This is a genomic window from Blastococcus carthaginiensis (assembly GCF_030731085.1).
GTDB lineage: Bacteria > Actinomycetota > Actinomycetes > Mycobacteriales > Geodermatophilaceae > Blastococcus > Blastococcus carthaginiensis.
Genome location: NZ_JASNFN010000021.1, coordinates 1 through 56,849, shown reverse-complemented (window position 1 = coordinate 56,849; position 56,849 = coordinate 1). Strand labels below are relative to the sequence as shown.

Genomic DNA, 56,849 nt, shown 5'->3' with positions numbered 1-56,849 from the left:
CTACACGGCCACCGGGCACGGCAACTCGGTCCCGCGCTTCCACATCGTCTGGGGCACCGGGCCCGGCGTCGTCGCCCCCTTCGAGCGCCGGGTGCGTGCGGCGGTCGCCGAGGGGCGGGTCGAGCTGCGGTTCCGCCACCGGGTCTCCGAGCTCGTCGTCCGCGACGGCGCCGTGACCGGCGTGCGCGGCGCCGTGCTGGAACCGAGCCCCGTGGCACGCGGGGAGGCCAGCTCGCGCACCGAGGTCGGGGAGTTCGAGCTGACCGCCCAGGCCGTCGTCGTCACCTCCGGTGGCATCGGCGGCAACCACGAGCTGGTCCGCCGGTACTGGCCGGCCCGGCTCGGCCCCGCCCCGCAGCGGCTCCTCTCCGGCGTGCCCGCCCACGTGGACGGGCGGATGCAGGAGGCCGCCGTCGCGGCCGGGGCGAGCCTGGTCAACGGTGACCGCATGTGGCACTACACCGAGGGCGTCGCCAACCACTCGCCCGTCTGGGACAAGCACGGCATCCGCATCCTCCCGGGGCCCTCGTCGCTCTGGCTGGATGCGACCGGTGCGCGCCTGCCGGTCCCGCTGTTCCCGGGTTTCGACACGCTGGGCACGCTGGCGCACATCGGGCAGACCGGCCACGAGCACACCTGGTTCGTCGCCACGCACAAGATCGTCGAGAAGGAGTTCGCGCTCTCGGGCTCCGAGCAGAACCCCGACCTCACGGGCAAGGACCTCCGGCTCCTGATGACCCGCGTCAAGGCCGGCGTCTCCGGCCCGGTCCAGGCCTTCCTGGACAAGGGGGAGGACTTCGTCGTCGCCCGCACGCTGCCCGAACTGGTCGCCGGCATGAACCGGGTCACCGGGGGCACCCCCGAGCTCGACCTCGCGCAGGTCGAGCGGGAGGTCGTGGCGCGCGACCGCGAGGTCGGCAACGCGTTCACCAAGGACCTGCAGGTCACCGCGATCCGCGGGGCGCGGAACTACCTCGGCGACAAGCTCATCCGGGTGGCCCCGCCGCACCGCATCCTCGACCCCGAGGCCGGGCCGCTGGTCGCCGTCCGGCTCAACGTCATCACCCGCAAAAGCCTCGGCGGGCTGGAGACCGACCTCTCCGGTCGCGTGCTCCGCCCCGGCGGCGAGGTGTTCCCCGGGCTGTACGCGGCCGGCGAGGTGGCCGGGTTCGGCGGGGGCGGCGTGCACGGCTACCGCTCGCTCGAGGGCACCTTCCTCGGCGGCTGCCTGTTCTCCGGCCGGGTTGCGGGTCGCGCGCTCGCGGCCGCGCTGTGACGGGGACGCGGTGAGCGCACCCCGCGACCCGTGGTCGGACCCGGCGACGCCGACCGAGCCGGGGCCGGGCTACACCGGTCCGCCGCCCACGCTGCCGCCGCCCACGCCCTACGGCGCGCCGCCGTACGGTGTGCCGCCGTACGGTGTGCCGCCGTACGGGTACGGGCCCCCGCCGTACGGCTGGTCCGGCCCCTGGGGGACGGCGCCGTTCCCGGGGGGCCCGGTCCCGCCCCGGGCCGGGCGGCGGCCGGGCCAGGTGGTCGGCGCCGCGGTGCTCAGCTTCGTCCAGGCGGTGCTGGTGCTGATCGCCTCGCTGTACGTGTGGTTCTTCGCCTCGCTGGCGCAGATGGCGATCGAGGAGAGCCCGACGGCCGCCCCCACCCAGGCGTACGAGTTCGCCCGCGAGGGCGGCGTGCTGTCGATCGTCCAGGTGGTGTCCGTGGTGCTGCTGGTGGCCGCCGGCATCCTGGCCCTCAGCCGGCGCGACCGGGTGGCCTGGCTGGCGCTGCTGACCGCGCACGGCGTCCAGCTGGTGCTCACCGCCTACTGGTGGGCGCAGCTGACCGACCTGCTCGGCCCGGCCGCGGCCACCGAGGACGTCGGGGGCGTGATCGCGGTGTTCAGCCTGTTCTTCGCCGCCGCCCCGGTGGTGGCCCTCGGGCTGGTGCTCTTCGGCGGTGGGCGCCACTGGTTCACCGCCCCGCAGGGCTGACCGGGGCGCACGGCACACTGGCGGCATGCCCGCGACCGACCCCTCCGCACCCGCGCCGGCCCCCGAGGTCACCGCTCTGCTGCGCCGCGACCCGGCCGGCCTGGTCGCCGCCGTCGTCCAGCAGCACGACACCCGCGAGGTGCTGATGGTGGCCTGGATGGACGACGAGGCGGTGCGCCGCACGCTGACCACCGGCCGGGCCACCTACTGGTCGCGCAGCCGGCAGGAGTACTGGGTCAAGGGGGAGACCTCCGGGCACCGCCAGTGGGTGCGCGAGGTGCGGCTCGACTGCGACGGCGACGCGCTGCTGCTGCTGGTCGACCAGGAGGGCCCCGCCTGCCACACCGGCGAGCGCAGCTGCTTCCACCGGTCGCTCCCCGCCGTGCAGGCGGTCGCGCCGTGAGGTTCGGGGTCACCGCGCCCTCGCGCGAGGAGTTCACGGCATCGGACGCAGCGGTCGTGCCGGTGACCCGCCGGCTGCTCGCCGACGGCGAGACGGCCGTCGGCGTCTACCGCAAGCTGGCCGGCAACCGGCCGGGCACGGTGCTGCTGGAGTCGGCCGAGCAGGGCAAGCGGTGGGCCCGCTACAGCTTCGTCGGGGTCCGCAGCGCCGGCGTCCTGACCGAGCGCGACGGCCGCACCCTGTGGCTCGGGGACGACGTCCCGGGGGTCACCGACGACCTCCCCGAGGACCCCCTGGAGGCGGTGCGGGTGGTGGCGCGGCGGCTGCGCTCGCCCCGCACCCCGGGGCTGCCCCCGCTCAGCGGCGGGCTCGTGGGCTACCTCGGGTACGACGTCGTCCGCCGGCTGGAGCGGCTGCCGAGCACCAGCGACGACGACCTCGGCATGCCGGAGCTGGCGATGATGCTGGTCACCGACCTGGCCGTGCTGGACCACAGCGACGGGTCGGTGCTGCTCATCGCCAACGCGCTGCGCGGCGGCGGGGCGGGGCCCGACGCGGCCGCCTACGACGACGCGGCCGCCTACGACGACGCGGTCGCCCGGCTCGACGCCATGGCCGCCGCGCTGGTCCACCCCGCGCCGTCGGCCGTCGCCGTGTTCGAGCCCGCAGACGTGCCGGCGTCGGTGCGCAGCAACCTCGCGCCGGGCGTGTTCCAGGACGGCGTCGAGGAGGTGCGCGAGCACATCCGGGCCGGCGACGCGTTCCAGGTCGTGCTGTCCCAGCGGTTCGAGCTCGTGACCGACGTCCCGGCGCTGGACCTGTACCGCGTGCTGCGGGCGACCAACCCGTCGCCGTACATGTACCTGCTGCGGTTCGCCGGCCGGGAGACGCCCTTCGACGTCGTGGGCTCCTCGCCCGAGGCGCTGGTGACGGTCGCCGGCACCTCCGCCGTCGTGCACCCGCCGGCCGGCACCCGCCCGCGCGGGGCCACCCCCGAGGAGGACGTCCGCCTCGCCGAGGGGCTGCTGGCCGACCCCAAGGAGCGGGCCGAGCACGTCATGCTCGTCGACCTCGCCCGCAACGACCTGGGGAGGGTCTGCGTGCCGGGCAGCGTCGAGGTGCCCGACTTCATGCGGATCGAGCACTACAGCCACGTGATGCACCTGGTGTCGACCGTCGCCGGCGAGGTGCGGTCCGGCTGCGACGCCCTCGACGTCTTCGACGCGACGTTCCCCGCGGGCACCGTGTCCGGCGCCCCGAAGCCCAGCGCCATGACGATCATCGAGACGCTCGAGCCCACCCGGCGTGCGCTGTACGCGGGCACCGTCGGCTACGTCGACGCGAGCGGCGACATGGACATGGCGATCGCGATCCGCACCGCCGTCCTGCACCAGGGTCGTGCCTACGTGCAGGCCGGCGCGGGCATCGTGGCCGACAGCGACGCCGCGTCCGAGGAGGCCGAGACCCGGCACAAGGCGCGCGCGGTGCTCTCGGCGATCGCGACGGCCGAGAGGCTGCGGGAGCTGACGTGAGCGGGTCCCCGGACGAGGGCCGGTCCGGTGGAGCGCGGCGCGAGCTGACCGCCGCCGTGGTCGGCGCCGCGCTGGCCGGGGCCCTGGCGCTGTCGGCCGCGAGCCAGCGCTGGGCGGAGGTCACCGCCGAACGGCCGCCGCCGCTGCCGCCGGTGTCCGGCACGCTCACCGGCGGTGCGGCGGCGCCGCTGGTCACCGCCGCCGGGCTGGTGCTGCTCGCCGCCGCCGTCGCGCTGCTGGCCGTGCGGGGTGCCGGGCGGCTGGCCGTGGGGCTGCTGGTGGCGATCTGCGGTGGCGCCCTGGTCTGGTCGGGCGCGCGGGTGCTCGCCGGGGGAGTGGCCGACGCCGCCGCCGACCTGCCGGGCGTCAGCGGCACCAGCGTCACCGCGACGACGGTGGAGGTCGCCGCGGTCTGGCCGGGCCTCGCCGTCGCCGCCGGGGTGCTGGCGGTCCTCGCCGGGCTGCTCGTCGTCCTCCGCGGTGCCGCCTGGCCGGCGATGGGACGGCGCTACGAGCGCGACGCCGGACCGGCACCACCGAGGTCGGCCGAGGACCGCACGGACGACGCGTGGAAGGCGCTGGACCGCGGGGAGGACCCGACCGAGCCCCCACCGGCGCCGCGGTCCGGCCGCTCCGCATAGCGGAACGGGCCCCGCCCGCCGGGACCGCCCCCGGGCCGGAGGGCGCGGGACCCGCCTCTAGAGTGGGCACCCCACCCGCCGGGATCGACGTACGAGGAGAAGTGGCGACGATGAACGACCACGGGACCTCGGCCGAGGCTGCGGCCACGCCGTGAACGTGCTCGACGAGATCATCGAGGGCGTCCGCGCCGACCTCGCCGTCCGCGAGGCCGCGACGCCGCTGGCCGAGGTGAAGGCCGCCGCGCAGGCGGCCCGGCCCGCCCGCGACGCGCTGGCCGCGCTGCGCGCCCCCGGCGTCGGCGTGATCGCCGAGGTCAAGCGGCGCAGCCCCTCCAAGGGCGACCTCGCAGACATCGCCGACCCCGCCTCGCTGGCGCAGCAGTACGCCGCCGGCGGCGCCCGCGTCATCTCCGTGCTCACCGAGCGCCAGCACTTCCACGGCTCGCACGCCGACCTCGCCGCCGTCCGCGCCGTCGTCGACGTCCCGGTGCTGTGCAAGGACTTCGTCGTCAGCAGCTACCAGGTGCACGAGGCGCGGGCCCACGGTGCCGACGTCGTCCTGCTCATCGTCGCCGCTCTGGAGCAGAACGTGCTCGTCGGCCTGCTCGAGCGCGTCGAGTCCCTGGGCATGACCGCGCTGGTCGAGGTGCACACCGAAGCCGAGGCCGATCGGGCGATGGCGGCGGGGGCCTCGGTGATCGGGGTCAACGCCCGCGACCTGACCACCCTGCAGGTCGACCGGTCCACCTTCGAGCGGATCGCGCCCGGGCTGCCGTCGGAGGTCGTGAAGGTCGCCGAGTCCGGCGTCCGCGGCCCGCACGACCTGATCGGCTACGCCGCCGCCGGGGCCGACGCCGTGCTCGTGGGCGAGGGGCTGGTCACCGCCGGCGACGCCCGGCAGGCCGTCGCCGACCTGGTCACGGCGGGCAGCCACCCCGCCACCCCGCGCACCACCCGCTGATCGTTCCCGTCCCGGTCCACCGGACCCGCCTACCGGAGCCTTGGACCTCTGGGCGAAGCCTGGACCGCCGCGCTGTCCTTCTGCGGTAGGGCGGACCCGCCCCCGGAGCGGTCCGCCCGACGGCGGTGGGTTCGTTTGCGTCGACGTACGCCCTCTATGCGTCGCTCACCCGGCGCTGAGGCGCGGGAATTGTCGTAGCCCCTGTCTAGCCTGCGGTTATGTCGGTGGTCGGGTTCGCGGTCGGGGTGACGGTGTCCCCGGTCGACCCGTTGCCCTCGCCGTGGGAGCTGGCCGATCCCGATCCGCAGCGGTGGGACGAGCCGTTGTCCGCGTGGCTGCCGGCCCGGCGCGGCGCGGTGGAGGCCGCCGACCTGCTCGGCCAGATCGTGGTGGCCGAGGCGAAGCTGGCCGCGTTGCGGGTGGAGCTGGTGATGGACCTCGCGGCCGCCCGGCCGGCGCCGGCCGATCCGCCACCTGGGGGTGAGCGGGCCGGGGACCGCGGCCCGGCGGGGGCCAGTGAGTTCGTGCCCGACGAGTTGGCCATGGTGCACAACTGCAGCCGGACGGCGGCGGTGACCCTGCTGGAGCACGCCGATGTGCTCACCACCCGGCTGCCGGGCACCTTCGCGGCGCTGCGGCTGGGGTTGCTGGACTGGCCGCGGGCCCGGGCGATCGCCGCCGAGGTCGCCGCCGCCGGGTCCGACACCGACCCGACAGTGATCGCCGGGGTGGAGGCCGCGGTGCTGCCCGGCGCGAGCGGCCTGGGGGTGGGCAAGCTGCGCGAGGCCGTCCGCGCGGAGCTGCTGGCCCGTGACACCGACGCCGGCGAGCGGCGGCGCAAGGCCCGGCAGCGTGGGGCGGATGTGACCGTGCGGCCGGTCGGGGACGGCATGAGCGAGCTGCGCGCCCTGCTGCCCCATCCCGAGGCCCGCGCCTGCCGGGACGCCGTGGATCGGCATGCCCGCGCGGCGAAGGAGGCCGGCGACGAGCGGCCGATCGGCATGTTGCGCGCCGGCGCCGCCGCCGATCTGCTGCTGCGGCCCTGGCAGGAGCGCCCGGCGGTGACCGCGCAGCTGACCGTCATCGCCCCGCTGACCGCGCTCACCCCCGCCGGGTTCCTCGCCGCCGGCGCCCCGACCCCGGACGCCTTCACCCCACCCGGCACCCCGCCAGGGGTTGCCGAGCCGATCGGGGAGGTCGACGGGGAGCCGATCACCGCCGCCCACCTGCGCGAACTGCTCGCCCAGCTCGACGCCCTCGCGGTGCAGGCCCCACCGGCGGGCAGCCTGCAGATCGCGATCACCGACGCCACCGGGAAGCTGCGGGCGGTCACCAGCCGGGCGGAGCTGGCCCGGCTGGCCCGCACCGGCTGCCCCCACCACCCCGACCACCCCGACCACCCCGACCACCCCGACCGTCCGGACTCGTCGTGCGGCTGCCCGCTGCTGGGCCCACCGGCGGCGGTGGACCGCTACCGCCCCTCGGCCGGCCAGCAGCAGTTCCTCCGCCTGCGCGACCGCACCTGCCGCCACCCCGGCTGCACCGTGCCCGCCGGCTGGGCCGACCTGGACCACGTCATCGCCCACACCGCCGGCGGCCAGACCGCCTGCGAGAACCTGTGCTGCCGGTGCCGCCGCCACCACCGGCTCAAGACCTTCGTCCCCGGCTGGCAGCACACGATGAGCGACGACGGCGTGCTCACCGTCACCACCCCCACCGGCGTCACCCGCACCAGCCGACCACCGGGCTTCCGCGTCCTCACCGCACCACCGCAACCACCACCGGAACCGGAGCCAGACACGGACACGAACCGGGCACTCGACCTGGACGACGACCCACCACCGTTCTGACCGCTCCGGTCAGCCGGCCATGTGCCCAGGGCCTGCGGGTCTGCGGGTCTGCGGGTCTGCGGGTCTGCGGGCGATGCCTACCCCCAGTAGAGCCGGTACCCCACGCGCCGCCGCCCGTCCTCGGTCAGCGTCGACATGTCCACGATCTGCCGCGCCTGCACGTCGACCGGGTCGTCCGAGAGGAGCTCCAGGTACCGCCGGTGCTCGGCCAGCGAGGCGACCGCCGTCTCGACCTGGTCGCTGACGTCGACCTCGTGGGGCGGGTCGGTCAGCTCGCTGACCGCGATGTACTGCACGCCCGGCCACCGCTCCTCGGTCAGCTCCGGGAAGATCCACTCGTTGCCCGCGTCGGCGACCGCGTCGAGCACCGACTGCCCGAGGGCCTGGTGGTCGGCGGAGTTGAGGTAGGCCGGCGACACCCCCGGCGGGGTCCAGGTGGGCCCGAAGTAGCCGGTGACGACGAGCTCGGGCCGGTGTCGGCGGATCGCGGCGGCGAGGTCGCGGCGCAGCTCCGGCCCGGCGACGAGGACGCCGTCCCGGTGGTCGAGGAACTCCACCTCGGTGACGCCGACGACCGCTGCCGACCGCCGCTCCTCCTCCTCGCGCAGCGGCCCCGCCTCCGCCGGGGGGACGCCGGCCATCCCGGCCTCGCCCCGGGTCGCCAGCAGGTAGTGCACCTCCTTGCCCGCCGCCGTCCAGGTGGCGACGGCGGCGGCCAGGCCGTACTCGATGTCGTCGGGGTGGGCGGCGACGACGAGGGCGCGCTGCCAGTCGTCGGGCATCCGGGTGGGCGGCATGCGCCGAGTCTGCCCCGCAGTCAGCCGCCGCGGGCCACCCGGAGCGCCGCGGCCACCATGGGCACCTGCAGGGGCAGCCGTACCGCGGCCGCGGCCAGCACCGGTGGCCTGCCGCGCCCGAGCCGGAGGTGGTGCAGGTGCGCGGGCACGAACGCCAGCAGCAGGGCCGCGGCCGACCAGCCGCCGGCCCGCCGGGTGCGCGGCGCGGCGAGCAGGGCCGCGGTGCCGATCTCGGCGACCCCGCTGGCGAGCACCCAGACGCGCGCCGACCCGAGCTCCGGCGGCACCAGCCACTCGTAGGTGCGCGGGCGCACCAGGTGCAGCGCTCCCGACCCACCCAGCAGGGCTCCCAGCCACGTCGCGCTCGCCGGCTTCCGCATGCACCCACCGTAGGGTGACCCGCCGTGGGTGCCCTCGACCTGCTCCTGGTGGCCGGGGTGGCCCTCCTCGCCGGTGGCATCAACTCCATCGCCGGTGGCGGGTCGCTGATCCTCTTCCCCACGCTGGTGGCGCTCGGGCTGGGCACCGTCGAGGCGAACGTGACCAACTCCGTCGCCCAGTGGCCGGGCTACCTCGGCGGCGTGGCGGGGTTCCGCCCGGAGTACCGCGGTCAGCGCCGCCGGCTGCTCCGGTTCTCGCTGGTCGCCGTGCTCGGCGGCACGGTGGGCAGCATCCTGCTGCTGGTGCTGCCCTCGGCGGCCTTCGAGCTGGTCGTGCCCGTCCTCGTCCTGCTGGCCAGCCTCCTGCTGGCGGTGCAGCCGCTGCTCACCCGGCGGCTCCGGCGGCACGGGGAGGAGGACCGGTCCCGGGACCCGTGGTGGCTGTTCGTCGCGCTGTTCCTGGCCACCGTCTACGGCGGCTACTTCGGCGGGGCGCTCGGCGTCATCCTCGTCGGCGTCCTCGGCCTGGGCCTGGGCCGGCTCAAGCTGGCCAACGCGCTCAAGTCCGCGATCTCCGCGGTGACCGCCACCGTCACCCTCGTCGTCTTCGGCATCTTCGGCGACGTGCACTGGGCGGCGGTGGCCGTCGCCGCACCGGCCGGCCTGGTGGGTGGGTTCCTCGGAGCGCGGATCGCCACCCGCATCCCGCCGACACCGCTGCGGGTCGTCATCGTCACCTTCGGTGTCGCGGTGGCGGTCTACCTCTACCTGCGCACCTGACGGGCTGCTCTGCCCAGGCTGTCAGCGCAGGTGGGCGGTGTCGTTCAGCAGCCGCACCGACGAGCGCCCGTCGGTCGACCACGCCACCGTGCACAGCGAGGCCGCCTCCAGGAACACCCGGTGGACGACGTCGTCGCCGACGCCCAGCCCGGCGGCGAGCAGCAGCTTGATCGGTGTGACGTGGCTGACCACCAGGACCGTCCGACCGGCGTGCCGGGCGAGGATCCGCTGCCGCGCCCCGGCCACCCGGCGGCCCACGTCGGCGATCGACTCCCCGCCGGGGGCGGCCACGGTCACGTCGGCCAGGAACCGGCGCACCGCCAGGGGGTGCCGGGCCCGCGCCTCGTCGGAGGTGAGCCCCTCGAGGTCGCCGAAGTCCAGCTCGACCAGGTCGTCGTCGAACTCCACGGGCAGGCCCAGGCGCGCGGCCACGATCTCGGCGGTCTCCCGGGTGCGGCGCAGCGGCGAGGCGACGACGACCTCGATGCCGAGCTCGGCGGCCCGCTCCCCGGCCGCCTCGGCCTCGGCGCGGCCGGTCCGCGACAGCGGCAGCTCGTTGCGGCCGCTGAACCGGCGCTCGGGGGTGTGCTCGGTCTGCCCGTGCCGGAGCAGGTGGGTCACGGTGGTGACCACCGGCGCCGGTTCGGCGGTGGGCTGGACGTCGTCCTCGGCCACGCTGGGCTCGGCGGCGACGTCGCGGTGGACCGGCCTGCCGTCCATCGCGCTGTTGGCCAGCGCGTCGGCGGCGCCGTTCTGCGCGCGCGGCACCCAGGTGTAGCGGACGGCGCCCAGCTTCCGGGCGATCGCGCGGGCCTGCAGCGCCAGCTGCTGCATGTCGGGGTGCTTGATCTTCCAGCGCCCCGACATCTGCTCGACGACGAGCTTGGAGTCCATGCGCACCTCGACCTCGGCGGAGGCGTCGAGGTCCAGCGCCGCCTGCAGCCCGGCGACCAGCCCGCCGTACTCGGCGACGTTGTTGGTGGCGCGCCCGACCGACGCGGCGCGCTCGGCCAGCACCCGGCCGGTGTCCGCGTCGCGCACGAGCGCGCCGTAGCCGGCCGGCCCCGGGTTGCCCCGGGAACCGCCGTCGGCCTCCACGACGAACCGGCGGCTCACAGCCCGGACTCGGCGGTGCGGACGAGGATCCGCCCGCAGTTCTCGCACCGGACCACCTCATGCGGGTCGGCGTTGCGGACCGCCGCGAGCTCCCGGCCGTTGAGCTCGATGCGGCACCCCTGGCACTGCCGGGAGCGGAGCATCGCCGCACCGGTCGTGCCGGTCTGGGTGCGCACCCGGTCGTACAGCGCCAGCAGCGGCGCGGAGAGCCCCCCGGCGACCGCGGCGCGCGCGCTCTCGTGCCGGGTGGTGCCGTCGGCGATGTCGGAGAGGGCGTCGTCGCGCAACTGCTCGGCCCGCTCCAGGTCGCCGCGCGCCTGCTCGCGCGCCTCCTGCGCCGTCCGCAGCGTCACCTCGGCGGTCTCCAGGCGCTCCATCAGCTCGAGCTCCTGGTCCTCCAGGGTCGACTGGCGCCGGGCCAGCGACTCCATCTCCAGCTGCAGGCTCGTCGTCTCGCGCGCGTTGATCCCGCCGGCGTCCAGGCGCTGCTGGTCGCGGGTCGCGCGCTGCCGGACCGTCTCGACGTCGGCCTCCAGCCGGGACACCTCCCGCTGCAGGTCGCGGACCTCGGTCTCGGCCCGGACGACGTCGTCGGCGAGCGACCGCTCGGTCTCCGCGGCGGTCTCGACGGCCACGGCCTCCGGCAGCGTCCGCCGCCGGTGGGCGAGCTGGGTCAGGGCGACGTCCTCCGCCGCGAGCTCCAGGAGCTTCTGCTGTTCGAAGTGGTCGACCTTCACCCCGCCAACCTACCCGTGGCCCGACCGCGGCCCGGTCACCGCAGCGCCAGCTCGGCCTCCACCGCGGCGACGGCGGCATCGGGGTCGGGCAGGCCGCCGGAGGCGAGCACCACGCCGTCGACGATCAGCGACTCGACCGCCATCCCGGCGCGCACGGACTGCCGGAGCGCCGGGCCGCGCAGGCCCCGCCGGCGGCCGCCCCGCACCAGCTCCGGCACCAGCCACAGCCAGTTCGACGGCGAGACGATCTCGACGGCGACGTCGCCCGGCAGCGCCGCGCGCAGGGCGCGGTACACCGGGGCGACGCCGTCATCGCTCTCGTCTCTCGGTGCGTGACGGTGCGAGCCGCCCTCGTCGAACGGCTTCACGTCGCCGCTGCAGCACCCGCCGGAGGCAGCGACGTCGCGCGAGCCGCGGACGAGGACGACCCGCGAGGTCACCGGCGGTCGTCCCGGTCGGACCCACCCAGCGGGACGTCGGAGGTCGCCTCGTCTGGGTTGGCCCGGGCGACGACGGACTCCCGACCGGTGCCCGTTCCGTCGACCGGCACCGCGGGGCGCTCCCGCCGGGCCTTCATCAGGGCCAGCGCCGCTTCCACGATGAGCCAGATCGCCAGGACGAAGATCAGCGCATCCAGCGGCGCGAGCACCCACTGCTCGGCTTCGATGAAGTTCCGGAGGTTCAGGATCAGCGCCCAGGTCGTCATCACCAGCAGGAACACCAGCGGGATGATCGCGGCGAGCGGGTTGCGGCCCCGGCGGGTCACCCACACCGCGATCACCGAGAGCGCCAGCCCGGCGGTGAGCTGGTTCGTCGTCCCGAACAGCTGCCACAGGACGCCGAACGTGTAGCCGGCCTCGCCTTCACCCGGGATCAGCGCCATGGCGAGCGGGATGAGGACGGCGACGGTCGTCGCCACGGTGAGGTTGCGGGCGAGCACCCGGATGTTCAACTGCTCGCCGATCTCCTGCACCAGGTAGCGCTGCAGCCGGACGCCGGTGTCCATCGTCGTCGCCGCGAAGCTGATGACGACGACGGCGGCGAACGTGGTCGCCAGGTCCAGCGGGATCGCGAGGTTGTTGGCGAACTGCGCCACGCCGTTGACGAAGTTGCCGGCCGCGCCGCCGGACGCGGTCGCGAAGTCCGCGTACAGCGCGTTCCACTCCACCTCGGATGCCGCGACGCCGGCGGTGGCCGCGAGCACCGCGCCGGTGGCCAGCGAGCCCTCGCCCACGGCGCCCATGTAGCCGACGTAGCGGGCGTCGGTCTCCTTGTCCAGCTGCTTCGACGTGGTGCCCGACGACACCAGCGAGTGGAAGCCGGAGACCGCGCCGCAGGCCACGGTGATGAACAGGAACGGAAAGAAGTTCGGCGACCCCTCCGGCACATCGTTGATCACCGGCGCCTGGATGGTGTTCATGCCGACGATCACGCCGAGCGCGATGACGCCGAGGGCGATGAACAGCTGGTGGCTGTTGATGTAGTCGCGCGGCTGCAGCAGCATCCAGACCGGGATGCGCGAGGCCGCCCAGGTGTAGATGAACAGCAGGACGACCCAGACGTTGCGGGTCTGCTCGACACCCAGCGCCTCGGCCAGACCGTCGAGCGAGATCGGGAACGCCTGGCCGACGAGGATCAGCGCGTACAGGATGATCACGCCGACGATCGACGGGATCAGCGCCGACGAGCGGGTCTTGTAGATGTACTGCCCGATCGCCATGGCCATCGGGATCTCCACCACGATCGGGATGACCGCCGCGGGGTTGCCCACGAACAGGTTGCCGATGACGACGGCGAAGACCGCGTTCACCAGGGTGAGCAGGAAGAAGATGATGATCATGAAGAGCATGCGTGCGCGGCCGTTGATCACGTCACCGGCCAACGTGCCGATGCTCTTGGCCTTGTGCCGCACGGAGACCGCCAGCGCCCCGAAGTCGTGCACCCCGGCGGCGAAGATCGTGCCGAGCACGATCCACAGCAGCGCCGGCCCCCAGCCCCAGAAGACCGCGATGGCCGGGCCGACGATCGGCGCGGCACCGGCCACCGAGGTGAAGTGGTGGCCGAACAGCACGTGCTTGTTCGTCGGCACGAAGTCGTTGCCGTCGTTGAACTCGTGCGCCGGCGTGACGAACGCCGGATCCAGCGCGTAGACGCTCCTGGCCAGATAGCTGGAGTAGTACCGGTAGCCGAGGAAGAACAGCACCCCGACCACGACGGCCACGACGATCGCAGGCACGGCGACTCCCGAGTCCGAGGGCGGCTCGGTTGCCGCCGTCCGAGGGGAGTAGACAACCAGGTGATGGACCCCACAAGTGTTGCGGCCGCAGTCCACTCGGCAGGCGTGGCCGAATTGTTGTGGCGCACGCCGGACGGACCTCCGGGCGCCATCGGGGTCGTCCCCCTCCTCCTGGGCGGGAAGCCGACGGTCGCACTGCCGTGGGCGCACGTCGGCACGGCCCGCGCCGCGGCTGCGAGCGACACCGCGGCGCTGGTCCTCTCCGATCCGCGGCTGACCGGTTCCCGCTGGACCCCGCTGGTGGCGACCGGCCGCCTGACCCTCGTCGAGGACGGCGACGGCGACCTCTTCACCGAGGAGCTGCTCACCCAGGAGCTCCGCAAGCACCCACCGGCGCGGGCCCTGGCGGACTCCCCCATGCTGCGCCGCGAGCACTGGTGGTACCTCCCGCGGCTGGTGCTCGTGCTCGAGCCCGCCGACGTCGTCCCGGGCGGGCGCCGCGACGACCCGGCGGACGTCGTGCTCGGCGTCGACGACGGCGGGCTGCACGTCGGTACCGTCCGGGTCCCCGACTGGGCCGCCGATCCCCTCCCGGTGGCCGACGGTCCTGCAGGTGCCTCCGGTCCGGCCGTGCTGATCGGCCAGGAGCTGTCGGTGCCCGACGTCGAACGCTGGACGGTGCACACCACCACCGGCCGGTACGCCGACGGTCGGCTGAGCGGGGTCCGGCCGGCCGCCACCCGCGAGCTGGAGCCGGTGCCGGGGCTGTTCGCCCGGATGCGCCGCCAGCGGGGCCTCGAACGGGCGTGCATCCAGGCGCTGCGGGCCGCCGGCCACGGATAGGCCGCCCCGGCTACCTCGGCGCGTCCGCCCGGAGGCTCCACGGGTCGGTGCGCCGGGTCGAGACGGCGACCTCCACCGCACCGTCGAGGTCCCGGCGCAGCCGGTCCGCGGCCACCGGCAGCCAGGGCCACTCCGACGCCCAGTGCGCGACGTCGCACAGCGCCGGTCCGGGCACCTCCCGCGCGTCGGACACGGGGTGGTGCTTCAGGTCGCTGGTGAGCAGTACGTCGGCCCCGGCCGCGGCGGCCGCACCCAGCAGCGAGCCGCCGCTGCCGCCGCAGACCGCGACGGTGGTGATCGTCCGCTCGGGGTCGCCGGCCGCCCGCACGCCGCCGGCCGTGGCCGGGAGGGCCGCCGCCGCGTGCGCGGCGAAGGCGCGCAGCGTCATCGGCTCCGCCAGCCGGCCGACCCGGCCGAGCCCCGCGCGGGGGTCCGCGGGCGAGGGCTCCAGCGGCACGGCGTCCTCGAGCCCGAGCGCCCCGGCCAGCGCGTCGTTCACCCCCCACCCAGGGGCCCGGTCGGCGTTGGTGTGCGCGACGAACAGCGCGGCCCCGGCCCGGACCAGCCGGTGCACCAGCCGGCCCCGCGGGTCGTCGGCGGGCACGCCGTGCACCGGCGTCAGGAAGAGCGGGTGATGGGTGACCAGCAGCTGCGCACCGGTCGCGACCACCTCGTCGACGACCGCCGTCGTCGGGTCCACCGCGAACAGCACCGAGCGCACCGGCTCCGCCGGGTCACCGCAGACGAGGCCGACCGCGTCCCAGCTCTCGGCGAGCGCGGGGTCGTAGCGGGCGTCGAGGGCGGCGAGGACCTTCCCGAGCTGCACGGTCACGGCTGGTCAGCGTAGGCGGGGCTGCACGCGACCGGTCCGCCGGAATGCCAAGCTTCCGCCGTGGGAGAGCGGCGGCGTCGGGAGCGGTCGCTGCGGGCACCGGCCTGGCTGGAGGAGCTGGTGCGCACCACTCCCCCGCCGGTCCCGTGGCGCGACGTCGCGCGGTTCGCCGTCTCCATCCCCGCGCCCCTGGCCCTCGCCGTCGCGGTGGGCGGCGGGCTGGAGCCGGGAAGCGCGCTCGGCGCCGGCGTCTTCGCCACGATCGGCGCGCTCGCGGCGAGCCTGGCACCCCAGCCGGGCCCGCTGCGCGAGCGGCTGCGCCGCATCCTCGCCGCCACGCTGTTCGGCACGCTCGGCCTGCTGGTGGGCCAGTACGCGAGCGGCGGCGGCTGGGGGCCGGTGGCCGTCATCGCCGCGCTGTCGGCGGCCGCCGCGCTGATCAGCGCGGTGAGCGCCACGCTCTCCCTGGGGGCGCTCCAGCTGCTCGTCTACACCGCCCTCGCCTCGGGGCTGGTGACACCGCTGCCGGCCGCCGCCGAGGTCGGCTTCTTCCTCTGCGGGGCGGCGTGGGCCACGGTGACCACGCTGGTGCAGGCGGGCACCGAGCCGCTGGACCCTGACCGGTCGGCCGTCGCCGTGGTCTTCACCCGCATCGGCGAGCTGCTGGCGGCGGTGGGCAGCGACGCGGCCTCCGAGGCCCGGCGGGCGCTCACGGCCGCGCTCAACGCGGCGTACGACCGGGTGATCCGCAGCCGCAGCCGGTCGGCCGGGCGCAGCCGCGAGCTCTCCGAGCTGGCCGGCGTCCTCAACGCCGCGGCCCCGCTCGTGGAGGGTGCGGTCGCCGCCGCGCGCGCGGGGGCGCCCGCCGACCCGCGGGACGTCGTCGCCGTGCACTCCCTCGCGGCGGCCGTCTCCGGCAGCGGGCAGCTCACCGACCAGCGGCCGGCCCCGCTGGTCGAGGGGCACCCGGCGGCGCGGGCCGTCCGCCACGGCGTTCGGCTGGTGTGGAACGTGGTCGGCGACCCGGAGGAGCGGGCCGGCGCGGCCGCGGCGGTGCCGCGGCCGGATCTGCGCACCCGCCTCCACGACCTGGGTGACCGCACCCTCGCCAGCGCCGACGCCCGGGCCTTCGCCGTCCGCCTCGCGCTGTGCATGACCGTGGCCGAGATCGCCCGCCAGTACCTGCCCATCGAGCGCCCGTACTGGGTGCTGCTCACCGTCGCGATCGTGCTGAAGCCCGACTTCGGGTCGGTGTTCACCCGGGCGGTGCAGCGCGGGGCCGGGACCCTGCTCGGCGTCCTGATCGGCTCGGCGCTGCTCGCGGCGCTCCCCCGCGACGGCTGGGTGCTGGTGGCCCTGGCCGGCTCGGCCGCGGTGCTGCCGTGGGCGCGCAACGCGAACTTCGGGCTCTTCTCGGTGTTCCAGACGCCGCTGATCATCCTGCTGCTGGACCTCGCGCTGCCGAGCGACCCGGGGCTCGTCGGCGCCCGGCTGCTGGACACGCTCATCGGCTGCGCGATCGTGCTGGTGTTCGGCTACCTGCTGTGGCCGCAGACCTGGCGGGCCCCGCTGGACGAGGCGCTGGGCGAGGCCGCCCGCGCCCTGGACGCGTTCGTGGCCGCCGCCTTCACCGGCAGCCCGACGGAGCGCCGCCGCGCCCGCCGGCGCAGCTACCGCGCGCTGACCGAGCTGCAGACCCAGCTGCAGCGGCGCCTGGCCGAGCCGCCGCCGATCAGCACGCGGGCGGCCGCCTGGTGGCCGGTGATCGTGCAGCTGGAGCGCACCTCCGACGCCGTCACCGAGGCCGTCATCGCCAGCCGCGGCGGGGAACCGGCCCCCGATCTCGCCCAGGTCGCCGTGCTGCGGCGGGCGATCCGCGGGCTCGAGGACGACGTCCGCGCCCCCGCCGTGCCCGACGACGCCGAGCTGCACGCCGAGGGGGTGCTGGCCCCGGTGGCCCGCGAGGTGGACACCGCCCGCCGCCTGGTGCGCGAGGCCGCCCCCGGCCGCCGCGGCGTGCGCTGAACCGCACCGCCCGGTTGCGCCTTCGACCCCGGGGCCCTGGGATGGCGCCGTGCCCGGAGACCCCCCGCCCGTGACCCTGCCCCCGCTCGACGGACCGCCCCCACCGGGTTCCCGGACGGTGACCACCGACGACGGCGTCGACCTGCACGTGGAGTTCGACGGGAGGGAGGACGCCCCGCTCACCGTCGTCCTCTCCCACGGGTTCACCGCTCGGCTGGCGGAGTGGGAGCCCCAGCGGGCCGCCCTGCGGGACCGCGCCCGGCTCGTCCTGTGGGACCAGCGCGGGCACGGCCGCTCCGGCTGGACACCGCTCACCCGGGCCACGATCGACCGCACCGGCCACGACCTCGGCCAGGTGCTCGACGCCGTCGCCCCGGCCGGACCGGTCGTGCTCGCCGGGCACTCGATGGGCGGGATGAGCATCCTGGCGCTGGCGCGGCAGCGACCGGAGCTGTTCGGCACCCGCGTCGTGGGCGCGTTCCTGCTGGCCACCTCCGCCGGCGGGTTGGTGGCCGGCGGGCTCACCGGGTTCCTCGTGAGGGTGCTGCGCCGGCTGCGCCTGCTCCGGCTCTACCTCTGGCTGCTGCAGCGGCTGGCCCCGGCGCTGGAGCGGCGGCGCCGGCGGGGCACCTTCCTCGGCCGGCGGGCCATCCGGCGGCTGCTGTTCGGGCGGGACGACGCCGACCGGCGCTCCGTGCGGATGGTGCAGCAGCTGCTGGAGGAGACCCCGCTGCCTGTGACGATGGCCTTCTACGCGACCTTCCTCGACCACGACGAGACCGCGGCGCTGGAGGTCCTCCGCCGGGTGCCGGTCACCGTCGTCGCGGCGACCCACGACCGGCTGACCCCCGAGGCGCACGGCCGGCGGATCGCCGAGGCGGTGGGCCCGGGCGCCGAGCTGGTCGTCGTCCCGGGGGCCGGGCACAGCGTCAACCTCACGCGGACGGAGGTGGTGAACCGCGCGTTCGCCGGGCTGCTGGACCGGGTGCAGGTCGGGGGGCGCAGGGCCGGTTGACGCAGCGGGGGGCGGGGCACGGAGGATGTGGCCGCCGCCACAGCCCGATGTGCGTGCACCGAGCGCCACACCTAACGTCGGCGGCCAGCATCCGGGACGACGGCCGAGGAGTGAGACGTGGACCGCATGAGTGCCCTCGACAGCGGGTTCTACTTCGCCGAGAGCGAGAACACCCCCATGCACGTGGGATCGGTGGCGGTGTTCGACGGCCCGGCCCCGACCTACGGCGACGTCGTCCGCCTGCTGCTGAGCAAGCTGCCGCTCGTGCCGCGGTACCGGCAGCGCGTGCGGGAGGTGCCGCTGCAGCTCGGGCGCCCGATGTGGGTCGACGACCCCCACTTCCAGATCCTGTACCACGTGCGGCACACCGCGGTGCCCTCGCCCGGCGGTGACGAGCAGCTGCGCAACCTGGCCGGCCGGGTGCTCGGGCAGCGCCTGGACATGGCCAAGCCGCTCTGGGAGCTGTGGCTGGTGGAGGGCCTGGCCGACGGGCGGTGGGCGCTGATCTCCAAGGTCCACCACTGCATGGTCGACGGCGTCGCCGGCACCGACCTCATGCAGCTGATGTTCGACCTGGACCCCGACGCCACCCACGCCGAGCCGCGTGAGTGGACGCCGCGGCGGGATCCGTCGTCGGCCGCGCTGATGGCCGGGGCGATCACGGAGGCGGCGACCGCCCCGCTGCGCACCCTCACCGGCCTGCCGGGCGTCGGCGCCGCCGTCCGCAACGTGAAGGGGCTGACCGAGACGAGCCGCACGCTGGCCCGCACGGTGCCCTCGCTGGCCAAGCAGGCCGTCACCCCCACCGCCCGTTCGCTGAACGGGCACATCGGCCCGCACCGGCGCTGGGCGTGGACGCAGGGCAGCCTCGCGGAGTTCAAGGAGGTGCGCACGGCGCTGGGCGGCACGGTGAACGACGTCATCCTCACCGCGATCACCAAGGCGTTCCGCGACCTCCTCCAGGGCCGCGGCGAGTTGTCCTCGGACAAGCTCGTGGTGCGCACGATGGTGCCGGTGTCGGTCCGCTCGGCGAGCCGGCGCGGCTCCCTGGACAACCAGGTCTCGGCCGTCTTCGTCGACCTGCCCGTCGGCGACCCCGACCCCGCGTCACGGCTGCGGAGCATCCGCGGCCAGATGGACGAGTACAAGCGGGCGATGCAGGCCGTCGACGTGCCGTCGATCATCGCGATGGGCGACTACGTGGCTCCCAGCATGCTCTCCCTCGGCGTCCGGGCGGGCATGCAGGCCGGCCAGATGTGGTGCCAGGCCGTGACCACGAACGTGCCGGGCCCGCGGGTCCCGCTGTACGTGCTGGGCAAGCGGATGCGGTCGGCGCACGCTTACGTGCCGATCGCCGGCGGCATCCGCTGCTCGATCGGGATCTTCAGCTACCTGGACACGATGACGTTCGGCATCAACGCCGACTTCGACGCCTTCCCCGACGTCGACGTCCTCTCCGGCGGGATCCGGCGCGGCATCGAGGAGCTCCTCGAGCTGGCCCGGGCGGCCGAGGGCACGCCCGGTGAGGACCGGCCCACCGGCGGGACGCCGACGCGGGCAGCCGCTCGGTGAGCCCCGCCAGGAAGCGCGGGGGCCGCCCGCGCGGGCTCACGGTGGCCGTCACCGGGCCGACCGGTACCTTCGGCGAAGGCCTGGTGCCGCTGCTGCAGGAGGACGACCGCGTCGGGACGGTCATCGGCATGGCCCGCCGGCCGTTCGACCCGGCTGCCCGGGGCTGGACGAAGATGACCTACCGCCAGGGCGACGTGCGCGATCCGGAGGCGCTGCGCGAGGCCTTCGCGGGGGCCGACGTCGTCGTCCACCTGGCCTTCCTCATCACCGGCAACGCCTCCCGGGCGACGACCCGGGCGATCAACGTCGACGGCACGGTGAACGTCGTCCGCGCGGCGGCCGCGGTCGGCGCCCGGCGCTTCGTCTACGCCTCCTCGGTCGCCGCCTACGGCTTCCACCAGGACAACCCGGAGCTGATCCCCGAGGAGTGGCCGGTGCGCCCCGCGTCGCGGCTGTTCTACGCGCAGGAGAAGGCCGAGCTCGAGCACTTGCTCGACGGGGAGTCGGCGGCCGCGCCGGAGCTGGACCTGTACCTGCTCCGCCCGCCGGTCGTGCTCGGCCCGCACGCCGTCGGCGGCAAGGACGTGCTGCCCGGCCCGCTCGCCCCGGTCGGGCGCCGGCTCTTCGGCCGGCCGCGGCGGCTGCCGGTCCCCGTGCCGCTGCTGGTGCCGCAGCACCCGCTGCAGTTCGTGCACCAGGACGACGTCGGGCAGGCGCTGCTGCTGTGCGTGCTCGGGGCCGGCCCGCCCGGGGCCTACAACATCGCCGGCGAGGGCGTCCTCACCGCCGCCGACGTCGCGCGGGAGTTCGGGGCGCTCGCGATCCCGCTACCGGCCGCCCCGGCGCAGGCCGCCGCCCGCGCCTTCTCCCGCCTGCCGTTCCTGCCGCCCGCGGCGGAGTGGATCGAGGTGGCGAGCCGGCCGGCGATCATGGACACCACGCGCGCCCGCGAGGAGCTCGGCTGGCGACCGCGCTACACCGGGCTGGAGGCGCTGCGCGACACGCTCAGGCCCGGGAGCCGGTGAGCTGCGCGTCCCGCATCCAGTCGAGGACCTCGGTGACGAGGCGCTCCGGCTCCTGCAGCTGCGGCACGTGCCCGACCCCCGACCACTCCGCGTAGCGCCAGGTGGGGTGGCGGCGGGCGATGTCGCGGGCCGCCTCGACCGGCACCAGCCGGTCGCGGTCGCCGTGGAGCAGCAGCACCGGGACGTCGATGGACGCCATCGCGGCCCGGTAGCGGCGCGGATCGGCGAGCACGCGCAGCAGGGAGCGGGCCGCGGCGAGGAACGCCCGGTCCATGCCCTGGACGTCGCGCCGCTCCTCCAGCAGGGACACCGACCGGTCGATGACGTCGGCGGGCACGCCCTCGGGGTCGACGCCGACGAGTTCCAGCATCTCGCGCACCCGCGCCAGGGCGGACGTGCGCTGCCGCCGCCACCACAGGAAGCGCTCCCCGACGAAGGGGATCGCGTAGAGCGCGAACATGACGGCCACCCGGGGGTCGAGCGCGCGCCGCGACCCGGGGACGGCGGGGTCGAGCAGGACCAGGCCGCAGACGGCCTCGGGGTGCTCACCCGTCTCGAGGATGGAGATCATGCCGCCCATCGAGTTGCCCACCAGCACCGCCGGCTCCCCCACCACCTCGGTGAGGAAGCGGTGCAGCACGGCGACGTTGGCCGGCACGCTGGCCGTGCGCCCACCCGGCTCGCTGCGACCGAACCCGGGCAGGTCCAGCGCCAGCACGCGACCGTGCTCGCGCAACGCCGGCGCGACGAGGTCCCAGTTCAGGTGCGAACCGCCCAGCCCGTGCACGAGCACCACCGGCGGCCCGTCGTCCGGACCGCCGAAGTCCAGGTAGTGCACCGGCCCCCCGAGGTCCACCGTGCGGCTCCGCCCGGGCGTCCCGTCCTCGTGCATCCTGCCTCCCCTGTCGTCGTCCGTACGGTGGCACGAGGTGCCGACGGCCGCAGCACCGCCCCTGTCCGCCGGCCGCGACGGAACGCGAGCGACCGCTATGACTCAGGACACAGTTCGGCAACATGTGCCCGCGCGTTCAGGGCCGGCAGGTGTGAGCCAGGCCGCATCTTGGTAGGGCCCTTCCACGAACGGACGGCAGCCAGGAGGACGACGTGGCACGACAGCAGGGTGATGGTCCGGCACTCCCGCTCTACCTGAGCGAGCCCACGCGGGCGTTCGCGGACTACGGCCTCTACCTGGCGGCCCGTCCGCTCGCCCAGCGGCTGCCGAAGGGTGACGGGCACCCGGTGCTGGTCCTTCCCGGCCTGCTGGCCGACGACACCTCGACGCGGGTGCTGCGGGCGACGCTCCGCCGGCTCGGCTACCGGGTGCACGGCTGGGGGCTGGGCCGCAACATCGGGCCGACCGCCATCTGCGTGAACGGCCTGCGCGACAAGCTCGACTACCTGCACAACCGGTATCGCCGCGAGGTCACGGTGATCGGCTGGAGCCTGGGCGGGATCTTCGCCCGCGACCTCGCCCGCCAGTGCCCCGACGCGGTACGCCAGGTGATCACCCTCGGCAGCCCGTTCCGCATCGAGCGGCACACCCAGACCCGGGCCTCCAAGGCGTTCGACCGCTACGCGCACCTGCACGTGGAGCAGCGGCAGTTCCCGCTGGAGCCCGAGGGCTGCCCGCTGCCGGTGCCGGCGACGTCGATCTACTCGCACTACGACGGCATCGTGCACTGGCAGACCTGCCTGAACACGCCCGGCGAGCGCTGCGAGAACATTGCGGTCACCGCGAGCCACCTCGGCATCGGCCACCACCCGGCGGCGCTGTGGGCGATCGCCGACCGGCTGGCGCAGCCCGAGGGCGAGTGGGCCCCGTTCAAGGCACCGGCGTTCCTGCGCCCGGCCTTCCCGAAGCCGGCCGAGCCGGCGGCGCCGGGCCCGGTGGACATCGCCGCCGCCTGACGGGCCCCGTCGACCTCATCGACTGCCGGCCCGTGGTCGCCTCCCGCCCCCGGAGACCACCACGGGCCGACACCTGTGTGCCGGGTCCGATGGGTTCCCGCTCGCGCCGGTGGCGCGCCAACGCTTTTCGAGCCCGATATCGGTAGCGGGCCGGTATGTCCGCCCCTGCACACAGACATGCGCAAAGTGCACCTGGTTGACGCCTCGGAGAACCATCGGAAGGCCCGCAGCTGTGAATTACTTCGGGACGACCTTCGCACTCGGACTTGTCCGGAACCACTGCCAGACGTTCGATGCTGCTCGCACCCTGCGGGACCGGGCCTGGGACGAGATGCAACGCCTGGAGGCCCTTCTTCCAGTGGCCACATCCGAAGATGATGTGGATGCGCAAATCGCTCAGCACGACCTGCATCGATCGGTTGCCTACACAAACGCATCCGACGAGCTGTGGCTGGGACTGACTTCGATGACCACGGCCGCGACGAACCTATTCAAGCTGCTCTGGAACTCACAGAAGTACCCCGCCGAACGAGAGGTGCTCCGACGCCTCCTAGGGCTGGCCGCTGTCGAACCGACCCTGGTACGGAAGGTTCGCAACAGCTTCGAGCACATGGACGAGCGGCTCTTCAAGCATCTCGCCGAAGAGGACCGACTGATGGGGGACGATCCCAGGTTCGGCCGAATGAGGATGTCGTGGCTGGTCACGGATTCGCCTCCCGAGATGAGAAGCGCCGGGACCACGACGGTGTACGACCGGATTTACGGGCTTTGGCGTCCGACGGCTGACACGCTCACCTTCTGGGGCGAAACCGTGGATTTACAGGAAGTCACGTCCACCGTTGACGACATCGCGCAGGCGGTGCCGTCTGCGCTGACCCAGGCGGCCGCGATGCACCACTATCGCATTCTCTAGATCGATCGCCGACGGGTCACCTCGCCTCGCCTCGGACAAGGTGCGCGCAGTTGGCGCGCGCATTCGCCCGCGCGGGCCAGACCGCCTCCAGGTGGTACCAGCGTCCGCCATATCCGTGCAGATGCTCGCCGCCACGGCAGGCGTCAGGGCTCCAGCCAGCTCGCACAAGAGGAATGGTGCGCCGTCGCACGGGAGTTGGGTCCAGCTCCGGTCGACGAATCCACCTGCAGACCAGCGCAGTAGGGACGACTGTCGACTGCGTGGCGCCACGGCGGCGGCGCGGGAGGGGTGGGCGCGACAGGGTTCGAACCTGCGACCGCTCGGTTGTAAGCCGAGAGCTCTACCGCTGAGCTACACGCCCCGCGCGCCCAGGGTAGGGCCCCGGGCGCCCGTCCTCAGGCCGCGAGCGCGGCGACGGCGTCCTTCCAGCCGGACTGCTCGCGCGCGTCGCCGGGGCCGTTGACCTCGGCGAAGGCGATCGCACCGTCGGCGTCGACCAGGAAGGTGCCGCGCAGGGCCATGCCCGCCTTCTCGTTGAACACGCCGTAGGCCTGGGCCACGGCACCGTGCGGCCAGAAGTCCGAGAGCAGGGTGAAGTCGAGGTTCTCCTGCGCCTTGAACGCCTTGAGGCTGAAGACCGGGTCGGTGCTGATGGCCAGCACCGTCACGCCCGCGTCGGTGTAGTTCGTCAGCTCGTCGCGCAGCTGGCACAGCTCGCCGGTGCAGATGCCGGAGAAGGCGAAGGGGTAGAAGACCAGCAGCACGGGGGTGCCGCGGAGATCCGCCAGGGACACGACCTGCTTGTCCTGATCGGGCAGGTTGAACTCGGGGGCGCGGTCACCGACGGAGAGGCTCATGGCGCCACATGCTGCCTCAGCGGCGGCTGCGGGCCGCCTTCGGGGTGACCAGCCGGATGCCCGACCAGTCCTTCGCCGCGGAGATGCTGCTGGTCTGCGAGAGCCCGGCCGTGGGGGCGACCTCGGTGACGTCGCCCGGCTCGACGTGCCCGGGCCGGCCCGACTTCGGCACCAGCAGCCAGACGACGCCCTCGTCGGCCAGCGAGGTCAGCGCGTCGGTGAGGGCGTCGAAGAGATCGCCATCGTCCTCCCGCCACCAGAGGACGACGACGTCGGCCACCTCGTCGGTGTCCTCGTCCACCATCTCGCTGCCGGAGGCCTCGACGATCGAGTCACGCAGGTCCTCGTCGGCGTCCTCGCTCCAGCCGAGTTCCTGCACGACCATGCCCGGCTTGATGCCCAACCGGGCCGCCATGCCGGTGCTGTCGACGCTCATCCCTGCTGCTCCTCCATGGGTCGGCCTGCTGCTCGCCTGGTGTGGGGTGGACGGTGCCCGGCCGGGCCGGCGACCGCGCGGGAGCGCGTCACGGGCGGACCGAGCGGGCGGAGGACGGACACGCGGCGGCGATCGACACGACCAGCGGGAGAACCACCCGCACCCCGGTCATGTCACCCCTCTCGCGGTCGTCGCGCGCCCGTCGCCCGACCCTCGTGGCCGGGTGTCCGGACGGTGCCCGTCTCGTCGAGGCACCGCAGGCGGAAGCGTAGGGCATAGCGGGCGGGGCGCAAGCCTGCGTGCACCGAGCGCACCGGTGCGCGGGTGGGGCGTGTCCTCCCGACACGACTTCGCCGGCAGATCGCGGCGGGACGTGACGAGGACGACGTCGTCGGGAGACGATGGGCGCATGAGCGCACCGCAGCAGCCGGACGGCGACCCCGCCCGCGCAGGACAGGCCCGCGCGGTCATCACCGACGGGCTCCCCAGCCAGCTGGTCGACACCGACCCCGACGAGACGCAGGAGTGGCTGGAGTCCCTCGACGCCGTCGTCGACCACGCCGGCCGCGGACGGGCCCGCTACCTGATGCTCCGGATGCTGCAGCGCAGCCGTGAGCAGCAGGTGGGCGTGCCCGCCCTGCGCAGCACCGACTACATCAACACCATCCCGCCGGAGCGCGAGCCCTGGTTCCCCGGCGACGAGGACGCCGAGCGCCGGATCCGCGCCTACATCCGGTGGAACGCCGCAATCATGGTCCACCGCGCGCAGCGGCCGGGTATCGGCGTCGGCGGGCACATCTCCTCCTACGCGTCGTCGGCCTCGCTGTACGAGGTCGGCTTCAACCACTTCTTCCGCGGCAAGGACCACCCCGGCGGCGGCGACCAGATCTGGTTCCAGGGACATGCCTCCCCCGGCATCTACGCCCGCGCGTTCCTCGAGGGCCGGCTGACCGAGGACCAGCTCGACGGCTTCCGCCAGGAGGTCAGCCACCCCGGCGGCGGGCTGTCGTCCTACCCGCACCCGCGGCTGATGCCCGACTTCTGGGAGTTCCCCACCGTCTCGATGGGGCTCGGCCCGCTCAACGCGATCTACCAGGCGCGGTTCAACCGCTACCTGCACGCGCGCGGCGTCAAGGACACCTCCGACCAGCACGTGTGGGCGTTCCTCGGCGACGGCGAGATGGACGAGCCCGAGTCGCTCGGCGCCATCGGCCTGGCCGCCCGCGAGGAGCTGGACAACCTCACCTTCGTCGTCAACTGCAACCTGCAGCGGCTCGACGGCCCGGTGCGCGGCAACGGCAAGGTGATCCAGGAGCTGGAGTCGTTCTTCCGGGGCGCCGGCTGGAACGTCATCAAGGTGATCTGGGGCCGCGGCTGGGACAAGCTGCTGGCCGCCGACCGCGACGGTGCGCTGGTCAACCTGATGAACACCACGCCCGACGGCGACTACCAGACCTACAAGGCCGAGGACGGCGCCTTCGTCCGCGAGCACTTCTTCGGGCGTGACCCCCGCACCCGCAAGCTCGTCGAGGGGATGAGCGACAAGGAGGTCTGGGACCTCGCCCGCGGTGGCCACGACTACCGCAAGGTCTACGCCGCCTACAAGGCCGCGGTCGAGCACAAGGGCCAGCCGACGGTCATCCTGGCCAAGACCATCAAGGGCTGGACCCTCGGCAGCCACTTCGAGGGCCGCAACTCCACGCACCAGATGAAGAAGCTGACCGCCGAGGACCTCGCCGCCTTCCGCGACCGGCTCTACCTGGACATCCCCGACTCGGCGCTGGACAAGACCCTGCCGCCCTACTACAAGCCCGACCCCGACTCCGACGAGATGCAGTACATGCTCGAGCGGCGCCGGGCCCTCGGCGGGGCGGTACCGCGCCGCCGGTCGGAGTTCAAGACGCTCAAGGCGCCCGACGACAAGGCCCTCGACGTCCTGCGCCGCGGCTCGGGCAAGCAGGAGGTGGCGACGACGATGGCGTTCGTCCGCCTGCTCAAGGAGCTGCTCAAGGACAAGGAGCTCGGCCCGCGCTTCGTGCCGATCATCCCCGACGAGGCGCGCACGTTCGGGATGGACTCCCTGTTCCCGTCGCAGAAGATCTACAACCCGGCCGGCCAGCGCTACACCTCGGTCGACCGCGAGCTGATGCTGACCTACAAGGAGTCCGAGCAGGGGCAGATCCTGCACGAGGGCATCAACGAGGCGGGTTCCACGGCGTCGTTCACCGCCGTCGGCTCCTCGTACGCGACGCACGGCGAGCCGATGATCCCGATCTACATCTTCTACTCGATGTTCGGGTTCCAGCGCACCGGCGACTCGATCTGGGCCGCCGCCGACCAGATGACCCGCGGCTTCCTGCTCGGCGCCACCGCCGGGCGGACGACGCTCAACGGCGAGGGGCTGCAGCACGAGGACGGCCACTCGCTGCTGCTGGCGCAGACCAACCCCGCCGTCGTCTCCTACGACCCGGCGTTCTCCTACGAGGTCGCGCACATCACCAGGGACGCCCTGGTGCGCATGTACGGCGAGGACCCGGGCGCGCCGCTGGGCGGCTCCCGCTCCCCCGACGTCATGTACTACCTGACGGTCTACAACGAGCCGTTCAACCAGCCGGCCGAGCCCGAGGACCTCGACGTGCAGGGCCTGCTGGCCGGCATGTACCGCTACGCGGAGGGCCCGCGGGCCGACGACGGCGCGGCCGGCGAGGTCAAGGCGCAGGTGCTCGCCTCCGGCGTCGCCGTGCCGTGGGCGCTGCGGGCGCAGGAGCTGCTGGCGCAGGACTGGGGGGTGAGCGCCGACGTCTGGTCGATCACCTCCTGGAACGAGCTGCGCCGGCAGGCCGACGAGTGCCAGGAGCACAACCTCCTGCACCCGGAGGAGGAGCCGCGCACGCCGTACGTCACCGCGCGGCTGCAGGAGACGGTGGGCCCGGTCGTCGCGGTGTCGGACTGGATGCGGGCGGTGCCCGACCTGATCGCGCCGTACGTGCCCGGTGGCATGGCGACGCTCGGCACCGACGGGTTCGGTCTCTCCGACACCCGCCCGGCGCTGCGGCGGCACTTCCACGTCGACGCCGAGTCGATCGTGGTGCGCACGCTGGCCTCGCTGGCCGACGAGGGGCAGGTCGACCGGGCGAAGGTGCGCGAGGCCGTGGAGAAGTACCGGATCCGGGACGTGCAGGCCGCGCCGGCCGAGGAGCGGTCGGACCCCAGCCCGGCCACCTGAGCGAGCGAGGGGGCGCCGAGCACTGCTCGGCGTCCCCTCGTCGTCTCAGCCCTGCTCGCGGTGGCGGCGGATGAGGTCGGCGTAGACCCGGCCGCTGTCCTTGATCGTGCGGCGCTGGGTCTCGTAGTCCACGTGCACGAGGCCGAACCGCTGGGCGTAGCCCCGGGCCCACTCGTAGTTGTCCAGCAGCGACCAGGCGAAGTAGCCACGGACGTCGACGCCGTCGTCCATGGCGGTGCGCAGCGCCGCGAGGTGCCGCAGCAGGAAGTCGGTCCGCTCGGGGTCGTGCACGGCCCCGTCGGGCGAGACCTCGTCGTCCCACGCCGAGCCGTTCTCGGTGATGACCAGCGGCAGGCCGGGGGCCTGCTCCCCGATCCACCGCAGCAACCGGGTGAACGCCTCCGGGCTCACGCCCCAGCCCATCGTCGTCGTGACGCCCTCGGGGTCCAGCTCGACGGCGTCCTCCCCGCCGATGAACGAGGTGGGCGGCATGCCCTCGGGCCGGGCACCCGCGCGCACCGTCTGCTCGAAGTAGTAGTTGACGCCGAGCCAGTCCAGCGGCGCACCGATCACCTCGAGGTCGCCGTCCTCCACCGGCAGGGGCGCGCCGGCGGCGGCCAGGTCGGCGACGACGTCCTCGGGGTAGGCGCCGGTGGCGACCGGCAGCAGGAACATCCGGTTCTGCTGCCCGTCGAGCCGCCGGGCGGCGTCCAGGTCCTCGGGCCGATCGCTCGCCGGGGACATCGGCGTGAAGTTCAGCGTGATGCCCAAGTGGTCGGCGCCCTTGTCGCGCAGCACCCGGGTGGCCAGGCCGTGCCCGAGCAGCAGGTGGTGCACCGCCCGCGAAGCCGAGACGGCGTCGCGGATGCCCGGCGCGTGCGCGCCCGACTGGTGGCCGAGGAGCGCGCTCACCATCGGCTCGTTGAGCGTCGACCAGTGCCGCACCCGGTCCCCGAGCGCGTCGTGGACGATGCCGGCGTAGTCGGCGAAGCGGGCCGAGGTGTCCCGGTCGGTCCAGCCGCCGCGGTCCTGCAGCGCCTGGGGCAGGTCCCAGTGGTAGAGCGTCAGCCACGGGTCCACGCCCCGCTCCAGCAGCTCGTCGACCAGGCGGCGGTAGAAGTCGAGGCCCCGCTGCTCCACGCGTCCGCCCCCCTCGGGCAGCACCCGCGGCCAGGCCACGGAGAACCGGTAGGCCGAGAGCCCCAGCTCCTCCATCAGCGCGACGTCCTCGGGGTACCGGGTGTAGTGCTCCACGGCGACGTCGCCGGTGTCGCCCCGGAACGTGCGGCCGGGGGTGTGGCTGAAGGTGTCCCAGATGGAGGGCCCGCGGCCGTCGGCGTCGACGGCGCCCTCGATCTGGTAGGCGGCCGTGGCGGCGCCGAAGAAGAACCCGGGCGGGAAGGTGAGCCCTCCGGCGAGCTCCGGACGGATGTCGGTCGAGGACATGGGCGCGCTGCTCCTTGGCGGGTCGGTCGGTCCGGGGCGCCGGTCGGCAGGGTGTGCGCCCGACGCGGTGGGAACGCTCTCACACCCGGCGCCCGAACGCCTCGCCCGATGCTCCCGCGCCCTGCGGACATCTCGTGCGGCGGCCGCTCGCGCACTACCGTGACCACCCGGTGGCCCCGTGCGGTCGCCGCCCGTCACCACCGAGGAGCTGCCATGACGACCACCGCTGCGCGCCCTCCGACGCCCACGCTGGAGCAGGTGGCCGCGCTCGCCGGGGTCTCCCGCGCCACCGTCTCGCGGGTCATCAACGACTCGCCGCGCGTCAGCCCGGCGGCGCGGGACGCGGTGCACGCCGCGGTGGAGGCGCTGCGCTACGTGCCCAACCGGATGGCCCGCAGCCTCGTCACCCGGCGCACCGACACGATCGCCCTGGTGCTCTCGGAGTCGAACACCCAGATCTTCGCCGACCCCTTCTTCGCCCGCATCGTCCGCGGGCTGTCCGCCCGGCTGGCCGACACCGAGCTGAACCTGGTCCTGCTGGCCGCCCGGGGCGGCCGGGAGCAGGAGAAGGTCGCCCGGTACGTGCAGCAGGGGCACGTCGACGGCGTCATCCTCATCTCGCTGCACCGCGACGACCTGCTGCCCGACCTGCTCGCCCGCTCCCCCGTGCCGCTGGTGCTCTCGGGGCGCCCCTTCGACGGCCGGGCGGTGCCCTACGTCGACGCCGACAACGTCGGCGGGGCCGCGGCCGCCACCACCCACCTGCTGCAGCTGGGGCGCTCCCGGATCGGCACGGTCGCCGGTCCGCTCGACATGGTGGCGGGCCTCGACCGGCTCACCGGGTACCGGACCGCCCTGGCCGCCGCCGGAACGCCGGCCCGGCCGGAACTGGTCGCGGAGGGCGACTTCACCGAGGCCGGCGGTTCCCGGGCCATGGCGCGGCTGCTGAGCGAGGTCCCCGACCTCGACGCCGTCTTCGTCGCCTCCGACCCCATGGCGGTCGGCGCGCTGCGCGTCCTGCGTGCCGCCGGCCGGCGCGTGCCGGACGACGTCGCGGTGGTCGGCTTCGACGACGCGGAGGTGGCGGCGTCCTGCGACCCGCCGCTCACCACCGTGGCCCAGCCGCTGGAGGAGATGACCGGCGCGCTGGTCGACCTGCTGCTCGAGCAGATCGGGTCGGGCGGGTCGGCGGTCGAGGCCCGTCTCTGCGGCACCGCGCTGGTCCGGCGCGCCTCCGCCTGAAGCCCTGGGCACTCGCCTCGGCCCTGCCCTCCCCCAGAGGCATAGGAAGCTTTTCACCCGCTATCGAGCCGCAGGACGCATGAATAGCTTCCTATGCCTCTGCGGGACCCCGGCGAAGCGTCAGCCCGAGAGCGCCTGAAACGCCATCTGCGCGTAGAGGGCGACGCCGGCCGGCAGCGGCTCCTCGTCGAACACGACCAGGTTGGAGTGGTTGGGCGGGGCCGTGGCGGGGTCCACGCCGTGCGGGCGGGCGCCGAGCCACGCCATCACGCCGGGAACCCGCTGGAGGACGTAGGAGAAGTCCTCGGCACCCATCAACGGCGCCGGCATCAGCACGGCCGCCTCCGGGCCCAGCAGCTCGGCCGCCGTCGTCAGCACGCGGGCGGCCATGCCGGGGTCGTTCATGGTCACCGGGTAGCCCTCGATGTGCTCCCAGTGCAGCTCCATCTCGTGCGCGGCCGCGACGTGGGTGGCGATCCGCTGGACCGAGGCCACGACGTCGGCCCGCCGCTCCGCGGAGAGGGTGCGGATCGTCCCCTCCAGGAAGGCGGTGTCGGGGATGACGTTGTTCGTGCTGCCCGCCTCGATGTGCGCGACGGTCACGACGGCGGGGTCGAAGACGTCGACGCGGCGGGTGACCATCGCCTGCACGGCCAGCACGATCTCGGCCGCGACCGGGATCGGGTCGGCCGCCGCGTGCGGCTCGGAGGCGTGCCCACCCCGCCCGCGGAGCGTCATGCGCCACTGGTCGGCCGCGGCCATCACCGGGCCGGGCCGGAGGTTCACCGTGCCGCTCGGCATCGTCGAGGAGACGTGCAGGGCGAACGCACCGCTCACCGGCGCCTCGGGGACGGCGTCGAGCAGCCCCTCCTCCAGCATGTACCGGGCGCCGTGGAAGCCCTCCTCCCCCGGCTGCACCATGAAGACGACCTGGCCGGCCAGCTCCTCCCGGCGGGCCGCGAGCAACCGCGCCGCGCCGACCAGCATCGCCACGTGGGTGTCGTGCCCGCAGGCGTGCATCACCCCGGGCACCTCGGAGGCGAACGGCAGGGCGCTGTCCTCCTGCACGGGCAGGGCGTCCATGTCGCCGCGGAGCAGGAAGGTCGGCCCCGGCCGGGCGCCGCGGAGCACGCCGACGACCGAGCTGGTCGAGGTGCCGGTGGTCACCTCCACCGGCAGCTCGGCGAAGGCCTCCAGCACCGCCGCCTGCGTCCTCGGCAGGTGCAGCCCCACCTCCGGGTGCCGGTGCAGCCGCCGGCGCAGCTCGATGGTGCGGTCGGCGTCGGAGTACGCGGCGGCGAGCACGTCGGAGGAGCTGATCGGCATGCCCCCACTCTCACCCACGGGACCGGGATCGCGCCCGTCGCCCGGTCAGCACGCCCAGCTCGGCCGGCCGGCGTCGAGCTGCCAGACCAGCACGGTGGCCGCGCCGCTGGTGCGCACCGCACCCCCGTCGTGCGGCCGCACGCCGTCGTCGCCGGCGACCAGCACCAGCCCGGCGGGCGGCACGACCTCCTCCCCCGGCTCCGCACGACCCACCCACAGCCGCGCGTCGGGCCGCCCGAGGTCCACCCAGCCGGCGGCCGACCGGTGCACCCCGTGCGCCGCGGGCTCCGCGGGCGCGGCGCTGCGGAGATAGCACTGCAGCACCCGCGCACCCCGGTCGCCGGCCACCTCGTCGTGGGTCAGCCCCGCCCCGGCGCGCAGCACCGCGACGTCACCGGCGGCGAGGTCGGCACCGCGCCCCCACCGGTGCTGCAGCCCCCCGGCCAGCACGACGGCGACGACGTCGACGGCGCGGTGGTCGTGCCGGCCGTAGCCCTCGCCGGGGCCGAGCCGGTCGTCGGCGATCCGCAGCAGCGGGCCCAGCGAGCCGTCGTCGGGGGCGAGCACCACCCGCGAGGCCGGGCCCTCCGCCCCCTCCGCGGGGGCACCGACCGGGGGAACGTCCACGGCCTCACTCTCCCCGATCCCGGTGGGCGTGACACGCTGACCCGGTGAGCCGGGTGAGCAACCACCCGCCGAGCGACGCGACGCTCCGGCGGCTGGAGCGCGCGTCGGGGTCGTTGGCCACGCAGGCCGTCGCCCGCATGGACGACGACCTGCCCTGGTTCCGGGCCATGCCGGCCGACCAGCGCTCCTGGGTCACCCTCGTCGCCCAGGCGGGGATCGCCTCCCTCGTCGAGTGGTGCCGCAGCCCCGGGCGACCCCCGCGGCTCACCGGCGAGGTGTTCGGCGCGGCGCCCCGCGAGCTGGTCCGGGCGGTGGCCCTCAAGCAGACCGTCGACCTGATCAAGGTCACCGTCGAGGTGATGGAGGAGCGCGTCACCTCCGTCGCCGAGCCCGGGGACGAGGAGACGCTGCGGCTGGCCGTGCTGCAGTTCAGCCGCGAGGTCGCCTTCGCCACCGCGCACGTCTACGCGAGCTTCGCGGAGAGCCGGGGGGCCTGGGACGCCCGGCTGGAGGCCCTGGTCGTCGACGCGCTGGTGCGCGGCGAGCGCTCGGAGGAGCTCTCCGGCCGGGCCGCCGCGCTGGGCTGGGCCGCCGGCACCCCGGCGCTGGTCGTGGTCGGGGCGACGCCGACCGCGGTCGACGACCCGCACGGGGCCGTGCGCCGCGCCGCCCGCAGCCTGGACTGCGACGTGCTGGTCGGGGTGCACGCCGACCAGCTGGTGGTCGTCCTGGGCGGCACCGGCGACCTCGAGGCCGCGGCCGAGCGGGTGGCGGACGAGTGCGGCCAGGGCCCGGTGGTCACCGGCCCGGTCGTGGACGGGCTGGGGCGCGCCGCCGTCTCCGCCGCGGCGGCGCTCGCCGGGCTGCGCGCGGCGGGCGCGTGGCCGGAGGCACCGCGCCCCGTCGCCGCCGACGCCCTGCTGGCCGAGCGCGCGCTCGCCGGCGACCCGCTGGCCCGGACCGCGCTGCACGAGCAGGTCGCCGCGCCCCTGCGCTCGGCCGGTGGCGGCGTGCTGGAGACCGTGCGGGCCGTGCTGAGCACCGGCGGCAACCTGGAGGCGAGCGCCCGGGCGATCTTCGTGCACCCCAACACCGTGCGGTACCGGCTGCGCCGCGCGGCGGAGCTGACCGGCCTGTCGGCGACCGATCCGCGGGGCAGCTGGACGCTCCAGGTGGCTCTCGCGCTGGCCGCGCTGGACCGCGACCGATCGCTCTGGCACTAGTCCCGGACGTCCGGTTCCCACCACGGCTCGCCGCTCCGAGGCCCCGAACGCCTGCGTGTTTTGGAGGAATCCCACAAAGATCAGCGGTGTGCTTTCGTACCCGGTCGCCGCGCGCGGGACCGGTGATCACTGGCACGGTGAACAGGTGCTCGCCGTCCTCGCCCCGGGTCAGGGTGCGCAGAAGCCCGGGATGCTGACCGACTGGCTCGACCTCCCGGGGGCCGAACCCTTCTTCCGCTGGGCCGGCGCCATCGCCGGCGCCGACCTGCTCTCCCTCGGCACGACCGGGGACGCCGAGGCGATCAAGGACACCGCGGTCACCCAGCCGCTGGTGGTCGCCATGAGCCTGTTCGTCGCCCGCGAGCTCGGCGGGCTGCCGGGCCCGGTGGCGCACACCCCGCACACCGGGCGCGACGTCGTCATCACCGGGCACAGCGTGGGCGAGCTCACCGCCGCGACGCTCGCCGGCGTGCTCAGCGTCGAGGCGGCGATCGCGCTGACCGCCGTGCGCGGCCGGGCCATGGCCGCCGCCTGCGCCCGGACGCCCACCGGCATGTCCGCCGTCCTGGGCGGCGACCCCGACGAGGTGCTCGCCGCGCTGGAGCGGCACGGGCTGACCCCGGCCAACATGAACGGCGCCGGGCAGGTCGTCGTCGCCGGCCCCCTCGACGGGCTGGCCGCGCTGAAGGCGGAGCCGCCGGCCAAGGCGCGGATCATGCCGCTGCCGGTGGCCGGCGCATTCCACACCAGCTTCATGGCCCCGGCCCGCGAGGAGCTCGAGGGCCTGGTGGGCGGCCTGCGCCCGGCCGACCCGAGCCGGCTGCTGCTCTCCAACGCCGACGGCGCGGCCGTCGACTCCGGCACCGAGGTCCTGGCCCGCCTGGTCAGCCAGGTCACCAGCCCGGTGCGCTTCGACTCCTGCCTGGCCACGATGCGCGAGCTGGGCGTCACCGCCGTCCTCGAGCTGCCGCCGGCGGGGGCCCTCGCCGGGCTGGCCAAACGCGAGTGGAAGGGCGCGGGCATCGAGGTGCTCGCCGTCAGCACGCCCGCCGACCTGGACCGCGCCCGCGAGCTGATCGCCGCCGAGCGCGGCCGCAGCGAGGCCGAGCACCTGCCCGACTGGCGCATGGTCGTCGCCCCGGCCCGCGGGACGGTCAGCCCCGCGGAGATCGCCGAGGGCACCCACCTCCCCGCCGGCACCCCGCTCGGCTGCATCCGCGGCCGCCGGGAGGAGGTCAACGTCTCCGCCGGCTACGACGGCGTGCTGGCCGAGTGGCTGGTGCACGACGGCGATCTCGTCGACGCCGGCGACCCCATCGCCCGGCTCTACCCGGAGGTGACCGCGTGACCACGCTGAAGCTCGACCCCGGAGCCCCGGGCGCACGGATCGTCGGGTTCGGCAGCTACCGCCCTCGGCGACGGGTGACCAACCACGACCTCGCCCAGCGCATGGACACCAACGACGAGTGGGTCCAGGCACGGGTCGGCATCGCCGAGCGCCGGTGGGCCGAGCCCGACGAGACGCTGGTCGAGATGTCGGTGGCGGCGGGCGGGAAGGCGCTGGCGGCCAGCGGCCTGGACGCGAGCGAGATTGACCTGGTGCTGCTGGCGACCACCAGCCCCCCGAAGGCGATCCCGGGCCTCGCCCCGCGGATCGCCTACCAGCTCGGGGTGCCCCGCCCCGGCGCGTTCGACCTCAACGCCGGCTGCGCCGGCTGGTGCTACGCGCTCAGCGCGGCGTCCGACGCGATCCGCAGCGGCACCGCCCGCAACGCCCTGGTCATCGGCGGCGAGCGGCTCACCGACTACACCAACCTCGACGACCGGGCGACGGCGGTGATCTTCGCCGACGGCGCCGGCGCCGCGGTCGTCACCGCGTCCGACGAGCCGGCCATCGGCCCGGCGGTCTGGGGCAGCGACGGCGATCTGCACGAGGCGATCGCCATCCCCCCGGACGAGACCGGCATGAGCATGGCCGGCCAGGCGGTGTACCGGTGGGCGACGACGAAGCTCACCGAGACCCTGGTCGAGGCCATGCGGCGCGCCGGCGTCGGGCCCGAGGACATCGACGTCTTCGCGCCGCACCAGGCCAACCTGCGGATCATCGAGCTGATGGCCAAGCGGCTGAAGCTGCCCGAGCGGACCGTCATCGCCCGCGACATCGTGCGCTCGGGCAACACCTCCTCGGCCTCGGTCCCGCTGGCCCTGGCCGCCCTGCTGGAGAGCGGCGAGGCGAAGAGCGGTGACGTCGCCCTCCTGCTCGGGTACGGGGCGGGCCTGACCTTCGCCGGGCAGGTCGTCGTGCTGCCGTGAGCCGCCCGGCCGGGAGCCCCACCGCTCCCCCCAGATCCCCGGGACACCCGTCCCGGACGTCGACGGCGCCCCCGCCCGGGGTCGCCGTCCCATCCGAGAGAGAGGACCCCGCGTTGGCCAGCACCCAGGAGATCCAGGCCGGACTCGCCGAGATCCTGGAGGAGGTGGCGGGCGTGACCCCCGCCGACGCCACTCCGGAGAAGTCCTTCACCGAGGACCTCGACGTCGACTCCCTGTCGATGGTCGAGATCGCGACCGCCGTCGAGGACAAGTTCGGCGTCGCCATCCCCGACGACCAGCTCGCCAACATCAAGACCGTCGGCGACGCCATCAGCTTCATCGAGAGCAACCAGGGCTGACCCCCCGGGTCCCGCCGGCCGACCGTCGGCGGGACCCGACCCCGATCCGGCCTTCGGGCCGTCGTCCGCACGAGGAGAGATCCCATGAGCCCGTCCACCACCGACGTCGTCGTCACCGGCCTCGGGGCCACCACGCCCCTCGGCGCAGACGTGGCCGGTACCTGGGACGCCCTGCTCGCCGGCCGCTCGGGCGTCAGCCGGATCACCGAGGACTGGGTGCAGGAGTTCCCGGCCCAACTGGTCGCCCGACTCGCGACCGACCCCGCCGAGCAGATCGACCGCGTCCGCGCCCGGCGCCTGGACCGCAGCCAGCAGGTGGCGGTCATCGCCGCCGAGCAGGCCTGGGCGGAGTCCGGCGCCGCGGACGCCGGCGTGGCCCCCGAGCGGATCGCCGTCGTCTTCGGCACCGGGATCGGCGGCGCGCTCACGCTGCTCGGGCAGGACGACGTGCTCGAGCAGAAGGGCCCCAAGCGGGTCTCACCCTTCACCATCCCGATGCTCATGCCCAACGGCCCCGCCGCCGCCGTCGGCCTGGCCATCGGGGCCAGGGGCGGCGTGCACGCACCGGTGAGCGCCTGCGCCTCCGGCGCCGAGGCGATCCGCTGGGGCCTGGACCTGCTCCGCTTCGACCGCGCCGACGTCGTGCTCGTCGGCGGCGCCGAGGCGTGCGTCCACCCGCTGCCCATGGCCGGGTTCGCCGCCATGCGCGCCATGTCCACCCGCAACGACGAGCCCGAGCGCGCCTCCCGCCCGTTCGACAAGGGCCGCGACGGGTTCGTGCTCGGCGAGGGCGCGGCCGCGCTGGTCCTGGAGCGCGCCGACTCCGCCGCCGCCCGGGGTGCCCGTGTGCACGCCCGGCTGGCCGGCGCCGGCGCGACCGCCGACGGCTACGACCTGGTCGCGCCGCACCCGGAGGGCGAGGGCGCCGGCCGGGCGATCACCGCCGCGCTGCGCGACGCCGGGCTCTCCCCCGCCGACATCGGGCACGTCAACGCCCACGCGACCTCGACCCCGGTCGGCGACACCGCCGAGGCCGCTGCGATCCGCTCGTCGCTGGGCGAGCACGTGCTGGTCAGCGCCACCAAGAGCCAGACCGGTCACCTGCTCGGTGCCGCCGGGGCGCTGGAGTCGGTGTTCACCATCCTGGCGCTGCGCGAGCAGGTCGTGCCGTCGACGGCGAATCTCGACGATCCCGACGACGACGCCGCCGTCCAGGCCCTCGACATCGTGCGCCGCGAGCCGCGCAAGGCGCAGCTCACCGCGGCGGTCAACGACTCGTTCGGCTTCGGCGGGCACAACATCGCGCTCGTGTTCACCACCGCCTGATGACGGACCCCGCTGCCCCCTGCCGCTCGCGCGCTTGCGGCGGCACCCTGCAGCGCGGCCATGAGCCCCGGAGGTACCCGTGACGACAGTCCAGGCCGCGCCCGCCGTGACCGCGCCCGACCCCCGCGACCCGGAGGACCGGCTCCGGCGGTTCTTCGACGCGGGCTCGATGCAGCAGCTGGGCGTCCGCGACACCTCCGGGGTGCTGGCCGCCCGCGGCACGGTGTCCGGCAGCCGCGCCATCGCCTTCTGCACCGACGCCACGGTGATGGGCGGCGCGATGGGCATCGACGGCTGCCGGCACATCGTCGACGCGATCGACGCCGCCCTGCGCGAGCGGGTGCCGGTCATCGGCATCTGGCACTCCGGCGGGGCCCGCCTGGCCGAGGGCGTCACCGCGCTGCACGCCGTCGGCGAGGTCTTCGCGGCCATGGTCCGGGCATCCGGTCGCATCCCGCAGATCTCCGTGGTGCTCGGCCCGGCCGCCGGCGGTGCGGCCTACGGCCCGGCGCTCACCGACCTGGTGATCATGGGGCCGGCCGGCCGGGTGTTCGTCACCGGGCCGGAGGTGGTCCGCTCGGTCACCGGTGAGAACGTCGACATGGAGAGCCTGGGCGGGCCCGACACCCACGGACGGCGCAGCGGCGTCGTGCACGTGGTCACCGACTCCGAGCCCGCGGCGCTGGAGACGGCACGGCTGGCCGTCGACCTGCTCGCGGCCCAGGGCAGCTTCGGCCCGGCCGGCGACGGAGGGGGCACCGACCTGGGGGCGCTGCTGCCCGAGCAGACCAACCGGGCCTACGACGTGAAGCCGCTGGTCTCCTCGCTGCTCGACGAGCCCGGGCTCGAGCTGCACCCGCGGTTCGCGCCCAACGTCGTCACCACCCTGGGCCGGCTGGCCGGGCGGACCGTCGGCGTCATCGCGAACAACCCGCTCCGCCTCGGCGGCTGCCTGGACTCCGCGTCCGCGGAGAAGGCGGCGCGGTTCGTGCGCATGTGCGACGCCTTCGGCGTCCCCCTGGTGGTGCTGGTCGACGTGCCCGGCTACCTGCCCGGCGTCGGCCAGGAGTGGGACGGCGTCGTGCGCCGGGGCGCCAAGCTCCTGCACGCCTTCGCCGAGGCGGTGGTCCCGCGCGTGACGCTGGTGACGCGCAAGTCCTACGGCGGCGCCTACATCGCGATGAACTCCCGCTCCCTGGGCGCGACCGCGGTGTTCGCGTGGCCCGGCGCCGAGGTCGCCGTCATGGGCGCCAAGGCGGCCGTCGGCATCCTGCATCGCAAGAAGCTGGCCGCCGCACCTCCCGGCGAGCGCGAGACGCTGCACGCCCAGCTCGCCGAGGAGCACGAGCGGATCGCCGGCGGGGTCAACCGCGCGCTGCAGATCGGTGTCGTCGACGAGGTGGTCGAGCCGGTGCGCACCCGGCAGCGGCTCGTCGAGGCGCTGGCCGCGGCTCCGCACGGTCGCGGGGCCCACGGCAACATCCCGCTCTGAACGACCCGCGCCTCCCACCGCTCGCGGGCGGCGGGGGGCCGATCCAGCACCTCGTCCACGCGGACAGGTGCGCCCCGGCGGCCGGGCGGCGTCCTGCTCCGACGGCGATGCCCCTGAGGCGGACATCCCGGGCCCTGAGATGTCCGCCTCAGGGGCATCGCTGCGGCGGCACGGCCGCGCTACGTGGAAAGGCCGTCCCGGCGCCGCTTCCCCGACGGCGCCCGGACGGCCCGCTCCAGGCTACGACGGCTCCCCGACCAGGCCGGGAGTGTCGTGCCCCGATCGTGACCTTCAGACCACCTGGTGCAGCCAGGTCACCGGGCTGCCGTCGCCGGCGTGCCGGTAGACCTCCAGGTCGGCGTCCCACGCGGCGCCCAGCAGCTCGTCGACACCGTGCCGGAAGGCCTCGATCGACGTCGCCGTGGCGGCCAGGTGCCGCAGCTGCTGCTCGGTGACGATGAGGTCGCCGTTGGCGCTGGTGGGCGCGCGGAACACACCGTGCCCGGGCACGTAGGACATGCGCTCGCCGTCATTGCCGTGGCTGGCTTCCTCGGTGACCTCGAAGCGCAGCATCGGCCACGCGCGCAGCGCAGCGACGAGCTTGGCGCCGGTGCCGGGCGAACCCGTCCACGCCACTTCGGCACGGTAGGCACCGTGCGCCGCGGGCTGCTCAGCCCACGACAGGGAGACCGGCGCGCCGACGACGCGTTCCAGCGCCCACTCGACGTGCTGGCAGAGCGCCTTCGGGCACGAGTGCACGAAGACGACACCCTGGGTTGACCGTCGCTGCACCGGGCACCTCCATCGACTCGATCGGTCTCGTCTTCCCCTACGGACCCATCGATTCGGTGACGCGCCGTCATCGGCAGTGGCGGAGCAGGGCTCCCGCGACAAGTTTGCACGATGGTGACCCCATCGCGCCAGCCCGGCTGCGACTCCTGGGGCGAATGTGGCGACCGAGCACGCGCGCGGCGCCTTGTTGCTGGTCAGCGGCCAATACCATCTGTCACCGACCACGTCCAGCAGTGTCAGCGTATTCACAGGTGCGCACGCTCAGCGGGCGCCGCACCGGTCTGGATCGATCCGGAACCGGTCGAGCCACGGGGGCGATCAGTCACTCTGCGTAGTCTTGCTGCGGAGCTCGACCGCTCCCTCCGCGGCGCACGACCAGCACGTCCGGCCGACAGGCGGTTCACGCTCCGTGATCCACGGGCCACGCGGTGTCGACGGCTTGGGGTCAGGAGTCGAGCACGCCCACCCGGTCGCCACCGGTGCTCTTCGCCCGGTACATCGCGACGTCGGCCCGGTGCATCAGGTCCTCGACGTCGTCGCCGGTCTCGACCTCGGCCAGGCCCACGCTGGCGGTGACGCCGAAGCGCGCCCCGCTGACCGCGACGGCGGAGCGCAACCGGTCGGCCAGCAGCGCGGCCGAGTACCCGGCGGTCACGTCGGCCAGCACCGCGAACTCGTCGCCGCCGAGCCGTGCCACGGTGTCGGTCTCGCGGACGGCACCGCCCAGGGCCGCCCCGACCGCGGTGAGCAGCGCGTCCCCGGCCGCGTGGCCGTCGGCGTCGTTGACGGCCTTGAAGCCGTCGAGGTCGACGAGGCAGACCACTGACTGGTGACCCCACGCCGCGGCCTCCACCGCGCGGGAGACCCGCTCGAGGAACAGCCGCCGGTTCGGGATGCCGGTGAGCGGATCGGTGGAGGCCAGCACCTCCTGCGTGCGGATCAGGAGCATCTGCCGGTCGTAGGCGGCCCAGGAGTTGGCCGACGCCATCGCGCAGACGATCGTGAACACCCCCATGACGGCCAGGAAGAACATGCCACTGGTGGTGAGCCCCGGCAGTTCGATGCAGAACAGGTACGCCGCCGTCATGACGCTGCCCATGGCGACCACCCCGGCCGGCGAGTACACGACCGCCGTGTAGGTCAGGGTGAGGAAGAGCAGCGCGTCCAGGGGGCTGGCGGCGCCGCCGTCCAGGCGCGTGGCGACGACGACCACGACGATGGTCGCGAGCGTCCAGCCGTAGAAGAGGGTGGGGCCGCGCCAGTCGCGCATCATGGCCCGCAGCGGGAGCAGCAGCGTCGCGGGGACGGCCACGGCGGTGCCGGCGGCCAGGCCGACCAGGCCGAGGCGGGCGGCGACGGGACCGTCGGCCAGCAGCGCGTAGGCGGCGACGGCGAGCGCCGACAGCTCGGTGACCAGCACGCCGATCCGCACGTGCCGGATCCAGAAGGCGACGCGGGCGTCGTCGCCGGCCAGCGGCCGGTACAGCCCGGACCGCACGCGGGTCAGCGCCGCGGTCGCGGCCGACCGCGGCCGCACTCCGGAGGCCGGAGGGCTCCCGGCTCGGCGGTCATGCGCCGATGCGTCACTCACAGGGTGGCGATCGGTCCCGCCCGGCCGCTGCTTGACGCCGTGCTCACCCCTGCGGGTGACCGGCGCCACGCGAGGTGATGCCTGCCCCGCCGGGCCTCCGGGTAGGGCCACCCGCGTGGGTGCACACCAGGGCATGGCCGAGGCGGGACGGGACGCCGTCGCCGGGATGGTGCTGGAGGCGTGGGACGCGTTCCTGGCGCAGGCGGAGTCCGTGGACCTCGGCCGGTCTTCGCGGCTGCCGGGATGGCGGGCGCACGAGATCTGCGTGCACCTGGGGTGCTGGGACGACCACGCGGCCCTGCACGACCTCATCGCCTCGGCGCGCACCGGCGCGACCGGGACGCCACCGGACCCGGATGCGGTGAACGCCCGCGTCGTCGCCGCCCACCGCGACGCCTCCCGCGAAGAGGTGCTGGCCGGGCTGCGCCGCAACCGCGAGGCGACCGCCCGCTACCTGGCCGACGAGCCCGTGGAGCTCGACACCGCGCCGGCGGTCTCCGTCGTCGGCCGGGTGCCGCTGCTCAGCGTCGCCCTGGGCCAGGCGTACGAGCTCGCCGTCCACGGCCTGGACCTGGTCTCCTGCGGGGCGGAACCCCCACCCGCCGCCGTGCTGCAGTCCGGAGTGGCCGCGCTGACCGACGTCACGGGTGCGCTGGCGGCCTCGAGCGGCATCTCCGGGCGGGTCAGCCTGGTCACCCCCGACGGCGGCTGGGGGTTCACCTCCGACGCGAGCGGCTGGCAGGTGCGCCGGGTCCCCGCCGGGGTCGTCGAGGGGCCGGCCGTCGAGGCCGCCGCCGACCTGCTGCTCGACGCCGCGTCGGGACGGGTCAACCCCGTCCCCGCGGCAGCGCGCCGCAAGCTGAAGGTCCACGACGTGCCGGGTCTGTTGCAGCTGGCGCCGATCGTGCAGCAGGCACCGGGCATCCCGGGCGGGCCGATCCTGCAGCTGGCCGCCCGCACCGTCGGTGGGGCCGGCGGCGTGCTCGGCCAGCTGTTCGGCCGGGGCTAGGCACCCCCGCGGGCCGGCCGCGCCGTCCGGCCCCGGTACCACCACGCCGTGCCGACGGCGAGCACGGCGAGGCCCGCCACCAGGCCCGCGACGACGACGGCGGCGTCCAGGTGGGCGAACAGCACGCCGGCCGAGGCGCCCAGACCCACCTGCACCAGCGTGCTGGGGACCAGCCCCACGGCCGTGGCTGCGGCGAAGGGCGCCGGCCGCACGCCCGCGAGGCCCGCCCCGTAGTTGACGGCGACGAAGGGGACGACCGGCACCAGCCGGCTCACGAGCACCGCGGCGAAGGTCCGGCCGCCGGCCAGCCGTCCCAGGCGCGGACCGGCCAGCCGGGCGACGGCCGGCCGCCCCAGCGCGCGGGCGAGCCCGAAGGCGACGACGGCGGCGAGCATCCCGCCGACGAAGGCCACGGCGAGCCCCGCGGCGAAGCCGAGCACCGCGCCGACGAGGGCCGAGACCACCGACCGCGGCACCGGCGCCAGCAGCACCAGCGCCACCGCGCCCACCAGCAGGGGCCAGGCGACGGCCCCGGCCCCGTCCACGACCGCCCGCAGGTGGTCCGCCGACGGCAGGTCCAGCGTCAGCGCCGCGACCCCGCCACCGAGCAGCAGGGCGCCGAGCACCGCTGCCCGCAGCCAGGCCCTGTCCACCGCCGTCCGCACGCCCCGATACTGCCCGAGGCGACGCGCCGCACCGGTCAGCTGCAGCTGCCGCCCAGGGAGATGCCGCGCTGGGCCAGCCACGAGACCGGGTTGGCCCGGTCGGCGTAGAGGCCGCCCCGGTGTGTCTCGAAGTGGAGGTGCGGCCCGGTGGACTGGCCGCGGTTGCCGACCTCGGCGATCTGCTGCCCGCCGCTGACCACCTGGCCCGGCGACACGAAGAACTGGTTCACGTGGCCGTAGACGGTGATGACCCCGTCGGGGTGCTGGATCGCGACGGCGAGCCCGAAGCCGCTGGCCGGACCGGCCTGCAGCACGACGCCCGGCTCGGGCGTGTAGATCGGGGTGCCGATCGGCGCGGCGATGTCCACACCGAGGTGCATCGTGCCCCAGCGCGCGCCGTAGCAGGAGGTGACCCGGCCCTGGGTCAACGCAGCGCCGCTGCCACCCGGGGCGGCGGCCACCGTCATGAGTGCCTGCTCCGCCGCCTGCGCCTCGTCGTACGCGCGGGCGGCGTCCTCGGCGCCCTTCACCTCGAGCAGCCGGATCTCGGCGTCGCGCAGCTGCTGGTCGAGGCTCGCCTTCTCCGCCGTCAGGGCGTCGAACTCGGCCTGCGCCTCGCCGAGAAGGCGGTCGGCCTCCGTCTGGGCCTCCTCGGCCTTGTGCGCGGCGGCGTCGCGCTCGGCGACGGCCGCCTTGGCCTCGCGGTCGAGCCGCGCCTCGCGCGCCTCGGCGACCCGCAGCTCCTCGAGCACCCGGGCTCGGTCCTCGCCGAGCAGGTCCAGCGTCGCCGCCTGCTGCAGCAGCTCCCCCGGGCCTTCGGCGTGCAGCACCATCTCGATCTCGGTGAACGCTTCGTCGCTGCCCATGTAAGCCTCGCGGCCCAGGGTGGCGACGTCGTCCTGGGTGCGTCCGACGGCCTCCCGGACGGCGGCGAGCTCGGCGGCGATCGCGTCGGCGTGCTGCCGGGCGCGGTCGAGCTCGGCCTGCGCGGCCAGCACGGCGCCGCTGGCCTCCTCGGCCCGCAGCGTCATCTGCTGCAGCCGCTCCTCGGCCTCGCGGACGCGCTGCTCGATGCCCTGGACCTCGGCGGCGACGCGGTCGTGCTCGCTCTGCGCTGCGCTCGGTGCCGCCGACGAGGCCGGCGCGCCGAGCAGGGACAGCGACAGCAGCGCGGTGAGGGCGATGGTCGCCCGGCCGGCGGCGCGGCGTGGGCGCCGCAGGACGCCCTTCAGGTGGTGCGTGGTCGCCAAGGCGACTGTCTCCGTTCCTCGGTCCGCCTACCAGGTCAGCTGACGGGTTCGGGCCGGAACGTGCCCTACCTGCCTGCCCGTGGAGGCGCAGGCGGGATTCACCCCAGAGAACGTGGGTCCCCGGTCCCCGCGGCGGTCAGACCGCAGAGTTCGGCGGGGCCCGCCCGAGCCCCCGGGTTCGGGAGCGGGATCGGGTGGGCCGCGAGAGACGGTACAAGCGAAACCTGGATATGTCACAGGGTGGTAACGGACCTTCGCGGTCCGCCACTCGGGCACCGGGCCGCGACGCGGTTTCCGCGGGGGCTTCTGGCAGGCTGGTACGTCCGGGGCGGTAGCTCAGCCGGTCAGAGCATGGGACTCATAATCCCTGGGTCGTGGGTTCGAGCCCCACCCGCCCCACCGAACGACGGTCGCGGTCCCGCCTCGTGCTCGACGGCGTCTCCGTTTCCGCTGCTGGTGGCTGAGCTGGCGTTTCCGCCGGGCAGGGGTGGAGGGTGCGGGATGGACACGGTCCGCTTCACGACGTGCACAGGGTCGGTTGCCGCAGTCTCGCTGCTCGTCGCTGCCTGTGCTTCCGATGATGCAACGCGGCGCGACGGCGGCCTGGCGTCCCCCGAGGCCGTCATCGCCTGCTCCGACCACGTCTTCTGGGGCACCGTCCGGGGGACGACGGAGCGAGCCGGTGGCCTGCACGTCACCTTCACGGTGGATGACTGGGTCAGGCCGGCATCGGGCGATCCTCAGGTCACGCTCGTCGCCGATGATCCGACCGAGAATGTCGGCGCCCCTGACTGGACCACATCCGAGCGACTGCTGGTGATCGACGGCCGGGAGTCCCCGCTGGCGTGGATCCAGGGCGAGGCGGCGGAGGAGTTCGTAGCCGCCTGGGAGGCTGCGGATTCCTCGCTGTCCTGTCCAGATCACTACTAGATGTCCGAGAGCCACACCTCCCGGAGATGCACAGTCCCTGACAGCCGCCCGCTCTCACGCCTGTTTCGGAGTCCGTGATCGGCAGCAGGAACGTCGTGCACATCGAGCCTGCGCCATCTCGGTCACTGCTGCGCCGTCCGTCGTCGAGGCGCGTGCGCGGCAGCGCCGCTGTGGGCTGCGGTCAGGGTTCACGAGCCCCGGGTCGTGATGTTCGGCATTCTCACGGGCGAGGCCGGTGCAGTCGGTGCCGTGTGCGGCTCAGCTGACGGAGACGACGACACTTCCGCTCCAGCGCATCGGCAGCTCGCGCTAGCCGGGGCTCGGAGGGCTGTCGCCGGTACCCACCGAGTTCCTCGGGAAGCGCCTTTCCGGGCAACGGTGCGACGCTCCTGACGTGATGGACGCACTCACGGTCGCGGAGAAGCTGTGCGGCCCACCGACCGACGCCGACGGGGCCCACGCGACGTTGCCGCGGGAGTCCGGCCTCTACGCCTGGTGGGCTCCGCCGGGCAGCCTGTCCGACGTGAGCGGTCCCGCGCATCCGTCCCTCGACGGGCTGGAACTGCTGTACGTCGGGCTGGCGCAGGACCTGCGCACCAGGGTGGGCCGCAACCATCTCCGAGGGCCGACCGGGTCCTCCACGCTGCGCCGCGCCCTCGTTGCGCTGCTCATGTCGTCCGAGGGCTACCGCACCCGCTGGACGACGGACCGCGTCGTCCCCGTCGACGCGGACGAGGAACGGCTGTCCGACTGGATGCGCGCTCATCTCCGGTTGACCTGGGCGGTGCACCCGGACCCGCCAGCGGTGGAGGCCTCCGTCATCGCCGAGCTGACCCCGCCGCTCAACCAGCGGGACAACACGGCGCACCCGCTGTACGGGACCATCAGAGCCGCGCGAGCCGCCTACCGGGCGTCGGCCGGGCCTCGGCCGCAGCGCACCGGCTGGTCCTCGCCCAGGCACGACCCCGTGCCAGGATCGCGAGGGTGACGAGATACCGCGCGACGGTGACCTACACCGTGGAGGTCGTCGACCAGGCGGCCCTGTCGGCTGCCGGCGCGGCTGCCTGGCGGGCGGCGGACGGGGGCTGGGCGGTCAGGGTGGAGGAGGACGGCCGGGTCGTCGAGGCGACCGCCGAGGAAGCGGCTGGCGCACGCCCGGACGCCGAGGCCAGCATCGCTCTCGCACTGGGTCAGCAGGGCTACCCGTCCGTCCCGGGGGTGCAGTTCCACACGATGTCCGTCGATGTCGTCACGGCGGCCCCGGGAGAGGAGTAGGCGTCCAGCGCTCGGCCGGCGCGAACCTCCCGTCCACCGATCCGTGGCGCCTCAGGTGGCTGGACCTGGCGCGAGCCCGCTCAGCCGGTGAGCAGGAGCCAGAGCGGCACCGTTCCCAGCGCGGCGGTCGTCGCCACCGAGATGTGCGCCGACACGAAGCCGCCGTTGCCGCCCATCCGCGCCGCGAGCACGTAGGACGCGGTGGCCGGGGGCACCACCGCGAAGGCCAGCACCACCGCCCGCTGGTCGCCCTCGACCTCGAGCAGGGCCAGCAGGGCCAGGGCGGCGGCGGGCACCACGAGCAGCTTGACCGCCGCCAGGTATCCGGAGAGCAGCCACCCGCTGGGGTCGAGCTCCCGCAGACGGAGCGCCGCGCCCACCGTCAGCAGCCCCAGCGGGACCGCCGCGGCCGCGATCCGGCCGAGCGTGGCGTCGACGGGCTCCGGCAGCGCGAGTCCCGCCACGTTGCCGAGCAGGCCGACGACGGTCGCGACGATCAACGGGTTCCGGACCACGGCGCCGAGCGCGCTCACGACGGCGCCGCGACCGCTCGACGTGGCCGTGCCGCGGGCGAGCGCCAGCACCGCGAGGACGTTGACCGCCGGCACCGTGACGCCCAGCAGCACGCCCATGAGCGCGAGCGCGGCCGGTCCGCGGTCGTCGACGAGGGCCAGGGCGAGGTAGGTGTTGAAGCGGAACGCCGTCTGCCAGCCCGAGGCGGCGGTCACCCGGTCGACGCCCGGGAACCAGCGCACCAGCGCACCCACCAGCGCGCCCGCGGCGAGCGCCCCGAGGGCCGCCAGCAGGGCGCTGCCCGTCCCGCCCGCGGCCAGGTCGGCGGCCAGTGTCGTGCGCAGCAGCAGGGCCGGGAACAGCACGAAGTACACGAGGCGCTCGAGGTCGACCCAGAAGCCCGGCGACCGCCAGGCCCAGCGGCGCAGCAGCACGCCCAGGACGATGAGCGAGAACTCCGGCAGCACGACCGCCGCCGCCTCCACGCGGGCAGAGTAGCCAGCGGGCGGAACGGCCTCAGCCCGGGCGCGGGCCGTACCGCTCTTCGAGGGGCGCGGTGTCCGCGGGGTCGAGCAGGTCGACCACCTCCGACAGCCCCCGCACCGGATCCCGGGGGTCGACGACGTTCACGCCGATCGAGTTGAGCGGCTGCAACGCGCTCTGCCACACCAGGCGCACCGCCTCCTCGTGGATGGCGCGCGGGTCGGCGCCCGGCTTGGCCGTGACGTCCACCGTGCTGCTCGCCGGGTCCGTCGCCGTGTCCTTGTAGCGGAAGTCGACGGCGGCGACGTCGTCCCGGGCGAGCAGCCCGGCCTCGACGGCGGCACCGATCCCGGCAGCGTCCGGGGACGGGGCCGGCGGCGTCCCACCGCCCCCGCCGGAGCAGCCGGCCACGGCGAGCAGCACCGCCGCGGGCACGAGCAGGCGCACGGACCGCTCACCCCCTGCTGATCGAGTAGACGTGGGCCACGACGGTCACGTCATCGCCGGACCCGGCGAGGAAGGGTGCCGCGCTCACCCGGTAGGCCGCAAGCGAGGGGGCGTCACTGCGGTCGACGGCCCGGGCGCCGTGCAGGTAGCTGTTCCGGAGCCCGTGGTCGGTGCCGATGGCCCCGGTCCGCCGCTCGAAGGTCACCGTGGTCACGTTCGCGTCGTCGTCGTTGTCCCGGCCGTCGAGGTGCGGGACGACGTCGTGGACGTTCTCCAGCGCCAGCACCTGGACCCGCGCGGGCACCTCCACCCGGCCGATCGGCGCACCCGCGGTGAGCACGCAGCGCACGTCGTAGGGGAAGTCCGCCGTCCCCGCGTCGTGCGCCGCCTGCGCGGCCACCATCCCGCCCTGGCTGTGCCCCACGAGCAGCACCGGGTCGGCGGGCCCGGCGCCGGCCCGCCGCAGCGCCTCGGCGACCGCCCGCTGCCGCGTCGTGACGTCGCCGCCGAGCACCCGCAGGTTGGTGCCCAGGTCGTTGGTCGCCGGGTTGACCCCGCCACCGGGCAGGTCCCAGTCCTGCGTCCCGGGGATGTCGACGACGTAGGCGGTGGTGCCGTCGGCGCGGGTGAGCACCCGGACGCCGATGTGGTCGCGGTCGGCGTCCGATTCCTCGGACCGCAGGTCGAGCGCCGCCAGCAGGTCCGCGACGCCCCGGGGCGGCCGGACCGCGGCGGCGCGGACGTCGTCCGGCCGCTCGGCCACGACGGGCACCCCGTCCGGCCACAGCCGGCCCAGCCGCGCGACCGCGGACCGGACGTCGCCGCCGCCGAACCACGGGGAGAGCAGCCCGCCGGTGCTCAGGCCCAGCCGCGACGCCGCACCGGGAGCGGCGTTGACGACGTGGTCGACCACGCCCGGGTGCTCGGCCAGCCACCCCTCGGGGTCGTCGGCCAGGTCGCGCGCCCCGTCGACGGCGCCGACCGGGTCGGTCAGGACCCGCCCGGCTCCGAGGACCAGCAGGCCGCCCACGGTCGCCTCCGGGAAGAAGCCGGCCGCCCAGTGCAGGTCGTCGGCCAGGCCGGCGAGCGCGGCGTCCGCGGCCGCGTACGCCTCGGCCGCTGCCCGCAGGGTCGCCGCGCGCGCGGTGAACGCCACGGCGAGCGCCGTGAGGCCACCGGCGCCGTCGAGCGCTGCCAGCAGCGCCGCCTCGAAGCGGGCGACGCCGACGGGATCGAGCACCGCCGACGCGAGCAGGTCCGGGTCGGCCAGCATGCCGTGGCAGACCGCGCTCGTGGCGGCCAGCGCCTCGGCCAGGTCGAGGCTGCTGCCGGCCAGGGAGGTGAGGTCGGCGAGGTCGGCCTCCACACCGCCCGCCCCGCCGCGGACCTCGATGGCGGCGCCGGTCACCACAGGCCCGCGCTGCTCAGCCGGGCCGACACCGTGCGCCATGCCTCCGCACCCGCCTCCGGCAGCTCCCCCACCACGTCGGCGACCTCCTCGAGCAGGTCGCCGCCCCGGGCCGCCTGCTGGTCCAGCCACGAGCGGACCGCCCGCTCGGCGCGGGCGATCGCCGCCAGCCGTGCGCGCACCTCGTCGGCGTGCCGGCGCAGCAGGCCGGCGGCGTGCGCCATGGCGTCGGCCGCGGCGTCGACGGCCGCGCAGTCCCGGGCCTGCTGGCGGCGGTAGGCCGTGGCGGCGTCGGAGACCCAGCGGGTGCGCGCTCCCGCGCGCCGGTGCTCCTCCCCCGCCGCCCGCACCGCCCCGGCGCGCCGGGCCAGCTCGGCGGCCAGCCCGTCCAAGGCGTCGGGATCCCCGTACGCACCCACCGCGGCCTCCTCCCGGTTGCCTGACCAGAACGGAGCCTAGGAACGCCGACGCCCTCCCCGCGGGGCTCGGCCGGGGTCTGTGGGAAGCGGCCGGGGCTGTTGATGGATGCTGGCCCGATGACCGGCGCACCCGTCTCCCGAGCCCTCGTGCAGACCGTCCTCGACATCCCGCTGCACCGGTTCCTCGGCGTCGAGCTGCGCGACGAGGCGGACCCGGCGGCGGGCATCCGGTTCCCCGTGAGCCCGGCCGCGCAGAACCCGGCCGGGATGCTGCACGGCGGCGTCGTCTACGCCCTGCTGGACGTCGCCTCGTTCCTCGCGCTGCTCCCCCACCTCGGCGACGGCGAGCACGCCGTCACCCACGACGTCTCGGCCTCGCTGCTGCGGCCGGTGGGCGCCGGGTCCGCGGTGGAAGTCACCGCCTCCGTGCTGCGCCGCGGCCGGGCGGTCGCGTTCATGCGGGCGGAGGCCACCGTCGACGGCGTCCTGGTCGCCACCGGCCAGGTCACCAAGACCGTCGTCGCCCCCCGCTGAGCCGCCTCACCAGAGGGAGATCGACCGGCGGAAGATGCCGGCGAGGTCGTCCTCGGTGACCGCACGGGGGCAGGTGGCCAGCAGCCGCTGCTGCTTCATCGCGCCGTCGACCAGGTCGGGGATGTCGCCCTCGCCGAACCCGACCGCGCCCACCCCGTTGGGGATGTCGATGTCGCGCATCAGGTCGGCCAGCACCGTGGGCAGGAACTCCGCGGCGTCGGCCGGGCAGTCGGCGCCGGGCGCGAGCAGCTCGGCGACGCGGACGTGCCGCTCCGGCGACGCCTCGAACGTGAAGCGGAACGCCTCGGGCGCGGTCAGCGCCACCGACATCCCGTGCGGCACCATGGCCTCGCTGCCCGGGTAGTCCTCGGGGTGGAAGTCCTTCACCTGCCCGGCGATGGGGTAGGCGTTGGCGTGCGGGATGTGCACGCCGGCGTTGCCGAAGCCCATGCCGGCGAAGGTGGCCGCGATCGCCATGTCGAAGCGGGCCTGCGCGTCGTCCCCGTCCCGGACGGCCTTCCGGAACGACCCGGCCAGCAGGCTCATCGCCTTCTCCGACCACATGTCCGAGATGGGGTTGGAGCCGCAGTAGGGCACCCGCTGGTCGGGGCTCTTGCGGTCGTAGGTCGTGTACCAGCGGGCGGTGTAGCTCTCCAGCGCGTGGCAGAGGATATCCATGCCCGAGGCCGCCGTCACCCCGGGCGGCTGACTCAGCGTGAGGTCGGGGTCGATGACGGCCAGGGTGGGCCGCAGCCACGCGTGGCTGATGCCGCTCTTCACCCGCTGGGCGATCACATCCATCACGCAGATCGTGGTGCTCTCGGAGCCGGTGCCGGTCGTCGTCGGGACGGCGACCAGCGGCTTCAGCGGCTGCGACGGCGCCTGCCCCTTGCCGACCGGCACGTTGACGTAGTCCATGAGCTCGCCGGGGTTCGTGGTGAGCAGGTTGATCGCCTTCGCGGTGTCGATGCTCGACCCGCCGCCGACGGCGACGAAGGCGTCCCACGGGCCCGAGGACCGCGCCTCGTCGATCGCCTCGACCAGGCTCACGTCGGTCGGCTCGACGTGGACGCCGTCGAACACCCGGGCCTCGATGCCGAACTGCGCCATCTGGTCGGCCACCCGCTGCGGGTGCCCGGTGGCGGCCACCCCGGGGTCGGTCACCACCAGCACCCGGCGCACGCCGTACCGGCTGAGGTCGAAACCGATCTCGTCGGAGGCGCCGTTGCCGAACTTCAGCTGCGGCGCCCCGTAGGTGAAGACGGATTCCGGGTTGCCGGGCACGGTGCTGGTCACGGGGTCTCCCTGCGGCTCGGACGGCGCTCCGGGTGGTGCGCGATCGCACCGAATGTTGCACGCCGGTTGTGGCGCCACCACACCCGGCGGATAGTCCGGAGCGCCGCCCCGACCGTCCGACGGACGGGTGACCGCCCAGCCCCGGAGGTGTCCGTGACCGACCCCCTCGTGACCGCGCCGCGCTGCGGTGCGCTGCTCGGGGACGCAGCCACCCACGGGGCGGGCGGTGTGACCGCTGACGAGATCCGCCGCGCCCGAGCTCGCCGAGGCCGCCGGCACCCCCGTCGACCCCGTCGTCATCGAGCAGCGCCATGAGCGGCTACGACGACCGGCCGTGGCTGGCGCTCTACGGCGACCAGCCGGCCGACTACGCGATCGAGTTCGACACCGCCCTGGAGATGTTCCGGGCGGGCGTCGAGCGCGACCCCGACAGCGTGGCGCTGCGGTACTTCGACGGGACGATCACCCGCCGGGAGCTCGACGAGCTCAGCGACGCCCTCGCCGTCGGGCTGCTCGCCCGCGGCTTCGGGCCGGGCGACCGGCTGGCGGTCTACCTGCAGAACGTGCCGCAGTTCGTCATCGCCATGGTCGCCGCCTGGAAGGCCGGCGGGATCATGGTGTCGATCAACCCGATGAGCCGGGCCCGCGAGCTCTCCTACCTGCTCGAGGACTCCGGCGCCACCGTGCTGCTGTCGCTGGAGACGCTCTACGACCAGGTGGCGCGCGAGGTGGTGCCCGGGACCGGCGTGCGCCTGGTGCTCACCACCAGCGAGCTGGAGTTCCAGACCCGCGACGACGAGCGGCTCTTCGCCGGCACCACCCGGCAGCGGCACGAGGGGACGACGGACTTCGCCGAGTTCGTCGCCGTCCACCGCGGCCGAGTGCCGCCGCCGGTCGGCCTGCGCTCCGACGACGTGGCGTTCCTGACCTACACCTCGGGCACCACGGGCGTGCCCAAGGGAGCGATGAACACCCACCGGAACGTGGTGTTCACCGCCCAGGTCTACCGCGACTGGGTGCACGCGGGCCGGGACGGCGCGATCTTCGGCGTCGCCCCGCTGTTCCACATCACCGGGCTGATCGGGCACATCGCCGTCAGCCTGCTCGTGCCCGCCCCGCTGGTGCTGACCTACCGGTTCGAGCCCCAGGTCGTGCTCGACGCCTTCGCCGAGCACCGCCCCGCCTTCACCATCGGCGCGATCACCGCCTTCACGGCGCTGCTCGACGCCCCGGGGTTCAGCAAGGACCACGTCGCCTCGTTCACCTCCATCTACTCCGGCGGGGCGGCGATCTCCCCCACCGCGGAACAGAACTTCCTGGCGGCCACCGGCAAGCAGGTGCACAGCGCCTACGGCCTGACCGAGACGACGTCGCCGATGACGGTGACCCCGTTCGGGGCGCCGTCACCGGTGGACCCCGTCTCGGGCGCGCTCTCGGTCGGCGTCCCCGCCCCGAACACGGTGGTGCGCATCCAGGACGACGAGGGGCGCGACCTGCCGCTGGGCGAGGTCGGCGAGATCGTCGCCGAGGGCCCGCAGGTGGTGGCCGGCTACTGGGGCAAGCCCGAGGAGACCGCGGCCGGCCTGCCCGGCGGTGCGCTCAAGAGCGGGGACGTCGGCTTCATGAACGCCGAGGGCTGGGTGTTCATCGTCGACCGCAAGAAGGACATGATCAACGCCTCGGGATACAAGGTGTGGCCCCGCGAGGTCGAGGACGTGCTCGCCGAGCACCCGGCGGTGCGCGAATCGGCGGTGGTCGGCGTCCCCGACGAGAAGCGCGGCGAGACGGTGAAGGCGTTCGTCAGCCTCCGGCCCGGGGCGAGCACCACACCCGAGGAGCTGATCGCGCACTGCAAGGAACGGATGGCGGCCTACAAGTACCCGCGCAGCGTGGAGCTGGTCGAGGAGCTACCCAAGACGGTGACCGGGAAAATCCTCCGCCGTGATCTGCGGGGGCGGTAGCGCGGTCGGGGGGGGCGGCCGGGGGGGGGGGGGGGGCCGACGTCCAGGAGCGGGTGGACGGACGAGCTCGGGCTCCGGAACCTCCCCGCGACGCCGTCCCGGCGGTTATCGTTCAGCCCCTCCTCCCCGGGCGTTGCCCCGGCTCGCCGACCCTGGCGGTGATGACGATGACCAGCTCGCCCCCGCCCGCACCGGGAGCCGATCCGGCGCGTGGCCCGCAGCCCGTCTCCGTTGACCCCGAAGCCGCCCGCCCGGCGCGGCGACCGTCACCGGTCCCGCGCGATCCCGCCGCCGTCCGGCGGCCGGCGGCCCCGGTGCGCCGGCGCCTGGTACCGCAGCGGTCGGCACCACCACCGCCGTCGCCGCTGGCCCGCTACCACGCCCAGCTGCTGGCCCGCCGCCGGCTGCGGGCGCTGGCCGCGATGACCGGTGGGCTGGGCTCCGCCGCCGTGCTGGCGCTGAGCAGCTCCGCTCCGCCGACCGCCGGTGCCGTACAGGTGGCAGCCGACCACGCGGCCGACCCGCAGACCTGGGTGCTGCCCGAGGACGCCGGCGTGGGTCCGCTGGTCATCCCGACGATCGGTGCCCTGCCCCCCGGCTCGGCCGACTGGTTCACCCCCGGTGCCCCCGCCCCGGCGGTCAGCTCCCTCCGGCCGGCGGCCCGTCCGACCGACCCCGACCCCGGCCCCGTGCTGGACGTCGATCCCGGCCCACCGGCGTCACGCACGACCGAGCCGCCCCCGTCCCCGGCGGTCCGGGGTGAGTCGCCGCACCAGGCGGTGGGACCGGCCAGCGCCCCCGCGCCACCCGCCGGGACCACGGCACCGGCCACGACGCAGCCACCCGCCGTCCCGTCGTCGTCGGTGCAGCCGTCCCCGACGACCGATCCCCCGGCGACGACCCTCCCCCCCTCCGACAGGTCGCCCGCGGGCACGTCCCCTGCGGATCCCTCTCCCGCGGACCCGTCCCCCACCGACCCGTTCCCCGCCGACCCGTCGCCGGTCGACCCACCCCCGGCCGAGGAGCCACCCGCCGAGGAACCACCTCCCGTCGAGGAGCCGCCCGCCGAGGAGCCACCCCCGGTCGAGGAACCGCCGCCCACCGAGGAGCCCCCGGCGGAGCCGCCGCCCGCCGAGCCCGCGCCCGTGGTGCTGGCACCCGGGGCGTCGGTAGAGGTGCTCGACCCCGCGACGAGCGGCCCGGCGCTCTCGGTCACGCTGGAGCAGGTGCTCCCCGGCGCGTCCTGCGCCGATGCGTCCGTCGTCCCGGGCAACGGCACGCTGGTGGCGGTCCGGATCACCGTGACCACCGGCGCCGACCTCTCCGTCCTCGGTGGCGAGCGCAGCGTCTCGCCCGCCGACTTCCGCCTGGTCGCGGACGACGGGACCGTGGCCGCCGGCAGGGCGCCGGCCGGGGGGTGCGGCACCGGGGCGGTCGCCTTCCCGGCGGTACCGCTGGCACCGTCCTCGTCGGTCACCGGCACCGTGGTGCTGGACGTGCCGGCGCAGTCGGGCACGGTGGTCTTCCGCCCGAGGTGGCTGCCTCGAGCAGGCGGGTGAGGGAGCGGGGCGCGGCGCGCTGCGGCAGGGTGGGGGCATGACGACGCCGGACCCCGAGACGCCGCAGCCCCGTGACATCGCCCTCGAGCAGGAGTCGCCCGAGATGGCGGCGTCCCTGGAGGCGCAGAGCGCTCCCCGCGAGGCGCCGCAGGGAGACGAGGGCGACGTGGAGGGCCACCCCTCCTAGGTGTACCGAGCCATCAGGTTGGTGCCAGTCGGCTGATCGGGGGCTCCCCGCCGAGTGCGCTGTGGCGGCGTCGAGTGTTGTAGTGCTCCAGCCAGGGAGCAAGGGCGGCGGCGCGTTCGGCGTTGCTGGTGAAGGGCTGCCGGTAGGCCCACTCGGTGACCAGGGTGCGGTTGAGGCGTTCGACCTTGCCGTTCTGCCACGGGCAGTGCGGTCGGATGAACTTCTGGCGGGCCCCGAGCGCGGCGCAGACCTCGCGTAGGGAGTACTTGTAGGCCCAGGCGTTGTCGGTCATCACCCGCTCGATCCGGGTGATGCCGTGGGCGGTGAAGTAGGCCGCGGCCCGGGTCAGGAACGCCGCGCAGGTAGTGCCCTTCTCATCGGGCAGGATCTCGGAGTAGGCCAGCCGGGAGTGGTCATCGACCAGGGAGTGGACGTAGTCATAGCCGGGGCTGCGGTTCTCTGAGCGTTGGGCGCGGCTGCGGTCGGGGGTGACCGCGACGCGGCCGTGGGCCCGCCAGCCGCCGCCGTCGGGGATGCGCGCGAGCTTCTTCACGTCCATGTGCACCAGCTCGCCGGGCCGGGCCCGCTCGTAGCGGACCGCCGTCTGCTTCGAGAACCGGATCACCTCCCCGGTCATCGGGTCCAGCGCGGCCAGCCGGGGCTGCCCGTGGCGACGCAGCACACGGGACACCGTGCGGGCCGGCACGCCCAGCTCCGCCCCGATCCAGGCCGGGCCCCGGCGCTCGGCACCGCGCAGTTCGACGATGCGCTGCTCGGTCTCGGCCGTCGTGCGCCGCGGGCTGGTGTGCGGGCGGGACGACCGGTCGACCAGCCCGGCCTCGCCCTCGTCCTGGTAGCGGGTGATCCAGGTTCGCACGCATTTGCGGGAGAGCCCCATCGCCGCGGCGATGTGCGCCTTCGTCCACCCGTTCTGCCACCGCGCGACGATCAGTTTCCGGCCATGGAACGTGGTGCGGGCATTACCGTGGGACACGAGAACCTCCGGGCGGATGTGGGCCTTAGACAAGCCACACCCCACTCGGAGGTTCTCCTGCGTGCAACCCCGACCGCCGTCACCAACGTCCTGGCCGGGTACACCTAGG

The 56,849-nt window shown here is 74.8% G+C and carries 54 protein-coding genes, 2 tRNA genes and 1 riboswitch (1 of these 57 running past the window's edge); of the genes, 32 read left to right on the top strand and 24 right to left on the bottom strand.

The genetic code is table 11. The features are described 5' to 3' along the window. The 7 genes from QOZ88_RS16330 to QOZ88_RS16300 form a co-directional block, all read left to right on the top strand. Window positions 1-1,276, top strand: partial view of an FAD-binding dehydrogenase gene (locus tag QOZ88_RS16330; RefSeq protein WP_306000787.1) — the 3' portion only. Its footprint begins 395 nt before the window's first position; 1,276 of the gene's 1,671 nt are visible here — the last part of the coding sequence; its start codon lies beyond the left edge, outside the window; it ends in the stop codon at window positions 1,274-1,276. 10 nt (window positions 1,277-1,286) lie between these two features. Then, complete coding sequence (locus QOZ88_RS16325) at window positions 1,287-1,988, top strand: hypothetical protein (RefSeq protein WP_306000786.1); 702 nt, start codon at window positions 1,287-1,289, stop codon at window positions 1,986-1,988. 25 nt (window positions 1,989-2,013) lie between these two features. Then, window positions 2,014-2,391 carry a phosphoribosyl-AMP cyclohydrolase gene (gene hisI, locus QOZ88_RS16320; RefSeq protein WP_306000785.1) on the top strand — a complete coding sequence of 126 codons (378 nt, stop codon included), beginning with the start codon at window positions 2,014-2,016 and terminating at the stop codon, window positions 2,389-2,391. Next, entirely contained in the window at window positions 2,388-3,923 is a 1,536-nt protein-coding gene (locus QOZ88_RS16315; RefSeq protein WP_091931139.1) for an anthranilate synthase component I, read from the top strand. Before hisI ends, QOZ88_RS16315 begins: the two co-directional genes overlap by 4 nt. Then, the gene (locus QOZ88_RS16310) at window positions 3,920-4,564 is read left to right on the top strand and encodes a Trp biosynthesis-associated membrane protein (protein WP_306000784.1); all 645 of its coding nucleotides are present in this window, start codon (window positions 3,920-3,922) and stop codon (window positions 4,562-4,564) included. Before QOZ88_RS16315 ends, QOZ88_RS16310 begins: the two co-directional genes overlap by 4 nt. 151 nt (window positions 4,565-4,715) lie before the next feature. Further along, complete coding sequence (trpC, locus tag QOZ88_RS16305) at window positions 4,716-5,525, top strand: indole-3-glycerol phosphate synthase TrpC (protein WP_306000783.1); 810 nt, start codon at window positions 4,716-4,718, stop codon at window positions 5,523-5,525. 218 nt (window positions 5,526-5,743) lie between these two features. Continuing rightward, window positions 5,744-7,375, top strand: coding sequence for an HNH endonuclease signature motif containing protein (locus QOZ88_RS16300; RefSeq protein ID WP_306000782.1), 1,632 nt, complete (start codon window positions 5,744-5,746; stop codon window positions 7,373-7,375). A 77-nt stretch (window positions 7,376-7,452) separates the two neighbouring features. On the opposite strand, the gene QOZ88_RS16295 is transcribed toward QOZ88_RS16300, so the two are convergent. Both QOZ88_RS16295 and QOZ88_RS16290 read right to left on the bottom strand, forming a co-directional pair. Then, complete coding sequence (locus tag QOZ88_RS16295; RefSeq protein ID WP_306000781.1) at window positions 7,453-8,172, bottom strand: PIG-L deacetylase family protein; 720 nt, start codon at window positions 8,170-8,172, stop codon at window positions 7,453-7,455. A 20-nt stretch (window positions 8,173-8,192) separates the two neighbouring features. Further along, window positions 8,193-8,552, bottom strand: coding sequence for a DoxX family protein (locus tag QOZ88_RS16290; protein ID WP_306000780.1), 360 nt, complete (start codon window positions 8,550-8,552; stop codon window positions 8,193-8,195). Between the two features lie 24 nt (window positions 8,553-8,576). Here QOZ88_RS16290 and QOZ88_RS16285 point away from each other — a divergent pair, with 24 nt between their 5' ends. Continuing rightward, a complete protein-coding gene (locus QOZ88_RS16285) occupies window positions 8,577-9,332 on the top strand; it encodes a sulfite exporter TauE/SafE family protein (protein WP_306000779.1) in 756 nt (251 codons plus the stop codon). Window positions 9,333-9,353: 21 nt separating this feature from the next. On the opposite strand, the gene QOZ88_RS16280 is transcribed toward QOZ88_RS16285, so the two are convergent. From QOZ88_RS16280 to QOZ88_RS16265, 4 genes are read right to left on the bottom strand one after another with little or no spacing between them, the layout of a single operon-like run. Continuing rightward, complete coding sequence (locus QOZ88_RS16280) at window positions 9,354-10,448, bottom strand: bifunctional RNase H/acid phosphatase (protein WP_306000778.1); 1,095 nt, start codon at window positions 10,446-10,448, stop codon at window positions 9,354-9,356. Next, complete coding sequence (locus QOZ88_RS16275) at window positions 10,445-11,185, bottom strand: zinc ribbon domain-containing protein (protein ID WP_306000777.1); 741 nt, start codon at window positions 11,183-11,185, stop codon at window positions 10,445-10,447. Before QOZ88_RS16275 ends, QOZ88_RS16280 begins: the two co-directional genes overlap by 4 nt. Before the next feature lie 35 nt (window positions 11,186-11,220). Further along, complete coding sequence (locus QOZ88_RS16270; protein ID WP_306000776.1) at window positions 11,221-11,625, bottom strand: hypothetical protein; 405 nt, start codon at window positions 11,623-11,625, stop codon at window positions 11,221-11,223. Continuing rightward, window positions 11,622-13,421, bottom strand: coding sequence for a carbon starvation CstA family protein (locus QOZ88_RS16265; RefSeq protein WP_306000775.1), 1,800 nt, complete (start codon window positions 13,419-13,421; stop codon window positions 11,622-11,624). Before QOZ88_RS16265 ends, QOZ88_RS16270 begins: the two co-directional genes overlap by 4 nt. Before the next feature lie 105 nt (window positions 13,422-13,526). On the opposite strand from QOZ88_RS16265, the gene QOZ88_RS16260 reads away from it, so the two are divergent. Then, the gene (locus tag QOZ88_RS16260; protein WP_306000774.1) at window positions 13,527-14,264 is read left to right on the top strand and encodes a hypothetical protein; all 738 of its coding nucleotides are present in this window, start codon (window positions 13,527-13,529) and stop codon (window positions 14,262-14,264) included. A 10-nt stretch (window positions 14,265-14,274) separates the two neighbouring features. On the opposite strand, the gene QOZ88_RS16255 is transcribed toward QOZ88_RS16260, so the two are convergent. After that, a complete protein-coding gene (locus QOZ88_RS16255) occupies window positions 14,275-15,096 on the bottom strand; it encodes a Nif3-like dinuclear metal center hexameric protein (protein WP_306000773.1) in 822 nt (273 codons plus the stop codon). Window positions 15,097-15,156: 60 nt separating this feature from the next. Between QOZ88_RS16255 and QOZ88_RS16250 the strand changes: the two genes are divergently transcribed. From QOZ88_RS16250 to QOZ88_RS16235, 4 genes are all read left to right on the top strand, one after another. Continuing rightward, entirely contained in the window at window positions 15,157-17,121 is a 1,965-nt protein-coding gene (locus tag QOZ88_RS16250; protein ID WP_306000772.1) for an FUSC family protein, read from the top strand. 118 nt (window positions 17,122-17,239) lie between these two features. Next, window positions 17,240-18,136 (top strand): alpha/beta fold hydrolase, encoded by an 897-nt coding sequence (locus QOZ88_RS16245; protein ID WP_306000771.1) that lies wholly within the window; start codon window positions 17,240-17,242, stop codon window positions 18,134-18,136. 126 nt (window positions 18,137-18,262) lie between these two features. Beyond that, window positions 18,263-19,708, top strand: coding sequence for a WS/DGAT/MGAT family O-acyltransferase (locus tag QOZ88_RS16240; RefSeq protein ID WP_306000848.1), 1,446 nt, complete (start codon window positions 18,263-18,265; stop codon window positions 19,706-19,708). Then, on the top strand, window positions 19,705-20,733 hold the full coding sequence (locus QOZ88_RS16235) for an NAD-dependent epimerase/dehydratase family protein (protein WP_306000770.1): 1,029 nt from the start codon (window positions 19,705-19,707) through the stop codon (window positions 20,731-20,733). Before QOZ88_RS16240 ends, QOZ88_RS16235 begins: the two co-directional genes overlap by 4 nt. On the opposite strand, the gene QOZ88_RS16230 is transcribed toward QOZ88_RS16235, so the two are convergent. Beyond that, a complete protein-coding gene (locus QOZ88_RS16230) occupies window positions 20,714-21,625 on the bottom strand; it encodes an alpha/beta fold hydrolase (RefSeq protein ID WP_306000769.1) in 912 nt (303 codons plus the stop codon). The genes QOZ88_RS16235 and QOZ88_RS16230 overlap by 20 nt on opposite strands. Before the next feature lie 212 nt (window positions 21,626-21,837). Here QOZ88_RS16230 and QOZ88_RS16225 point away from each other — a divergent pair, with 212 nt between their 5' ends. Together QOZ88_RS16225 and QOZ88_RS16220 are read left to right on the top strand one after the other, a co-directional pair. Beyond that, window positions 21,838-22,641 carry an esterase/lipase family protein gene (locus tag QOZ88_RS16225; protein WP_306000768.1) on the top strand — a complete coding sequence of 268 codons (804 nt, stop codon included), beginning with the start codon at window positions 21,838-21,840 and terminating at the stop codon, window positions 22,639-22,641. Between the two features lie 232 nt (window positions 22,642-22,873). Further along, the gene (locus QOZ88_RS16220; RefSeq protein ID WP_306000767.1) at window positions 22,874-23,554 is read left to right on the top strand and encodes a hypothetical protein; all 681 of its coding nucleotides are present in this window, start codon (window positions 22,874-22,876) and stop codon (window positions 23,552-23,554) included. A gap of 289 nt (window positions 23,555-23,843) precedes the next feature. Here QOZ88_RS16220 and QOZ88_RS16215 read toward each other — a convergent pair. From QOZ88_RS16215 to QOZ88_RS16205, 3 genes are all read right to left on the bottom strand, one after another. Continuing rightward, window positions 23,844-23,915: transfer RNA gene (locus tag QOZ88_RS16215), tRNA-Val, on the bottom strand. Window positions 23,916-23,949: 34 nt separating this feature from the next. After that, on the bottom strand, window positions 23,950-24,411 hold the full coding sequence (locus QOZ88_RS16210) for a peroxiredoxin (RefSeq protein WP_306000766.1): 462 nt from the start codon (window positions 24,409-24,411) through the stop codon (window positions 23,950-23,952). A gap of 16 nt (window positions 24,412-24,427) precedes the next feature. After that, complete coding sequence (locus QOZ88_RS16205; RefSeq protein ID WP_091934642.1) at window positions 24,428-24,847, bottom strand: DUF3052 domain-containing protein; 420 nt, start codon at window positions 24,845-24,847, stop codon at window positions 24,428-24,430. A gap of 409 nt (window positions 24,848-25,256) precedes the next feature. Here QOZ88_RS16205 and aceE point away from each other — a divergent pair, with 409 nt between their 5' ends. Next, window positions 25,257-28,073, top strand: a complete 2,817-nt coding sequence (gene aceE, locus QOZ88_RS16200; protein WP_306000765.1) for a pyruvate dehydrogenase (acetyl-transferring), homodimeric type — start codon at window positions 25,257-25,259, stop codon at window positions 28,071-28,073. 45 nt (window positions 28,074-28,118) lie between these two features. Here aceE and QOZ88_RS16195 read toward each other — a convergent pair whose 3' ends face one another. Next, window positions 28,119-29,519 carry a GH1 family beta-glucosidase gene (locus QOZ88_RS16195; RefSeq protein ID WP_306000764.1) on the bottom strand — a complete coding sequence of 467 codons (1,401 nt, stop codon included), beginning with the start codon at window positions 29,517-29,519 and terminating at the stop codon, window positions 28,119-28,121. 213 nt (window positions 29,520-29,732) lie between these two features. On the opposite strand from QOZ88_RS16195, the gene QOZ88_RS16190 reads away from it, so the two are divergent. Continuing rightward, window positions 29,733-30,761, top strand: coding sequence for a LacI family DNA-binding transcriptional regulator (locus QOZ88_RS16190; protein ID WP_306000763.1), 1,029 nt, complete (start codon window positions 29,733-29,735; stop codon window positions 30,759-30,761). 120 nt (window positions 30,762-30,881) lie between these two features. Here QOZ88_RS16190 and QOZ88_RS16185 read toward each other — a convergent pair whose 3' ends face one another. Beyond that, window positions 30,882-32,087 (bottom strand): M20 metallopeptidase family protein, encoded by a 1,206-nt coding sequence (locus QOZ88_RS16185; protein WP_306000762.1) that lies wholly within the window; start codon window positions 32,085-32,087, stop codon window positions 30,882-30,884. 45 nt (window positions 32,088-32,132) lie between these two features. Beyond that, window positions 32,133-32,714 carry a pirin family protein gene (locus QOZ88_RS16180; RefSeq protein WP_306000761.1) on the bottom strand — a complete coding sequence of 194 codons (582 nt, stop codon included), beginning with the start codon at window positions 32,712-32,714 and terminating at the stop codon, window positions 32,133-32,135. 44 nt (window positions 32,715-32,758) lie between these two features. Between QOZ88_RS16180 and QOZ88_RS16175 the strand changes: the two genes are divergently transcribed. The 6 genes from QOZ88_RS16175 to QOZ88_RS16150 all read left to right on the top strand — a co-directional run bounded on the left by QOZ88_RS16175 (window position 32,759) and on the right by QOZ88_RS16150 (window position 39,427). Beyond that, on the top strand, window positions 32,759-33,937 hold the full coding sequence (locus QOZ88_RS16175; RefSeq protein ID WP_306000760.1) for a PucR family transcriptional regulator: 1,179 nt from the start codon (window positions 32,759-32,761) through the stop codon (window positions 33,935-33,937). An 88-nt stretch (window positions 33,938-34,025) separates the two neighbouring features. Next, window positions 34,026-35,285 (top strand): acyltransferase domain-containing protein, encoded by a 1,260-nt coding sequence (locus tag QOZ88_RS16170; RefSeq protein ID WP_306000759.1) that lies wholly within the window; start codon window positions 34,026-34,028, stop codon window positions 35,283-35,285. Further along, on the top strand, window positions 35,282-36,250 hold the full coding sequence (locus QOZ88_RS16165) for a beta-ketoacyl-ACP synthase III (protein WP_306000758.1): 969 nt from the start codon (window positions 35,282-35,284) through the stop codon (window positions 36,248-36,250). Before QOZ88_RS16170 ends, QOZ88_RS16165 begins: the two co-directional genes overlap by 4 nt. A gap of 113 nt (window positions 36,251-36,363) precedes the next feature. Next, window positions 36,364-36,609 carry an acyl carrier protein gene (locus QOZ88_RS16160; protein ID WP_236825729.1) on the top strand — a complete coding sequence of 82 codons (246 nt, stop codon included), beginning with the start codon at window positions 36,364-36,366 and terminating at the stop codon, window positions 36,607-36,609. Between the two features lie 84 nt (window positions 36,610-36,693). Then, window positions 36,694-37,935, top strand: a complete 1,242-nt coding sequence (locus QOZ88_RS16155; protein ID WP_306000757.1) for a beta-ketoacyl-[acyl-carrier-protein] synthase family protein — start codon at window positions 36,694-36,696, stop codon at window positions 37,933-37,935. A gap of 79 nt (window positions 37,936-38,014) precedes the next feature. After that, the gene (locus QOZ88_RS16150; RefSeq protein WP_306000756.1) at window positions 38,015-39,427 is read left to right on the top strand and encodes an acyl-CoA carboxylase subunit beta; all 1,413 of its coding nucleotides are present in this window, start codon (window positions 38,015-38,017) and stop codon (window positions 39,425-39,427) included. Between the two features lie 291 nt (window positions 39,428-39,718). Here the strand turns inward: QOZ88_RS16150 and QOZ88_RS16145 are convergent, their stop codons facing one another. After that, window positions 39,719-40,219: a DUF3145 domain-containing protein gene (locus QOZ88_RS16145; protein WP_091934603.1), complete on the bottom strand. Its 501-nt coding sequence runs from the start codon at window positions 40,217-40,219 to the stop codon at window positions 39,719-39,721. A gap of 445 nt (window positions 40,220-40,664) precedes the next feature. Continuing rightward, a complete protein-coding gene (locus tag QOZ88_RS16140; protein ID WP_306000755.1) occupies window positions 40,665-41,717 on the bottom strand; it encodes a GGDEF domain-containing protein in 1,053 nt (350 codons plus the stop codon). A gap of 208 nt (window positions 41,718-41,925) precedes the next feature. On the opposite strand from QOZ88_RS16140, the gene QOZ88_RS16135 reads away from it, so the two are divergent. Further along, window positions 41,926-42,819 carry a maleylpyruvate isomerase N-terminal domain-containing protein gene (locus QOZ88_RS16135; RefSeq protein WP_306000754.1) on the top strand — a complete coding sequence of 298 codons (894 nt, stop codon included), beginning with the start codon at window positions 41,926-41,928 and terminating at the stop codon, window positions 42,817-42,819. On the opposite strand, the gene QOZ88_RS16130 is transcribed toward QOZ88_RS16135, so the two are convergent. Both QOZ88_RS16130 and QOZ88_RS16125 read right to left on the bottom strand, forming a co-directional pair. After that, window positions 42,816-43,484, bottom strand: coding sequence for a TVP38/TMEM64 family protein (locus QOZ88_RS16130; protein ID WP_306000753.1), 669 nt, complete (start codon window positions 43,482-43,484; stop codon window positions 42,816-42,818). The two genes, QOZ88_RS16135 and QOZ88_RS16130, sit on opposite strands and share 4 nt — an antisense overlap. Before the next feature lie 35 nt (window positions 43,485-43,519). Next, the gene (locus QOZ88_RS16125) at window positions 43,520-44,734 is read right to left on the bottom strand and encodes a peptidoglycan DD-metalloendopeptidase family protein (RefSeq protein ID WP_306000752.1); all 1,215 of its coding nucleotides are present in this window, start codon (window positions 44,732-44,734) and stop codon (window positions 43,520-43,522) included. 24 nt (window positions 44,735-44,758) lie between these two features. Continuing rightward, window positions 44,759-44,890, bottom strand: a riboswitch (cyclic di-AMP (ydaO/yuaA leader). A gap of 169 nt (window positions 44,891-45,059) precedes the next feature. On the opposite strand from QOZ88_RS16125, the gene QOZ88_RS16120 reads away from it, so the two are divergent. The 4 genes from QOZ88_RS16120 (at window position 45,060) to QOZ88_RS16105 (ending at window position 46,939) form a co-directional block, all read left to right on the top strand. Beyond that, a tRNA-Ile gene (locus QOZ88_RS16120) sits at window positions 45,060-45,133 on the top strand. Between the two features lie 102 nt (window positions 45,134-45,235). After that, window positions 45,236-45,664, top strand: a complete 429-nt coding sequence (locus QOZ88_RS16115) for a hypothetical protein (RefSeq protein WP_306000751.1) — start codon at window positions 45,236-45,238, stop codon at window positions 45,662-45,664. Window positions 45,665-46,061: 397 nt separating this feature from the next. Beyond that, complete coding sequence (locus QOZ88_RS16110) at window positions 46,062-46,652, top strand: GIY-YIG nuclease family protein (RefSeq protein ID WP_406568233.1); 591 nt, start codon at window positions 46,062-46,064, stop codon at window positions 46,650-46,652. Beyond that, window positions 46,649-46,939 (top strand): hypothetical protein, encoded by a 291-nt coding sequence (locus QOZ88_RS16105; protein WP_306000749.1) that lies wholly within the window; start codon window positions 46,649-46,651, stop codon window positions 46,937-46,939. The genes QOZ88_RS16110 and QOZ88_RS16105 overlap by 4 nt, the downstream gene beginning before the upstream one ends. Window positions 46,940-47,019: 80 nt before the next feature. On the opposite strand, the gene QOZ88_RS16100 is transcribed toward QOZ88_RS16105, so the two are convergent. Genes QOZ88_RS16100 through QOZ88_RS16085 form a run of 4 tightly spaced genes read right to left on the bottom strand, consistent with a single transcriptional unit; the run spans window position 47,020 to window position 50,209 of the window. Beyond that, a complete protein-coding gene (locus QOZ88_RS16100; protein WP_306000748.1) occupies window positions 47,020-47,937 on the bottom strand; it encodes an AEC family transporter in 918 nt (305 codons plus the stop codon). Window positions 47,938-47,968: 31 nt separating this feature from the next. Beyond that, window positions 47,969-48,382 carry a hypothetical protein gene (locus QOZ88_RS16095; RefSeq protein ID WP_306000747.1) on the bottom strand — a complete coding sequence of 138 codons (414 nt, stop codon included), beginning with the start codon at window positions 48,380-48,382 and terminating at the stop codon, window positions 47,969-47,971. A gap of 7 nt (window positions 48,383-48,389) precedes the next feature. Next, window positions 48,390-49,790: a lipase family protein gene (locus tag QOZ88_RS16090; protein WP_306000746.1), complete on the bottom strand. Its 1,401-nt coding sequence runs from the start codon at window positions 49,788-49,790 to the stop codon at window positions 48,390-48,392. After that, window positions 49,787-50,209: a hypothetical protein gene (locus QOZ88_RS16085; RefSeq protein ID WP_306000745.1), complete on the bottom strand. Its 423-nt coding sequence runs from the start codon at window positions 50,207-50,209 to the stop codon at window positions 49,787-49,789. The genes QOZ88_RS16090 and QOZ88_RS16085 overlap by 4 nt, the downstream gene beginning before the upstream one ends. Window positions 50,210-50,326: 117 nt before the next feature. Between QOZ88_RS16085 and QOZ88_RS16080 the strand changes: the two genes are divergently transcribed. After that, window positions 50,327-50,743, top strand: coding sequence for a PaaI family thioesterase (locus tag QOZ88_RS16080; protein ID WP_306000744.1), 417 nt, complete (start codon window positions 50,327-50,329; stop codon window positions 50,741-50,743). A 6-nt stretch (window positions 50,744-50,749) separates the two neighbouring features. Here the strand turns inward: QOZ88_RS16080 and QOZ88_RS16075 are convergent, their stop codons facing one another. Further along, window positions 50,750-52,039 (bottom strand): hydroxyacid-oxoacid transhydrogenase, encoded by a 1,290-nt coding sequence (locus tag QOZ88_RS16075; protein ID WP_306000743.1) that lies wholly within the window; start codon window positions 52,037-52,039, stop codon window positions 50,750-50,752. Between the two features lie 311 nt (window positions 52,040-52,350). Between QOZ88_RS16075 and QOZ88_RS16070 the strand changes: the two genes are divergently transcribed. From QOZ88_RS16070 to QOZ88_RS16060, 3 genes are all read left to right on the top strand, one after another. Beyond that, entirely contained in the window at window positions 52,351-54,000 is a 1,650-nt protein-coding gene (locus QOZ88_RS16070; RefSeq protein ID WP_306000742.1) for an AMP-binding protein, read from the top strand. A 161-nt stretch (window positions 54,001-54,161) separates the two neighbouring features. Further along, window positions 54,162-55,559, top strand: a complete 1,398-nt coding sequence (locus QOZ88_RS16065; RefSeq protein ID WP_306000741.1) for a hypothetical protein — start codon at window positions 54,162-54,164, stop codon at window positions 55,557-55,559. A gap of 37 nt (window positions 55,560-55,596) precedes the next feature. Next, a complete protein-coding gene (locus tag QOZ88_RS16060) occupies window positions 55,597-55,746 on the top strand; it encodes a hypothetical protein (protein ID WP_170852472.1) in 150 nt (49 codons plus the stop codon). A gap of 13 nt (window positions 55,747-55,759) precedes the next feature. On the opposite strand, the gene QOZ88_RS16055 is transcribed toward QOZ88_RS16060, so the two are convergent. After that, window positions 55,760-56,740, bottom strand: coding sequence for an IS481 family transposase (locus QOZ88_RS16055; protein ID WP_306000740.1), 981 nt, complete (start codon window positions 56,738-56,740; stop codon window positions 55,760-55,762). Between the last annotated feature and the right edge of the window lie 109 nt (window positions 56,741-56,849).

Coding starts and splice junctions, on each gene's coding strand:
- hisI (WP_306000785.1), top strand. CDS start 2,014: ATGCCCGCGACCGACCCCTCCGCACCCGCGCCGGCCCCCGAGGTCACC.
- QOZ88_RS16300 (WP_306000782.1), top strand. CDS start 5,744: ATGTCGGTGGTCGGGTTCGCGGTCGGGGTGACGGTGTCCCCGGTCGAC.
- QOZ88_RS16295 (WP_306000781.1), bottom strand. CDS start 8,172: ATGCCGCCCACCCGGATGCCCGACGACTGGCAGCGCGCCCTCGTCGTC.
- QOZ88_RS16290 (WP_306000780.1), bottom strand. CDS start 8,552: ATGCGGAAGCCGGCGAGCGCGACGTGGCTGGGAGCCCTGCTGGGTGGG.
- QOZ88_RS16240 (WP_306000848.1), top strand. CDS start 18,263: ATGAGTGCCCTCGACAGCGGGTTCTACTTCGCCGAGAGCGAGAACACC.
- QOZ88_RS16230 (WP_306000769.1), bottom strand. CDS start 21,625: ATGCACGAGGACGGGACGCCCGGGCGGAGCCGCACGGTGGACCTCGGG.
- QOZ88_RS16210 (WP_306000766.1), bottom strand. CDS start 24,411: ATGAGCCTCTCCGTCGGTGACCGCGCCCCCGAGTTCAACCTGCCCGAT.
- QOZ88_RS16205 (WP_091934642.1), bottom strand. CDS start 24,847: ATGAGCGTCGACAGCACCGGCATGGCGGCCCGGTTGGGCATCAAGCCG.
- aceE (WP_306000765.1), top strand. CDS start 25,257: ATGAGCGCACCGCAGCAGCCGGACGGCGACCCCGCCCGCGCAGGACAG.
- QOZ88_RS16195 (WP_306000764.1), bottom strand. CDS start 29,519: ATGTCCTCGACCGACATCCGTCCGGAGCTCGCCGGAGGGCTCACCTTC.
- QOZ88_RS16190 (WP_306000763.1), top strand. CDS start 29,733: ATGACGACCACCGCTGCGCGCCCTCCGACGCCCACGCTGGAGCAGGTG.
- QOZ88_RS16185 (WP_306000762.1), bottom strand. CDS start 32,087: ATGCCGATCAGCTCCTCCGACGTGCTCGCCGCCGCGTACTCCGACGCC.
- QOZ88_RS16155 (WP_306000757.1), top strand. CDS start 36,694: ATGAGCCCGTCCACCACCGACGTCGTCGTCACCGGCCTCGGGGCCACC.
- QOZ88_RS16115 (WP_306000751.1), top strand. CDS start 45,236: ATGGACACGGTCCGCTTCACGACGTGCACAGGGTCGGTTGCCGCAGTC.
- QOZ88_RS16110 (WP_406568233.1), top strand. CDS start 46,062: ATGGACGCACTCACGGTCGCGGAGAAGCTGTGCGGCCCACCGACCGAC.
- QOZ88_RS16080 (WP_306000744.1), top strand. CDS start 50,327: ATGACCGGCGCACCCGTCTCCCGAGCCCTCGTGCAGACCGTCCTCGAC.
- QOZ88_RS16070 (WP_306000742.1), top strand. CDS start 52,351: ATGAGCGGCTACGACGACCGGCCGTGGCTGGCGCTCTACGGCGACCAG.
- QOZ88_RS16065 (WP_306000741.1), top strand. CDS start 54,162: ATGACGATGACCAGCTCGCCCCCGCCCGCACCGGGAGCCGATCCGGCG.
- QOZ88_RS16060 (WP_170852472.1), top strand. CDS start 55,597: ATGACGACGCCGGACCCCGAGACGCCGCAGCCCCGTGACATCGCCCTC.